The sequence below is a fragment of the Ureibacillus xyleni genome, assembly GCF_900217795.1.
GTDB lineage: Bacteria > Bacillota > Bacilli > Bacillales_A > Planococcaceae > Ureibacillus > Ureibacillus xyleni.
Genome location: NZ_OBMQ01000006.1, coordinates 115,343 through 173,013 on the forward strand (window position 1 = coordinate 115,343; position 57,671 = coordinate 173,013).

Consider the following 57,671-nt stretch of genomic DNA (forward strand, 5'->3'; position numbering starts at 1 on the left):
GGTATTGAAATACCATTTGATAATGTTAGCTTTGACACAGTTGTCTCTTGGGAGGTTATCGAACATATTCCTAAAAATACTGAGAAAAACATGTTTTTGGAGGTGAATCGAGTACTAAAGGATAATGGTATATTTTACTTATCAACTCCTTTTCGTAGTTTGCCATCAACAGTTTTTGACCCAGCTTGGTGGTTAATTGGACATCGACATTATTCAAAGCAAACCTTAACTAACCTTGCTGAACAGTTTGGTTTTGTTGTAGAAAGTATTGAAGTAAAAGGGGCATGGTGGGAAATTGCATATCTATGGAATTTTTACATTTCAAAGTGGGCTTTTAGAAGGACACCTTTTTATGACGATTATCTTAATCGTAAGAGAAATCAGGAATATAGTAAAGAAAAGGGCAATTTCACGATCTTTATTAAAATGCGAAAGAGTTCTTCTATATAAAAGCTTCCTAAATAAAGTGAGGAAATAACTAGTGAAAGAGTTAAAAGGGCATTTAAGTTTCTTTAAAAACCAACATTCTATTTATATGATTATAGATATCTTTTTAAATGGGATTATTTTTTTATTGTCTTTTTATATGAGTTGGATGTTCTCACAAGGAGAGTTTGGGAAACTAAATGCTCTTTTGTCTTTTCTAGCACTAACATATGTTTTAGGGCTGTCCTTTCAAATGTATGTTACAAAGGTTGTACAAACTAATGAAAGTAATTTTGTAGATATTTTAGAGTCGGCTAAAAAATTGGTATTTCTCCTACTAGTCCCTTTTCTATTAGTCACACCGATATTGTCATATTTTTTAAAAGCCACCCCGATATCAGTCGGGATTATTGGACTCATTACTGCTACATCTATTTTTTTATGTATGGAAAGAGGAATAATTCAGGGCCAAGAGCGTTTTATTCATTTATCTATCAGTTTATGTATTGATATTGGTATAAAATCTATTGTAATAGTCCCATTATTATTAGTTACAACTTCAATACCATTAGTATTATTAGCAACATTACTTGGGCATTTAGGAGCTTATATATTTTGTAGAATTATAAATAGACATCATTATAATAGAGAAAAAATTTTTCAAACTAAATTTATTGTTATATATCGTTCAATCTGGTCGATTTTTACTGCACAATTTTTCTTTTACTTTTTCACATCAATAGATATGGTCATAGTAAATCATTATTTGACTGAAAAAGCCGGAATTTATGCAATTACTATAAAATTAGGACAGTTATACTTGACTTTTGGATTGGCTCTCTTGTTTTTATGGTTTCCTAAAATGGTACGTGAGAAAGGTGACCGAATAAAATTAAAAAAATCAGTAATTAAATGCCTAACATTAGTTCTATTCGGTGGTTGTCTGCTGTCTATTTTATATCATATATGGGTATCAAAATGGATTGTCTTTTTCTTCCCAACAGATTATATAGAGATTCAAAAATACATAGGATTTTCAGGTCTTATATATACGTTTTTATTAGTCTCGATTATTCTTACACATTTTTTTATAGCTTATGACAGTAAACGATATATAAAAGTCTTTGCTTTTGTGGCTGTCTTTTATTTAACACTTACATCATGTTTTCACGACAAACTAATACACGTTATGGTCGTTCAATTACTCACTTACTTATTAATGGCAATGCTATTACTATATAACTTTTTCAATTTAAGCGAAAAAGAGGGGAATCTACAATGACAGTAAAAAAACGTTTTCTATTTTTATCGTGGCGTGACATCCATCACCCGAATAAGGGAGGGGCTGAGTTATTTACTCATGAGATGCTTAAGAGGGCTGCTCAAGCAGGTCACGAAATTGTCCATTTTTCCCCAATTTTTGATGGTGCACAGGAAGAAGAAGAGCTTGATGGCGTACTGTATAAGCGAAGAGGTTCACTGATATCGGTAATTTATCATGCAAGAGATTACTATAAAACTAACTCCTTTGATTATGTTGTTGATCAGTGTAATACTCATCGATTCTTTACAAAATTCTGGGTACCAAAAGAAAAAAGAATCTTTTTTATCCATCAATTAACGAGGGAAATTTGGTTCTATAATTTCAAGTTTCCTGTTAATATTATTGGCTTTTTACTAGAACCTTTGCTATTAAAACTTAACAAAAAAGACTTAACCTTAACAGTATCAAACTCAACAAAAGATAACCTTCTTGAACTTGGCTTTTCAAAAGAGAAAGTAAAAGTTTTACCAGAAGGCCTTGATTTTAATCCTTGGCCAACAGATGCCTTTTATGAAAAGGAAGATACCCCAACTTTCGTTTATGTTGGAAGAATGGTTCCTTATAAAGGAATTGATGATGCTTTAAAAGCGTTTATTGAAGTCAAAAGAAATTTACCGGATGCGAAACTGTGGATTATTGGGAAGCCAGATGTCAATTATGTACAAGATGTATTGAGTAAAATTTCCAATCAAGCTAGCTTAACAATTGGTAGTGCTAATGAAGATAATGATGTTACGTTATTTGGGTTTGTCAGTGAAGAGGAAAAACTCAAGTATATGAGCCGTGCCCATGCGTTATTGTTTCCATCTTTGCGCGAGGGATGGGGGTTAACGATTTCAGAAGCTGCTGTAGTGGGGACACCAAGTATTGTTTACGACACTTATGGAGTGAAGGATGCCGTTAATAATGGTAAAGCGGGTTATTTAGTTCCGAAAAAGGATATAAAAGCACTGGCAAAAGTAATGCTTTCTGTCATACAAGATCAACAGCAATATGAAATGAAAAGACAGCAAGCCTATGAGTTCTCGCAAAAGTTACATTGGGATCATACAGGCTATGAGTTTAATAGTTTTATCAAAGAATTGACTTGAAATGAGGTGACAATATGCAAGAAAAGGTATGCATCGCTCTGTCCACATACAATAATCAAACAATCATTGATAAATGCCTAGAAAGTTGTCTAGAACAAGATTATCCGAACCTTGAAGTCGTGGTAGCCGATGATGGATCCACTGATGAAACTTTAGCAATTCTAAATAAGATGGCATCCAAATATAAAAATTTACATATTATTAGCCTCCCACATCAAGAGCGCGGAATAGCAAGAAAAGAAGCCATTAATGTAGCAAGCCAAATCAATGCAAATTATTTATATTTTATTGATTCCGATATGATTTTATTAGAAGGATTGATTTATTCGTGTGTTCAATATTTACACGAAAATTCCAATGTAGGTGCGTTAGTGATCCCGGAAATTCCAAGAACGTCTTTTACTAATTTCTATTCAAAAGTAAAAGTTTTTGAGAGAGAAACAATTAATTTTGAAAATGAAATGGTTAGTGCAAATTCAATAGAGGCTGCTAGGTTTTGGAGAATGACAGCCTATCAGGAGTCGGAAGGATTAAACGAAAAACAAATTGCCTTTGAAGAAATACAGCCTACGATTCGGTATTTAGAAAAGGGTGGCACTATTAGAAGGGCTATTTTTAGCGGAGTTTACCATGATGAAGGCTATGTTACTTTTAAAAATATTATAGCTAAAAAGGCATATTATTTTAATCAAATGCCAAAAACCTTTCAAACGGAAGAACAAGGATTTAAAAAAGCTCTTACTCGTTGGTATTTTTTTAGGGCAAGTCTATATTCGTTTGGAAATATAAAACGTTATATCAAACATCCTCTTCTTACATGTGGAATGTTCTTTATGTATGTAGCACTTACAGTAGTTGCGCTTCAATCAATTTTGAAATCTAAAAAGAAACAGCTTTCTGTTCATAAGGGGGAAACATAATGAAGATTATCCTACTATGTGGAGGATCCGGTAAACGGCTATGGCCCTTATCAAATGGTGTACGATCTAAGCAATTTCTTAAAGTATTAAAGGACAAGCGTGGGGAAAGTGAGTCCATGATACAAAGGATATGGAAGCAACTGCAAGAAGTTGGATTAGCTAAAGACACCTTAATCGTTTCCTCTGAACACTATTTAGAACAAATTTACCATCAATTGGATTACGACATTGAAGTTTTAGTAGAACCTGAGAAAAGAGATACTTTCCCCGCTATCGTCCTTGGTACTACTTATTTTGTAGAGAATAAGAAAATTGCTAAAGATGAGCTTATTTGTGTGATTCCAGTAGATCCTTATGTTGAAATAGAGTTCTTTAAACAATTAATCGAAATGGCTTCAATCTATAAAAACATAGAGCCAAATGTATTTTTAATGGGGATAAAACCGACCTTTCCTTCACAGCAGTATGGATATATTATTCCTGAAGAATATAGTGCAGCTGTTAAAAAAGTTAAAACATTCCGTGAAAAACCGACTATAGAATTAGCTAAAACGTATATTTCGCAAGGCGGTTTATGGAATAGTGGTACATTTATGTTTCAAGCTAAGTACATTCTTGATTTTTTAGAAAAGCAACAATTACCCAGCAGTTATTCAGCAATTATGCGTAAATACAATTTGTTACAAAATAGTAGTTTTGATTATGTTGTTTTAGAGAATGAGAATAACATTTATTGTATGGAGTTTGATGGTACATGGGAGGATTTGGGTACTTGGGGTGTACTATGTGAGCATTTTGATTCCAATGTCTACGGTAATGCAAGCACCTCTCTTAGCTGTGAAAATACACATGTCTTTAATGAATTAGACATACCCATTCATGTAATTGGCCTGAAGAGTAGCATCGTAGTAGCAAGCCCAGATGGTATATTAATTAGTGATAAGAAGCAGAGCGAGCAAGTGAAAATTATTGCTCACCATAATGGTAGGCCCATGGTAGAAGAGAGAAGATGGGGCTGGTATAAAGTGCTAGATTATACAAAGATAAATTCAGAACAAGAGGTACTTACAAAGAGAATATGCATATATAGTGGAAGAAATTTAAGTTACCAATATCACCACCATCGATCAGAAGTCTGGACAATTTTAAAGGGCAAAGGGCTATTTGCACATAACGAGAAAATGAGAATCGTTCAGGCAGGGGATGTTTTGAAAATTTCTCCCGGAGATTATCATGCAATTAAGGCATTAGAAGAACTAGAAATCATTGAAGTGCAACAAGGTAGTTTATTAATAGAAGAAGATATCATTCGAATTTTCTCAGATTGGGAGACAATTGAATCGAACTGTCATCATATAAATGAAGCAGCCACCCATCTTACATAAAAATAGACGTGATTTTTAGCATGGTTATTCTCTCTTGGAGTGGATCATGCTTTATTTAGGTTGTACGTAAAGAGAATAGGGCCGGGGAAATGAAATAATAAAGTTAGGCTTTTTAACACTTATGATAAAAGGGCATGGACATTAGTTTTTCATACCCTTTTATATTGCTTATTTTATTAGTCTTCCTTGTAAAACCTTTCGCCAGTTTCGGGATTGAAGTAGACAATTAATTTTTTTCCGGTAGTTGGGTCAATTGATACTTCATTTGTACGAACAAAGTCTTTGGGTACTTGTTTACCATGTTTTTTCTTGAAGCGGCGATCATAAATCAACCAAGATAAAATAATTAATAAAATTAGAATTAAAAATTGAATGCCGTAAAACCCTATAATCCACTTCATTTGTTACGCCTTATCGATTTTAACAGCCGTTCCATAGGCGATAATTTCGCTCATGTTTTGGCCGATTTCACCAGAGTCAAAGCGCATCATCACGATTGCATTTGCGCCCATTGCCGTTGCATTTCTCACCATGCGATCGATTGCTTGTTTTCTTGCATCTTCAAGCATTTCAGTATATTGATTGATTTCCCCACCAACTAGCCCCTTGAAAGAAGCGACGATATCTTTACCAATACCTCTAGCCCTTACAGTTAATCCGAATACTGGGCCTAATACTTCTGTTACTTTGTAATTTGGAACATTCTCAGTTGTAACGATAATCATATAGAACCACTCTCCTTAATGTAGTTAGTACAATGCTATTATATTACTTATTTGGTTGGGTAAACCACATATTTAAATTAAATTCCATACCCCGTGACGCATTACCAATAAAACCACTATTTCAAAAAGTAATATACGAATTACCATATAATTAGGGTGCGTCGACGTTATATACTTATATAACGGACAAATAACTTAATCAAACTACTAATTTTGTTTATAATAAAGAAAAACAGAAAGAATGTTCGCATTACGTGTACATAGACGAATGTTAATAGATTAGGAGAATGTAATATATGTATAGTTTTTCAGATTTATTTTGTGGTGGCGGAGGAATGTCGTTAGGGCTTATTGAAGCGGGTCTGGAGCATAAATTAGCTGTAGACTTTTGGGAAGTTGCTAGACTAAATTACACTTCCTATCATAGGTTAGCTGATGGCGAGTTTCTACAAATGAATCTATTTGAAGAGGAACAACGAAATGAGTTAATTGAAATTATTAGAGAAAACTCCATTGACGTTTTAGTTGGAGGACCACCTTGCCAAGGCTTTAGTACATTAGGAAAACGAAGCGAAAAGGACGACCGAAATAAATTAGTTGATGCTTATTTAGATATCGCAATACAAGTATCTCCAAAAATGATCATCATGGAAAACGTACCTGCTATTCAGAGTATGCGCCATGAGAGTGGAGTACGTTACCCACAGTACGCGAAAAATTTCTTGCGCGAAAATGGTTATTATGCTGAAACGATTTTTATCGAAGGGAAACAAGTTGGACTAGCCCAAACGAGAAAGCGTTTATTCCTTTTAGCTATTCGCCAAGACGAGGTAAAACAAATGGATGATTTTTTATCTATTATAAATGCGAAAGTAACAAATCATACTATGCATAATGTACAAAAGACGCTACGTGATGTTATTTATGATTTACCCCGATTCGAAAGTGGTGAAGGGGAAGACGAAATCGTTATCGACGGTCAAACAATCTATAACCACAACGTATTCGACTATCGCGAAGATAATCTAGAACGAATTCGACAAGTACCTACAGCTGGCGGGTTACAAGACATCCCAGATGAGTATTTATCAAACCATCTCATCAAAATGAAAAACGGTGGCTACGGCAGTGGTGGCTTTGTGAAAAATCTTTATGGTCGACTTGAATGGGACAAGCCATCAGGAACCATTGTTGCAGGGATTAAAAAAATAACATGTGGACGTTTCTTCCATCCAGAATGTAACCGTTTATTAACTGTTCGAGAAGCAGCAAGACTTCAATCATTCCCAGACGATTACAAATTCCTAGGCAGCTTTATTGACCAATATACAATTGTAGGAAATGCCGTACCACCTAAGTTTTCTGAACTAATTGCCAATGTTCTTACAGAAATATATGAGGAATATAAACATTAATTTTCAACAAGGGGCGAAAAAATGTATATTAAGCACATTGTTTGGAGACGAGTGATTTTTGGACAAGTTAGAAGATTAACACTAGGAATGAATGTTCCAGAATCAAGTAAAAAGTTTAAAAAATTAAGGGCAGACCATGCACTTGAATGGGGAAATAATAACGAAAACCCAGGTGTGTGGTCAGATTTTGTTGGATTAGAAAAAATACCAGTTACCCCTAAGTATTTTAGTGTGCCATTAGATAATTCTAAAAATAATCTAAAGTTATGGCAAGGAGCTAATGACCCTCGAGGTAATAAAGTAAAGATCTCTCAAAGATTATGGACGGAACCTGGAGATATTATCGATATTTGGTATTTAGGAACAATGAAGTTACTTAATGAATTACTGGAAGGTTTTAATGAGACAGAGGGCGCTTCAGAACATTCTCAAAAGCTACATCAATATGTATCCCAACGTTTAAGAGCGCTTCGTGAATATAAAGGGAACTTATATGAATGGGCAAAAGATACGCAAGATCAGTTTCATGAGTTAATTTTAAATCCAGACTTTTTATTTGATGATTACTTTATTAAGACGAGAAAAGCTTTTATTGAGCATAATTACTTTTTGGTCATCTGCTATGAGGATGAAAATGGTCAAAAGTTCAACCATGCGTTAATGGCGAATATTAAAGACAGCAATCTTCATCCCGTATTAAGTAGTAGAATAAAAGGAAGTTGTGGAGCGTCTGAGATTAATCAATTTGTTGGATAGAGGGTATTAGATATGAGTATTACAGCAAATGAAGTAGTTGATAAGCTAAAACGATATAAAAACATTATTTTATATGGGCCACCTGGAACGGGGAAAACCCATCTATTAAATGAGGTATTAGAATTATTAGATACGTCGGGTAATTACGATTATTTCAATACGAGTGCACCAATTGCAATTTCCAACACCCAGCATAAAGAATTTTCTTATGAATGGTGTACATTCCATCCGAACTACGCTTATGAAAATTTTGTAGTTGGACTCGATCCGGTCATTAAAGACGGAAAACTAGGATACAAGCATCATATTGGCCCATTTACGGAACTAGTTAAAAGAAATGCAGAAGGGCAAGAAGTATTGCTCGTAATTGACGAAATTAACCGTGCAAATACAGAAGATGTTTTTGGGAATACAATTGCTTTATTAGACCTCAATGATCGTGAAACCAATTCTGTAAGTTTAAATGACGCATTAACAATCGATGGTGTTGTACTGAACGAGCTAAAAGTCAACAATCATTTTTATGTAATTGGAACAATGAATTCTTTAGATAAATCTGTTAGCCCATTAGATATTAGTATAAAAAGACGATTTATTACGGTAGAAGTTGAGCCAAATGTGGACGTTCTAAAAAGTTATTTAGAAGGAAATCCAAACATTGGGAAAGGCTTAACGGATTTTGTTGTTCAACTCTTTTCGTATTTGAACTATCAGCTAAACGAATATGTCGGCAAAGAATATGAAATGGGTCAAGGATATTTCTGGGGATTGATGGAGTCAGAAAATGAGGGAGAAGCCACCGACATTTTAGCGGATATTTTAAAATATAAAGTTCTTCCGCATTTAAAAGATGTTTTTCCCAATGAATATTATATTGAACTTTTTACTATGGAGAATTTAGATAAGCTATTTCACCAAACTGATTTTGGCTATGAAATGTTGGATTTCTCCACGTTTTCTTCCGACGACATTATTAATTTAATGGCTTCTGCTTGTGGTAGCAGTTATAGAATCCATTCCGAAAATGCCCAAGAGGTTGAATGTACTACTTTTGAGGAATATCAGGAAAGCATTATAGCTGACCTTTATAAAAAGTTAAAACGCCATAAAAACGTTATTTTAACTGGTAGCAGTGGGACAGGTAAAAGCAGTTTGGTAAAAATTGTTATGAAGCAATTTGAAGAGACAAAAACGATGCACTGGCATTCCTCTACTGCTTATGAGGATGTATTAGAGGGGATTTCAGCAAAAGTAGATTCTTCCGGGAATGTAGATTACGTATATAAATCTGGAAAATTGTTAGAATTAGCACATTTAGTAACGAACGAAGATACATTAATGGTTATTGAAGGCCTAGATCGTAGTAATGCAGCTGAAAATTTTGGCGAGCTAATCACCTTACTTGAACCTGATAAAAGAGAAAAAGTATCAATTAAAATGCATGATAGTGACCTAGTGCTACCAAAAAATATGCATCTAATCTGTACAATGAACCCTTTAAGTCTTGCGAAAAATAAATTAGACAGTGCCTTAAAAAGAAGATTTGTCATTATTGATTTATATCCGGATTACGAACTACTAAGATTATGGTTTAGTATTGAGAAGAAAACAATCGATGTGGAAACCTTAAATGACATTCAATCAAGAGAAGACTTACTTTCTTTAGCAATTGGTCTCTTAAAAGGTATCAACGAAAGAATCACCAATACATTAGGGCTTGATTACCAACTTGGCCATTCTGTTTTTTGGAATTTGAAAGATGAGAGAGATTTGTCTATAAATACAATCTTTCAAGTTTTCGATGCAATGATTTTACCAACTCTTCAAGACTATATAAATGACGAGGAAGTTGCTCAAAGAATTTTAGGTGAAAGTTCACCATTAATTAAGACGAAAAATTATGGCTTTGAAATCTCCAGCTTTGCAAAATTAAGTCCTACCGAAAGAATCGAAACTTTAAAGGGGTTTTATGTGAATGATTAATTTTGACTTTGTTGAAAATCAGGAACATCCTCTAGAAGATGAGATTCTTAAATATAGTCGAGAAATCTTTGCGATAGGTAAAACAATAAAAAAGGAACTTGGGCTTCGGGTCAACCCGTTTAGCATTACAGAAGAATCCTTTAGAATTGATAGCATAGCAGGGAGTATTTCATTCGAAAATATCCATATTAACATTTGGCCTAAAAATTTCGGTGTGAATGGTGTAGATAGAAAAAATAATAGTGATTTAAAACGGCTTTATCGGAGAGTATTGGAAACCTCTGAACGTAATCGAAATAAAACACTATACATTAGCAAATATAAATCATCAAATGACATGGACAGCGAATTTATTCATGCGATTGCGGAACAGTATATTGAAGAATTAAATAAAGCTTTAAAGCATGTTAAAATCACCACTTATGAAACGGTTGTAGAAAAAAGGAGAAATATTCGTGGTCAAATATTAGTTCAAAAAGAACTGCAAAATCCTATTTTGGAGCCGAACATTTGGTGTAAATATAAAAAACTTAAAGAAGATAACGATAGCAATCGGTTATTGTTATGGGGATGCAACTACCTATTAACGCATGTTAACGATGGGAAGATCAAAAGCGACCTTAGAAAATTGATGCAACAATTTCATGACGTAAATGTTGATTTATTAGATGCTAATTTTGTTCAAAGACTAACTGTCCCAAGGCAATTTAGGGTGTATACAAACTGCTTGAAAATTGCTAGGAGATTGTTTTTAAATAATTATAATCGTAGTGAAATTCACAGTAATGGTGGGAAAATACTAGGATTTATTATTAATATGGAAAAAGCCTTTGAAAATATTGTTTGTTATTATGTAGAGGCAGCAGCAAGATCACTCGGTATCCATCATAGAGCGCAATCAGAACACCAATTAGCAACCTCCTCAACAGGTGGGAGTTATTTTGTTCGTCCAGATGATTTCGTTTCTACGGATAAAGGAACAGTCATTATCGATGCAAAATATAAACTACAACTTGAATCAAATTATTTTAAATCAAAACCAACGAGAGAAGATTTTTACCAGGTACTGGCGACTTGTATTGCCTATAAAACCCATGAAGCGATTTTAATCTATCCAGAAATCGTTCAGGCAAACAGGTCAGAACATTCTTGGCAAGTAGAAAATCCCATTAACGGGGTAAAGGTGAAAATCTCATCAAGGCAAATCGACATACTCGCGCGGAAAGAAATTTTGGAAAAACGGTTAATTGAAATATTGCAGGAAACAAGTTGCGTTTAGTGAAGGTGGGAATATGTCAAATATACAATTTTTATTAAGTGAAGCAGAGTTAGAGAAGGCATTATTTTTGCCAATCGATGAAATAAATAAGCACATAATCGATGAAACAATGACAGAACATTGGATTAATGGGCAAAGGTTTTTTGATTCAAGAGAAATCAACGAAAAAATTAAAAAGAGCAAAAAGAATTATGATTTTGTAAAAGTGAATGTGAATAATCCTCCAAATGAGCAACAACGAACAATTCAGCAAAACAATTTCAACGTCATCGATTTATTTTGCGGAGCAGGGGGAAGTAGTACAGGGTTTAAACTTGCGGGCTTTAACTTAATCGGTGCACTGGATTTTAACGAAAAAGCAGCGGCCACACATAAGCTTAACTTTCCACAATGTCATACAGTTGTGAATGATATAACGCAACTTTCTCCAAGTGAGTTTAATGATATCATCGGAAATCAAACAGTGGATGTTTTAATTGGTAGTCCTCCATGTCAAACGTTTTCCTCATTAAGTCAGGGGAAAATCAAATCCCTTGGAAAAGACATTAAAAAAGATATCCGGAATTATTACTATAAAAATTACTTAGACTATTTATCATTTTTCAAACCGAAAATGTTTTTAATGGAAAATGTCCCAGGGTTTCAAACGAAATTTGAGGGAATGATCTTCAATGATTTTTTAGATTATTTAAGTGAGCATCTACCGGAATATACAATAACGTATAAAGTGTTAGACGCAGTGAACTATGGTGTGCCACAAAATCGCAAAAGACTTTTTGTTTGTGGATATTTAGATGGATATCACTTCGAATTTCCTGAGAGTAATACGGAGCTGCTTGAAGAGAAAGAGGATTTTGTATCAGTAGAGAATGCCTTATTAGATTTACCAGACATTACGGATGATTGGCGACTTGATCACTTACCATATTCAAAATACGAAAACCTAACGAAATACCAACGATTTATTCGAGGAAATAGCACATGGGTAAGAAATAACATTTGTAGAGTATCGAACAACGAAGCAAAACAAATGTTTAATTATCTGAAGCCGGGACAAAAGTATATGGAACTAGATGACACGACTAAAGAAAAAATATCACTATTTGATACGTTTAGTTCATCCGTTATCCAAACCCGCTGCAGACGGTTGCCATTAGCGGAAGCTTCATGGACCGTAATTGCCCATATTGGAATGGATGGTTACGAATATATCCATCCAACAGAGTGTAGAACCCTTTCGGTAAGGGAAGCAGCAAGACTACAATCTTTCCCGGACGATTTTGTTTTTGTCGGGAACATGAGGGAACAATACGTCCAAATCGGAAATGCGGTCCCCCCATTACTCAGTTACGCTTTAGCTAAGGAAATCGAAAACGCCCTAACAAATCCAACGCCCAAACCTCTACATAAACGCGAAATTCAAGAGAAGTTAGATTTGGTTTTCTAACTAAGGGAATAACTAGGCTTGGCTCCTTATATAAAGGGCCGAGCCTTTTCTAATATTAATGTGACATGATGAAATTGGATGGGTTAAATAAAAGCGATAAGTTCAAAAACATTATTTAAGTGCAATAAAGTGCTCGATTTCGAATTGACTCTAAATATTAATGTTTAAAATTTCTTGATGATGACAATTATCCATATAAAATGCATCTAATTATTGTTCTTTAAAGGAGTTTGAGTATATTGGATTTGGAGGAAATGATTTTAGAGTTTAAAAAAATTAGATTGCAAAAAGGTCTCCATAAACTATTAAACAAAGTAATAAAGATAGAAGAGATTACTGAAGATTATGTAGGCTTTGAACATGGCTTAGCTCAAGAGGAAATACCAAATTATGTATTAGGAGTATTAGCTGATCCTATTATGGAGAGTTCTGTTGTATATAAAGATGATAATGGTGATTACTATGAACTTTGTCATTTATATTATTGTGGACCAGAACCTTATGAAATCTGGATGAAAAATGGGGATGTTATTAAAAATCCAATAAATGTTTTATAGTGAAAAAGTGTAGATTAAGTTATTAACTAGTCCACACTTTTTTTGTAGTTAATTTAAATACTAATTATGTATAAATCTCCATAAAATACAAACTGATAAAGGTTATAATGAACTTTAGGAGAACTGTTTAATAAATATGGAAGTTTGAATTTTTTTCTGAGGTGAAAATAATGGCATACACAAATCAAGCAGCTTCAGTGAATAGAGATATCCTTATCTCCAAATTAAAGTTAGAAGAAAAGTCTAAAAACTCAATTATATTCGAAAATAATAAATACTTTGTGATATCCCCAACAATGCAAAACAACAATGACCGATTTGACATAATTTTAAATAACATTGAAATTGCAAGAGAATCTAAAAAGAAGAAACTAATAATTGTTAGATACAAGTCTATCTTATTGCTTGGAAATTTAGTTGAATTTTTGGATAAAATGACTCCTGAAGAACAATTATATCCCCATAAAAAAACGTACAAGTGGCAATATACCATAAAAAGGGATGACCAAGGATATTTTATTCGATTACAAGGGCTACCTGATAGCAAGTTTTTGCTAAAGGAAGTAAACGAAGCTGAACTATTATCTTACTTTAATGAAATAAAGGATAAGGAGAATGTTAACGATAGTAAGGGTGAATCAGATACATACTTAGATTTAAATTCACTGGATTTAATTAAACACATCGCTAACTATATACAATCTAGGGGTTTCTCTTATTCATTACAACAGATCCAAAACCTGTACTTATCACTGCGTTCTAAACCCTTTGTAATCATATCAGGTATTTCTGGTACTGGAAAAACAAAGATTGTACAGTTGTTTGCAGAAAGTATTGGGGCTACAGAAGAGAATAATCAGTTTAAGTTAATTCCAGTTCGGCCTGATTGGAGCGATAGTTCAGAGTTATTAGGATATACAGATATTAAAGGTGATTTTGTTAAAGGACCTTTAACAAAAATAGTAGAGCAAGCTCATGAAATGCCTAATATACCGTATTTTATCTTACTAGATGAAATGAATCTGGCTAGAGTTGAGTATTATTTTAGTGATGTACTTAGTGTGATGGAAAGTCGAAATAAAGAAGTAGACCGTATTACTTCCTCTCAACTAATTGATATGGTAGATAAATCACTAACATTGCCAAATAACTTGTATATTATCGGAACGGTGAATATGGATGAAACAACTTATCCTTTCAGTAAAAAGGTATTAGACCGTGCAAATACAATTGAATTTAATGATATTGATTTAATGAATTTTGCATCAATGTCTTTAAACGATATTGTTGAGCCAATACATGTTTCTAATGATTCTATAAAAGCATCTTACATTCATTTAATAGATATTTTTCATGAACATGAACCACTTATTAGAAAAGTATCTGAAAAGCTTGTGAAAATTAATAAAATTTTAGAACCTATAAATGCTCAAGTTGGATACCGTGTACGCGACGAAATAGGTTTCTATTTGGCTCATAACTCAGAATCAGGCATGTTGTTTTCAGAAGAAGAAGCAATGGACTTCTGTATAATGCAAAAAATTTTACCTCGTGTTGGTGGAACAGAAAATGTTGTCCGTCAAATACTAAATGACTTACTAAATGAACTAGAGAGATATCCTAGAAGCCAAAACAAAGTGAAGGAAATGCTCAGGAGGTTAGATAGAGATGGATTCACTTCATTCTGGGTTTCTTAAAGGGGTCCAGCTTCTAACAATTGAAACAGATGAGCTTATATTGGCTATTTCTGGGAATATAGATTTCCAAAGATATCATAATGATAGTTCTAAATCATTTATTAAAGATGAAAAAATGCACTTTACTTGTACTAATAACGCAAAGGTGAAGATATTTGATATTAAGACTAATCAACTTATAGAAAGTAATGGGCGATCTTTTTTACCACTCTTTTTTGAAAATGGAATGTATGAATTACAAGTTCAACCAGTAGGGGATAGGGAGATTCACTTTTGGCATGAATATGAAGGTTTCCGAAATTCGATTCATAAATTCTTAAACACCAATTCACTAACAGGTGTACTACATTTTCAAAATGAGGTTGGCTATAGTAACTTTGAAATCCGTGATGAAAATAATGAAACTCTTTTGTCCGTAGTAATTGAGATATATCCAACAAAGTTAAACTACAAAGATGATTACAAAGCATTATTAAAAGAAGTGAATGAAGAAATTTATAATTTGGCATATGCATTTATCAAACGCACTTATTTATTAGGTACAGATGAAGTTTATAACGAGCCTACTGGGGCAGAGTTTTACCGTCTACTCCAAAAACATTTTAATGAATATATAAAAGTAGTTAATTTTGTCGAACAAAAACCACATCTAGAATTACGAACAGTTTATGAAGAAGTTAGAGGAGATAGACTTAGAAAACAAGATAGCAAAGGGCGTGCATATTTAAGAAAAAATGCAAGTTTATTTATTGAAGTTGAAAATGGGATACCAATTAATGATATCCAAATGCTACCTAAAAAAGGGCTGTTAATCAAAAAAGAACATATAACAGACACACATGAAAATCGATATGTGAAAATGACATTACAGCGTTTATATGCCAGAATAGAAGCTCTTTATGATGTAATTAAAAATGCAAAAATGAGGTTTAACGGGGAAGCAGATCAAGAGGTACTATTTATTCTAGATGATATGAAATCCAGGTTATCAAAGAAACTAAATAAACCTTTTTGGAGAAACATTGGGTTATTAGATCGTTCGATTATTAGTATGGTATTGCAAATGGCTCCTGGTTACAGAGATGTCTATCAAATTTATGCTACCCTTTCTAAAGGTATTGTGTTAAGTGGCGAACTATATAAAATGTCTATAAAAGATATTGCAACATTATATGAATACTGGACCTTCTTACGTTTAGGGAAAATTTTACGTGAGGAATGTGAGCAATTATCACAAGATGTAATAAAAGTAGATAGTAATGGGTTAGTAGTTAACTTGAACAAAGATAGTGGTGCTAGACTAGTTTTTAGAAATAAAAAAACAGGTGAGATTATTCACCTTCAATACCAATACTCAACAAAAGGAAATATCACTGTAAATCAAAAACCAGACACTATGTTGAGTATTAAAAAACTGGGAAAAAACTATGAATATCAATATATCTTTGATGCTAAATACCGAATCAATTTTGGAGTGGAAAATAAAAACGGACCTGGACCAATGGAAGATGATATTAATACAATGCATCGTTATCGAGATGCAATTGTTGCTGAAAGTAATGGTATTTATGAACGTACTGCATTTGGAGCGTATGTATTATTTCCTTGGAATGAAATAGACCGTTATCAGGAACATGACCTATATAAAAGCATTGAAAAGGTGAATATTGGTGGACTTCCGTTTTTGCCGAAAGCAACAGATTTAGTGGAGACAATCATCAATAATCTATTAAATAAGAGTGCAGAAGAATTACAAAGAGATGGGATATTGCCAATAGGAACAAAAGAGTTTTTATATGAGTTGCAACAGGAGTTTGTCATGATTATTCCAATTGATAAACTAGATGAAATAATTACTGCGAGGGCAATAAGTGTCCGTGAAGACCAACTACCAATTAGTTGGAATAACGCCAATAAAATTGCATTATGTACGTCCGAAAATATACTTGAAGAAGGACTCATTAAGGCAATTGAACGCAAAAATAATTATTTTGTCTTTCATGTGGAAGCTTGGGTTACGAGGTTAGATGGTATCAAAGTGGATTCTTATATTTTAAGTGAACCATTATTAGTGGAAGAATATTTATATGGTGATGCAAAATCTATACAAGAGCTTTTCTTAACCTCAAATGAGCAAAGGCAGTTTTGGTTAGCATTAAAAGCGATTGCTAATGTGGTTGAGATTAGATTGAATAGGGAAAACGTAACTCAGAATACATCTATCCATTCTTTTGTTATTCCTGAACATGAATTTATTTGGACTACGGGACAGTTAATTCATATACACGGAGATCGGAAAGAAGCAATAGATATAACCCTACTAAAAGAAAACCCCTATAAAGTAGTACATGAGCTAGTTTCTAAATAGTTACTAGCTTTTTCACAATTTTACACGTGCTAGAGAATACAAGTGTTATGTATAAATTTTAAAGCTCACACACTTAATTTATTACAGCTTAGCTTCATCTTAGCTTATTTAATACCTTCACCCGGTACTTTTTGAATAGGAAAAACGTTATAAAGTAAATGAGGATTGAGGATATGATAATGTTTACGAATGCACCTGATAGAAATAATAATCCACTCGAATGAGATTTGAAGAACCCTGCAAGCGTATGATCGATGGCTGTTTTGTATTCGACTTCATCTAGAGTATCCACCTTAGATTTTCTATCCAATAGAAAGCCCCCAACCATGTAATTTAATATGAAAAGAAGTGGCCAAATGGGAGTGCCTATCACACCGCCTACAAAAGCTGAAATGGTATTTGCTCTAGCTAGTTTAGCCAAACCAATAGAAAGCACAGGACCTAATCCAAACAGCGGAATCCAACTTGGAATAAAACCCATCGTCAAACCAAGAGCTACCTGGTGTGGACTAGATTTTAGCCGAAATATTCGTATGAGGTAATATTTAATTTTACGTGTAATTTTCATTAATTTGTTCCCTTCAAAATTTAACATGAAGAATCCAATGCAAGAATGGATACTTTCGGTATAAAAATAAACTACAACTTAATGATAAGTTGTAGCGTAGGAGAATGGAATGGTTATTTTTTGTTTTTTACAAACTGATAAAGTACATAGATAATATATGTAGGTGCTGCAATATATATTAAGTATGGAAATGTACCATATGTTTTTTTATATAAAATAAATAATAAACATCCTAAAAAAATCGTAACAATTGTACCGTACTTAGGTAATGGAACATCTTTTAAACTTGGAATTCTAAGCTTACTCACCATTAAGAAGCAAAGCGCAGTAAAAATTACCGTTGTTATGATATTGGGAATATGGTAATTAAATAAGGACAGTAAAGCTAAAATACCACCAGCTGCCGTAATTGGTACACCAATAAAGTAATGTTGAGATGATTTATTACTGCTAATATTGAATCTGGCTAATCGAAAGGCTCCGAACAAAGGAAACAATCCTGCAATTGCTAAACCAGTTAACCCTAATTGGTAAAAATAGGTGTAATACATTAGAAATGATGGGGCTATTCCAAAAGTAACAATGTCAGCTAAAGAATCTAACTCTTTTCCTAAAGTGCTATCGGCATTTAAAATTCTAGCTAATCTACCGTCCATACTGTCTAACATCATGCCGATTATGATTAAAATTGCTGCGTTTTTGTAATGACCATTTGCAGCAAAACCTATTGAAAGAAAGCCGCAGTATAAATTGCCTAATGTTAACATATTGGGGATACCTTTTTTAATGCGCAAACTCCATCACCTACTATTTAAAAATATTAATATATCGGAAATTGTTAAACTTTATCATCTGGTTGAATCGAGAAGATCCATCCACTAGTTACTTTACTGCTTTTTTGATATCTTTTCCACCGCCGGAACATCTGCAGGGGCGAAATTTAAATATCTAATCTCATCTCGAGATATCCATCTTACTTCGGCGTGCTCAGTTGCAATAGGTTCTCTTGCAATTAGTTTTGCTTTAAAAGTTTCCAATCTTACCATCACATCCTCATATTCATATGTTGTGTCTTCTACTTTTTCGCGAACCTCAATCTCACAATTGAACTCTTCTTTAATTTCCCGAACTAATGCTTCTTCGGGAGTTTCGCCAGTTTCAATTTTGCCACCAGGGAACTCCCAAAAACCTGCTAATGACATATCCGGTCCTCTTAAAGCGCAAAAAATTTCTTTCTGTTCGTTTTCTATGATTGCTCCCACAACATGGAATTGCTTTTTCATGTATTTCACCTATCCCATCTTTGATAAACCGTTTACTATTTTGTGTTATAAAGTGTAAATTATTCAATAACGATATCAAAAGTAGGTGGCTATTATGGACGATCATTATATTCCATATCAAAAGAACGAAATGGAACAATTGCGACGGGAAAAAGCAGCTTATGGAAGAAAGATGGTAAGGGTTCGTAATCAGGATACTCCTGAATTAACAGGTGAACGCTATTTACAAAAGAAGGAAAGGGAGCTTCGCCGGAGATTTGTTCGAATTCTTAATGCAGACAAAAATAATGCAGAGGTTCGCTATCGGTACGGAATTTTTTTAATGGATCGCAAGAAATATTCTCGAGCAATACAAAAGTTTGAAGAAGCTATCAAAATTAATGATAAACGTAATAGAACTTATCCTCTAGAAAAAGCACAACTTTTGAAGGCCCATATGTTGATTGGCTATTGTGCTGGACAATTGTTAAAAGGAAGTCTTGAGAAAGCAGAGGAGTTAAATATCGAAGAAGCTTCATTCGATTACAGCCTAAAAGTAGAAGGTCGCGAAATTCAAGAAGTGATGTTAATGCTAGAAAATGCAACTGAACATTATACGGCTTATATAAATGGGAAGAAACAAATTCTTTCTTTAGAAGATTATTTACATTATAAAGCAGGGCTTCATGGTGACATGATACTTATTAGTTTTGTAGAAAAGGATGTTTTTATCAAAGTAGGGCAGCATGAGAAACGCAATGTACCAAATGATTTATCAGCATTACTCCGTTTCCAACTAGAAACTATCCTAGAAAAAGGGATGGTTACGTATGATGACATAAGGTTTGAATATGAATCCGATAGATCTTGGGCAACCCATCGGAAATATGTTTCACGCATCAATGAACTTGCAGAAGTAGAAGATGCAGGGGAAAAGATTTTTAAAGTGTCAGAAGGGACCTTTCAAAATCGTTATCCGCAAAGCTTTGAATTAGCGACATCAAATTACATCGTAGTCTTTCGTCAAAGCCAATTTTATGAAGATATTTTTGATTATTAACTAGCTCCACCTGAGACAATCGCTGTCTCACCCTTTTCTTATACTTACATTACAAGTTCCAAACAGGGACAAAAAAGCATGAGGAGAGGGTACTATGTTAGCAGTTAAAGAATTAATGACACGCTATGGATTTCTTTTGGAGGATAGTGATTTAGGAATACGCATTACCGACACGAATGAGCAAAATATGATGCATTTTCATCAGGTAATGGAGAAGGTTGATGGCATTCAAGAAATGGAAGAAACAGCTTTCATTCAATTGCTCGAGGCACTTTATGAATCTACAGGTGAAATGCTGTTTCAGTATAATCAACTTCCTTTACACACGGTTGATATTTATGTTCGTGGTCTAGTAATGCAATTAAACCGATTAGGATGTGCTACTACTGGAAGCTGTGATGGTCATGATAAAAGTAGAGCCCATATCTACTTTACGAATGCAGGGACGGCAAAAAGAGCAGCAATTTTATTAAAGTATGTAGGGGTACGATTCGATTTAATTCAATCCCATGTGAACTTCATTGAAAGTCGGTATGAGCTTCCGAAGTTTGCTAGTAAATTAGCGAACCTAACTGTGGAAGAGGCCGAAAAAATATTTCATAATCACAATCCGTTAATGAACAAAGAAGATTATTTTACCTTACTCGAAAAACTGCTATCAATTTCTGGGGTAAGTGGTGAAGAAGAAGATATCCGAACATTTGTAGTGGAGCAATTAACACCATATGTGGATGATTTAGAAATTGATCATTACGGGAATATCTTAGCACAAGTGAAGAAAGGAAATGGTCCAACCGTTTTATTAAATGCTCATTTAGATACAGTGGATGGTTTTGTGCATAATCGTATTATTTTAAAGAACAATCATATTTGGACATCAAGTGAAGGGATTCTTGGTGCCGATGATCGTGCGGGTGTTTGTGTATTACTAGCTATGGCGCGTTCGATTCACCATATGAATTTCCGAGGTACGATAAAGTTTGCTTTCACAGTAGAGGAAGAAATCGGTTTAGTAGGAGCAAGAAAAGTAGCGAAGTCTTTCTTATGGGATGTCGATATGGCCTTTGTTGTTGATAGAAGGGGAACAAGTGATATTGTTACGTCTTGTGGTGGTTATATCCCATTTTGTATAGATGAATTTGCTCGTGGTGTTGAACGTATTGGGAGACGTGTGCACCGTAATCGTTGGGCAGCAGTTGCTGGGGGAAGTAGCGACACAAGAGTATGGGCAGAACAAGGCATTAACAGTGTAAATCTATCTGCAGGTTATCACGATGAACATACTAGTAGTGAAACACTCGACATTGAGGCAAACTACGGAACTTATGAATATGTTATTCAGTTGGTAGAAGAAAGCAGGAATTTAGTAAGGTCCAAGATAGAACGCAAACCTTCAAGATTACGAAAAAATGATTAAAGTAAGAAGCAGTTGTGTTTTATCGCAACTGCTTTATTAAGTTCCACTCATTCCCATATTGGTTATCTTCAGTAATCAGCCTATAATAAATAGTATTATAGATTAAAGGAGTTGGTGTCATGGCAATCATCGTACCAACATTAGAAGAAATAGATAAACTAAAACAAAAACCAACAAGTGGTGAAAGTACATTATTAACATTTTTGTCGAACTTAAATGATGAATATACGGTTTATTTTCAACCATTTCTAAATGGGAGCTTACCGGATTTTATTATCTTACATCGCACAAAAGGAATTTTAATTATTGAAGTAAAAGATTGGAATCTTAATTTATATAAAATTTCAAATAATCATTGGTATGTGCAAACCTCAAATAAACCTGCGAAAGTAAAGTCGCCGATAAAACAAGTGCAAGATTATAAAGAGCATATCTTTTCTTTTATACAAGGATTTGTTGAAGATAGTATTCATCAGTCTTCAAAATTTGGTTATGTCCAAACTGCTGTTTATTTTCATAATATGCCCGAAAGTGAAGCGCTCAATTTTTGTAGAGAGTGCAGGGAGTATAATAGATGGGTAACAATTCTAGGAAGCGATTCTTTAAATTTTGATCGTTTTAGAAATATGCACTTTTTCAGATCAAACTTATCACAAGATTTCACAAATCGATATTATCATGAGTTTCAACTACTATTTGCACCGTCAATTCACCTACTCGAACTAGGGAAAGAGATAACCTATAGTAAGGAGCAACAAAAGTTAATTAAGAGTAAAAAGGGTGAAGTGAAAATTAAAGGTGTCGCAGGTTCTGGAAAAACATTTGTGTTGGCGAAACGAGCGGTCAATGCGCAAAAGCGAACAAAAAGTAGGGTGCTGATACTAACCTATAATATTACGTTACGAAATTTTATTCGGGATAAATTAAATCAAGTGCGCGATGAATTCCCATGGAGTATGTTTCATATTGATAATTATCATAATTTCATTAATACGATGGCCAATGAATATGAAGTGGAAATAACAAACTATGAAGATCTCAATTTGTTTGATAATGTAGAAATTCAAAAATACAATGCAATCTTCATTGATGAGATTCAGGACTATAACTATAACTGGCAGATGATGATTAAGAAGTATTTTTTAGTAAAGAACGGCGAACTGGTTGTATTTGGCGATGAAAAGCAGAATATTTATGGTACTACGCTAGATCAATGGGATATAAATACAATCATTGAGGATGAGGAATGGAAAACATTAAATGAATCCTATCGTTTATCAACAGTCATTTCCGAACTAGCCTTAAGTTATTTTGAGAAGTATTTGAAAAGGCGATACAAAAAACTGGAGTTTAGTACGCAGCAGGAGTTAAGTTTAGAAACAGGATATATCGGGGACGTTCATGCTAATTTTATTGATTTAGAGCCTTTTTGTGATTTTATCTATCAATATATTCATGAACAGAAAATTACTTATAATGATGTCGTAATTTTAGGAAGGCACATTAAGACGTTACGAGAAATCGAATATATTTTTCGAACAAAATATCATCTCCAATTAACGAAAACATTTGAAACGAAAGAGACCTTTGAGTTGTTAAATCGTAAATTCCATAAACAACCTTGGATACTAAATGATAAACTTCAACAAGTAAGAAAAAATGAAAAGATTGCATTTCAAATGAATCGGGGGACGATGAAAATATCCACAATCCATAGCTTTAAAGGTTGGGAAGCAGAAAATGTTTTCTTATTACTTGAAAATCCCTTTGGCCAGGATGAAGATGCGGTAGATGAAGAATTAATTTATACGGGCATTACCCGTTCTAAAAGTAAGTTACTATTTTTAAATTTGGAAATTACAAAATACCAATCTTTCCTTCATCAAAATAGAGAAATTGTAAATGAAATTATCAAATAAGATTCATACGTTACGTAATAAATATGGTTAAATAAAATTTACAAGAAGAGTCTTTACATTATTATAATCAGTTTTTAGCCGTGCACCTTAGTAAATCTATGGAAGAAGTGAGGAGAACCATATGCCAATAGCTATCATCATTTTAGTATTAGCCATTATATCGGCTGTCTTTTTAAGTCGTAGGGCTACTAAAAAACGGAAATTTCTCATTTGGGGGATTACAACCATTCTTTTCATTGCACCACTAATATCTTGGGTTTCAGGTATCTTATTCGGTATTAGTGTAGGGGATGGATTTGCCGGAATGACAATCATGGTATATGGCTTTGTTTTTTTAGAAGTAATAGGGTTCATTATTTTATATTTCGGTATATTTAAACGTGAAAAATTTAAAGACTTAATGTAAGTGCGTCTACAATTTGGTAGATGCGCTTTTTTTATGCATGCTTCCTTTCTATAAGAAACATACTATTCAATAATAAATGGAATCAGGTGAAACTATGCTGCGTAAATTTTTCATAGTAATTGGAGCAGTGTTGATTGTTTTAGTATGTTTTGTAATGGCTCTATCGATATCAAAGCCTAAAGATATTTCTGACATAAAAATTACCCAACAAGAAAAAAGGATTGTTCTTATTACGATTGATTCTTTAATGAGTGAGCCTCTTCAAAAGGCAATGGCTGAAGGGAAGGCCCCGGCATTTTCGTTTTTAGTTGAAAATGGACAGCTATATACGGATATGGTTAGTTCATATCCTACAATGTCTGTTACTCTTGATAGTTCTTTACTAACGGGTGTTTTTGCGGACGAACATAAAATTCCAGGTCTAATATGGTTTAACCAAGATGCAAACCGAATTGTTAGTTATGGTAGCGGCCCTGGCGAAATTTGGAATGATGGTGTACGAAATGTTGTTCAAGATAGTGTAATTCGATTGAATAATAAACATCTCAGTTCAAGTGTTACAACCATTCACGAGGAACTGGCAAATCGCAATATTCAATCGGCGTCAATTAATGGTCTCATTTATCGTGGGAAAGTGGAGCAAAACCTTAATGTGCCATTTCTTATATCGACAATGAAGATTTTGCCGAAAAATATTGAGGTAAAAGGACCAACAATTCTGTCTCTTGGTGCTTTATCGCAGTTGAGTCCAAATAATAATTTGCAAAAATTCGCTTGGGACAAAATGGGGGTAAGTAATGAATTTTCCGTTCGGGAGTTTAAATATTTATTGGAGCAAAATCAATTGCCATCTTTTACTCTTGCCTACTTACCGGATGCAGATGCACGCATACACTCTAAAGGATCAGATGATTTACAAGCAATTGAAAAGGCTGATGAATCCTTACAAGACCTATTAAATTCTTTTTCATCATGGGAAGAGGCAATAAAGAGTGTTACTTGGATTGTGCTTGGGGATAGTGGTCAATCTGCTGTAAAAAAAGATAAATCATTAATTGATCTAAATAAAGTTCTAAGCAAATATTCATTTTGGGAACGCAACAATCAAGACGGCCAAATTGCTTTTGCGGTGAATGAACGGATGGCCTATATTTACTTGAAAGACGATAAACTCAATATTCAAGAAGTTGTAGAGATTTTAAAAAAGGATGACCGAATCGCATTTATTTCGTGGAGCGAGAATGAGCAGAACTATGTGACAGCACCAAATAATGAAGAGTTAGTTTTTTCGAAACAAGGCAATTTGAAAGATGAATACAATCAAACTTGGGACATAGAAGGGGACGAATCTATTTTAGATTTAACAGTCCAAAATGGGGAAATTCAATTTAACAATTATCCTGATGCACTTGCCAGATTAAATGGAGCTCTCCATTCACATAAAGGACGTTATATTATTGTGGATGCTGTGCCTAATTATGAGTTTATAGAAAAACATAGTTACGATCATGCAGGTGGGGGAGCTCACGGATCGTTGCATAAAGTCGATTCACTCGTACCACTCATTATTACAGGAACAGATTCAAAACCAAGTTCCCTCCGATTAGTTGATATTAAAGATTGGGTTCTTCAAATGCTCGAGTAAATTAAATCGCGGCCTACAAATTGTAAGCCGCGAAAATCCTTTAATTAATTCTCTTCTTGTCTTTACTCATAATAATTAAATCGTAAGGGTCGTTTCGAATATCCTTTGTTCTTTCATCGCTTTGAATAAATTGCGTGATTTCATTTTCAATCTTCTCAACAAGTTCTTCAACATCTGGGTCTGTGGATTTTATGGATGTTTTCAATTTTAGCATTAAAGGATAAGGGTGGAAGGAATACGAATAACCGGTAACATTAAAGTCTTCATTTTCCATTAACGCACCACCTATATAGTGAACAATACCATTTTTCTCCCATCGTAACTCCTGTTCACGAGCCTTCATATCAATTCGTGTAATTCGCATTTTGAAATCATCACCATACTTTGAAGAGGCTGATTTTAATAGCTCTTTTAATTTTTCCATTCGTTCTTTGGATTCCGTATTCGGGACTGCAACATATATAAAATTCTCTACATTATTTACACGAGCTTCAATTGGGAAAGCTGGTTCATAATGATTTTCATTTAGGAGTGCCATAATTTCATCGTGTAAAGCTTCACTGTCCTTGATCATCTTTTTAGTCTCAGGATCATCTTCTGGCCAAGGAATTTCCTCCCCTGCTTTTACATCGATTGAAAAATTACCAAGATTTTTTTCCTGAAGAGCTGTATCGACATTTGTAACTACTTTCTCTTTCATTGCTTGAATTTCTTCGTCTGTTCCAAGAAGTGTAATGTTAATTTGTTGCTTTGATATTTCAAGATTTAGTAGTTTCTTTTCTTGTTTATTGATAACGTCAATTACCGTATCATATAAATCAACCGTACGTTCCTGTTGATTGATAAATTCCGCAATATAAGGGATGTTGCTAACGACTTTAGCCATAGCTGGTGAAACGTATGTTGAAGCAATAAGTATCCCCACTAACCCAATAGTAGATACTGCTGTAAGAGTCATTCTTTTAACGAATAAAATGTTGCGGCCCTTTTTGCCTATTTTATGAAATTCTCCAACTTTCTTTGACACATGTTCCTTATGCTTCTGTTCAAACTTTAAATCTCTTTGTTCTGGATAGTTCCATTTATCTTTCATCGATGATTTCCTCCTCTAACGTCATTTTTAAGGCTGCTCTAGCACGGTGTAATCTAGTTTTTACAGTGTTACTTTTAATACTTAAAAGTTCGGCAATCTCATCAATGGTGAAACCTTCATAGTAATAAAGGATGATGGATTCTCTTAGCTTTGTTGGAAGTGCTAATACTTTATGAAACAACTCTTCATTTTCTTCGTTTGCTAATATTTTTGACTCCGAAGAATGGATGCTACCTTTAAAAAATGATTGAACTTTATCTCGATAATAAACGTTTCTATATGACCAGCTTTTTAAATAGTCTTTGCATTTATTAACAGTAATTCGATAAATCCAAGTTTTATAAGTGGATTTTTGTTCAAAATTATAAAGGTGTTTGTAACAGCTAATAAATACTTCCTGCGAAATATCTTCCGCAATTTGTTTTTCCTTTACATAAGTATAGGCAAGTCTAATCACCATATCGCCATACTCTTCCATCAACCATTCTAGTTGTTCTTCTTTTGAAGTATGGTTCACTTCCGAAATGGTGGGGGATTGCAAATGAATCAGTTTTACATGCATTTTTAATTCCTCTTTTTTTATGTTTTTATACGTTAGACGGAGGTAAATAGCATACCGTTCCGTAAAAATGTTAAAATAGTGGTAATTTGAAACTATACCCAACTTAGAACCGTCATCAATTATAAATCTATTACGTTAAAATGTGGTGATACTTATATGAAAAAATTACTTTTAAGTAGTGTGTTCGTTGCTTTTTTATTTGGGTGCCAAGATCCTATTTCACTTCCGGAAGATTTAAAATCAAACATAGGCAAAGAAGAGTTTGTCGAACCTGAGACATCAGAGTACTCTACATATTTAAAACCGATTCGGGAATACATGTATCACAGAACCCAAGCAGTATTAAAAAATGATATCAATTTGCTGTGGGAACAGTACCCTGATTTAAAGAATAATTCTGATCGAAAAACAGGAGTTAATATTGAAAAGTACGAGATTGAATCATTAAACGACAGCTTTAATTTATTGGATGCAAACTTTAGTATTGAAAGTTATGAACGAATCAAAGTAAAAAAAATCACTGAGAATGAAGTAATAGTACTTGTCCACGGTAGCATTTCATATTTAAGAAAGGATCTCGATGAATCAGGTGGAGAATATTTAATAGAGGTCTATTTACAAAAGCGGGATAATCAATGGACAGTTATAAAAACCGATGAATACCTCGAACATGAGTATAAAGAATGGTTAGAAGAAAAGGAGAAATAAACTTCTAGTATTTTCTAACGTTTACAAAAGGTAAGCTTTCTACTATACTTCTCTTTAGAACAAAAATGAATACGAGACAAATAGGTTTCTTAAATGTTCAAAATATGAGCATGTAAGACTAAGAGGGAAGTTGGTGCAAGTCCAACGCGGTCCCGCCACTGTAAGCGAGTAGGAAGGTTACGAATGATCCACTGTGTTTTTTAAACATGGGAAGGAGTAACCGACTGTTGATACGTAAGCCAGGAGACCTGCCTATTTTGTATTTTAAACTTCCTCGAGGAAAGGAATGTTTAAAGCGCAGGTAATCGATAATATTTCACTTTTGATTGCAAGTTTATACATAACTGCCTTTAACAAACGCTTTCCGAGGGGGGATAGCGTTTTTTTATTGTTCTAAAGAAGAAGGAGGATATTGAAATGAAAGAGATTTTCAAAAAGTGGGGGCTTATTACAGCGATTCTACTGTTAAGTATTGGAATCATTACAGGTTGTGGTGCTGAGGAATCAAGCGCACCAGAGGACACTACTTCAAGTACAACTGAGGAAAAAGAAAATACAACAAAAGACGTATTCCCTGTGACCATTACGGACGATGCGAACAGGGAAATAACGATTGAAAAAGCACCTGAATCAATTGTTTCAATTCAAACAAGTAATACAGAAATCGCCTTTGCATTAGGACTTGGGGATAAAGTTATTGGTGTATCGGATTATTGTAATTATCCTGCTGAAACAGCCAACATTCAAAAAGTTGGAGGACAAGACATTAATGCAGAACTTGTTTTAAGTTTAATGCCAGATATGGCGCTTGTGACAGACTATCACTACAACACACATCCAAAAGTATTACAACAGTTTGAAGATGCTGGTATCGAAGTCGTTGTTGTTGGAAGTGCAAGCTCATTTGAAGACGTGTACAAAAACATCGAAATGCTTGGCAATGCTACAGGAACTAGTGAAAAAGCAGAAGAAATCATTGTTGATATGAAAGAACGTCACCAAGCAATTAAAGATAAAGCATTAGCTTCAATAAAAGAGAAAAAACGTGTTTGGGTAGAAGTTTCACCTGCTCCGGACATTTTTACAACAGGAAAAAATACATTTATGCACGAAATGCTTGAGTCTATCCAAGCTACGAATGTTGCTGAAGATCAAGAGGGCTGGGTGAAATTAAATGAAGAGGAAATAGTGAAATTAAATCCAGATGTTGTCATTACTACTTATGGATATTATATTGATAATCCAAGTGAACAAGTGCTTGCGCGCGAAGGTTGGGCGGAAGTGCCTGCTGTAAAAAACGGAGAGGTATTTGACGTTGATAACGATACGGTTACAAGACCTGGTCCTCGTTTAATTGAAGGAGTCGAGACACTTGCAGAACTTATCTATCCGGAGACTTTTAAACAATAAAATCGTTTGGTTATATATTTTTAGCGGAGGGCTCTTACTTTGTACGGGCCTTCTTGGTTTATTTTTAAGTAGTGTGACAGTACCAGTACCTACAATCTTACATATTGTTTTAGAAAAAATAGTGGGCATGGGTTGGCTCCAAGAAGTTCCGAAAAACGAAGAAATGATTATTTGGAATATCCGCTTGCCTCGTGTTGTTCTTGCCTTTTGTGTAGGGGCATCTTTAGCGTTAGCAGGGGCAGCATTCCAGGGACTATTACGCAATCCATTAGCAGACCCTTATACAATTGGAGTTTCATCCGGAGCCTCACTTGGAGCGGTTCTTGTGTTGTTCTTCCAAGTGTCCATTATTGGATTAGGTAGTTTTACACTTCCGGTCGTCGCAATTATAAGTGGATTAATTACATTAATTGTTGTCTTTGGGTTAGTACAATTAAGTAGTAGAAGTTTGGCTATTGAAACAATTATTTTAGCAGGGATTATTGTTAGTTCCTTTATTGGTGCCCTAGTTTCTCTCATCATCTCATTAGGTGATAAAGATGTGATGACACAAATTATCTATTGGTTATATGGAAGCGTTGGAATGAGAGGCTGGGAATACGTTCAACTCATAATTCCGTTTATGGTCATTGGAACCATTATTTTGTTTTACCATTACCGCGAATTAAATGCGTTAGCCCTTGGTGAAGATGCAGCTGATCATATCGGTGTAAATGTGAAAAAAGGAAAGGCCTTTATTTTAGTAGGCGCATCCCTGTTGACAGGAGCAGCCGTAGCTGTTTCTGGGTCAATTGGCTTTGTTGGTCTTGTGGTTCCTCATCTCGTTCGCCTTGTTATTGGCCCAAATCATCGTCATGTGTTGCCTTTATCACTTTTAACTGGTGGAACTTTTCTTATCTTAGCGGATCTATTGAGTCGAACAATTATTGCTCCAAAGGAACTTCCAATTGGTGTGGTTACCGCCTTAATTGGTGCACCTGTTTTTGCATTTTTATTAATTCGAGAAAGAATGGGGGGAAGAGGATGATAAAAATTGAAAACTTGGTTGGTGGATATACTAATTCCCCTATACTGACAGATGTTAATTTAGAAATTCATAGGGGTGAGTTTTTTGCTCTTCTTGGTCCAAATGGTAGTGGAAAAACAACACTTTTTAAGATGATTACAGGGCAGCTGCCAATTCAAAGTGGCAATATTTTATTATCTGGTAAGGAAATATCATCCTATTCGAAACTTGAAAAAGCAAAAAAAGTAGCAGTTCTTACACAAGAAATTCAAGTGTCTTTTGATTATACGGTAGAAGAAATTATTAGTCTTGGTCGTTATCCTCACCAAAAGGGAATGCTAAAAAGTCTTTCAAAAGAGGACCATTATATTATCGAGGAAGTTATGGACATTACGAAAATTAGTAACTTCCGAAAAACGCAATTTAGGAAACTTAGTGGCGGAGAAAAGCAAAGAGTTTTATTAGCGAAAGCTTTAGCCCAAGAACCAGAGTTATTACTTTTAGACGAGCCGACCAATCACTTAGATATAAAACATACTTTTCAACTATTAGACCTACTAAAAGAGCGACAACTATCAAAGGGGCTAACAATTTTTTCGATATTGCATGATCTGAATGTAGCCTCTCTTTATGCAGATAGATTTGCGTTATTGCATAATGGAACATTCATAGAAGTGGGCGATGTGGAGTTATTACGGAAAGAAGAACAATTACAAAAGGTGTACCAAGTGAAGGTGAATGCTCAATCTCATCCCACTGTACCGAAGCCTCAACTCTTGATGACACCAAATTACACGAAAATTAAAGATAAAATAAATTTCACAGATTCATATGAAATGACACAATACGAGAACCTAACCCATATACAATTTGCTGAACCGTTAAGGACAATTTCAAATGGAGCATTTGGTGATGGAATCCAATGGTTAAAGCATTTCTGTATTGCTAGTGATGAAAATTTGCTAAAGAAGTACGGAATACCATATGAACAGGTTGGTTGCATGGCTTCAACGGATAATATAATGGTTACGCAAAATTCACATATGATGGCCGTAGTAGGAGAGGAAAAAGGTTCATTTAATATATTGCTATTTATAGATGGTCATTTCTCAGACGGTGAACTTGTTAATGGTTTTATGGCGTTAACTGAAGGTAAGATGCAAGCATTAAAAAATTTAAGTATGAATTCAACAGATACCCAGCTCCTTGCCGCAACACAACAAGGAAGGAAAGTTTCTGCTGGAGAAATAAGAGAATTTGTCTTTAACGTAACAACTGAAGCAATAAGTAGATATTTGCAGATGATTTAAGAAATGGGGTGGAATAATTGACGCAACGAAGAATTGTCATAGCAGGTACTGGAAGTGGGGTAGGAAAGACAACACTAACAATCGGATTGATGGCTGCATTAAAAAAACATGGACTTGTTGTACAGGGATTTAAATGTGGTCCAGATTATATTGATCCTTCCTATCATACTGCTGTAACAGGTCGAGTATCTCGTAATTTAGATAGTTGGATGTTTAACGAATCACGCCTTTTGGATATTTTTACTCATGGCAGTAAGGGTGCTGATATTTCAGTTATTGAAGGTGTTATGGGCTTTTATGATGGGAAAAATCCTGAAACGAACGAAGGCAGTACTGCTGAAATTAGTATGATAACGAAAAGCCCAGTTTTACTTGTAGTCAATTGTGCAAGTATGGCGAGAAGTGCAGCCGCAATTGTGAAGGGGTTTCAAAGCTTTGCTGAAGGTCCAAACATTGTTGGTGTTATTGCCAATAAAGTAGGAAGTGAAGGGCACTACCATCTTGTGAAAAAGGCAATTGAACAAGAATGCAAAATTCCGGTTATTGGCTATTTAAAACGAGAGCTAGATATTGAAATTCCAGAAAGACATCTTGGGTTAATTCCATCGATGGAAAGAGGAGAACTTGATGGGTTCTTTGAGCAATTGGCTACCCTTGTTTCAGAAACGGTGGACATTAATCATTTGTTAGAAATCTCTGTGGCTAAAACCTTGAGTCAAGGAAGTACCACTCTTTTTAAAGAGCAAAAAGAGCCCATTGTAAAAATTGCAGTGGCAAAAGATACAGCCTTTAATTTTTACTATCCTGAGAATCTCGAAATTATGGAATCTAAGGGTATGGAAATTGTTTATTTTTCTCCTTTAGCAGACGAAGAAGTACCACAAGGTGTAAATGGTTTGTATATTGGCGGGGGGTTTCCGGAAGAGTTTGCAGACAAGCTCGCTCTTAATGAACGTACAAGAAGTTCAGTGAAACAAGCTATTGAAAGTGGCATGCCAACTCTTGCAGAATGTGGAGGATTCATGTATTTAACAGAATCTATCGAAACAACAGACAACAACAAGTACGAAATGGTTGGTGTTATTCCAGGAACAGTGCAAATGCAAACTAGACTAGCAGCATTAGGGTATAGAGAAATCACTGGTCAAAATTCAAATTTCCTACTAGGTGATCTGCAGGCAAAAGGGCACGAGTTTCATTACTCAACTTACCAATCATCAGGGGCAACGCCATATGCCTATGAAACAACGGGTATGCGGGGAGTAAAAAGAGAGGGTTATTTAACTCACAATCTTGTAGCCGGGTATACTCATTTTCATTTTGCTTCTTGCCCAGAGATGGTAGACAACTGGATTACTAAATGTTTAGAGCATAAGGGAGGCAAAAGCTTATGAAAAAGGGACTAACACTTGTTTATACTGGCGATGGAAAAGGAAAAACAACCTCTGCATTAGGTTTAGCATTACGGTCAACAGGTAGAGGCTTAAAAGTAAAAATCTATCAATTTATTAAATCACCAGACCGCACTTATGGTGAAAAAATTGCGCTACAAAAGCTCGGGGTCGAAATGGTTCAACTTGGCATTGGATTTACTTGGACAAAAACACCTGAGGAACATCGCGAAGCATTAAAAAAGGCTTGGCCAATTGCTCGTGATGCAGTAATGAGTGGGGAGTATGATGTTGTTATTTTAGATGAATTAAATAATGCATTAGCTATCGATAAATTTCCCGTTGAAGATTGTATTCCCCTTAACGAAGTAGTTGAGTTAATAAAAAATAAACCAACGCACGTCCACTTAGTTATTACAGGAAGAGATGCATTGCAAGAAATAAAAGATATTGCAGATCTCGTATCTGTCATAGAACCTGAAAAACACTATTACGAAGAAGGTATTCCGGCAGTGAAAGGAATTGAATTTTAATGACGGAAAAAGCGATTCCTTTAATGATTCAAGGGACCCATTCTGATGCTGGCAAAAGTGCTCTTGTTACTGCATTGTGCCGGATATTTAAGCAAGATGGGTATAAAACTGCTCCTTTCAAATCTCAAAACATGGCTTTGAATTCCTATATAACGGTGGATGGGAAAGAAATTGGTCGTGCCCAAGGTGTGCAAGCTGAGTCGGCTGGAATCATCGCGACAACTGACATGAATCCAATATTAATCAAGCCAACAGGAATGTACCAATCACAAATCGTCGTTCATGGAAAACCATTTCGAAACATGCAGGCAGGGGAATATCGGCAAGATTTCTATGAGGAAGGGTATCAGTTAATATCTCAAACTTACAACAGATTAGCCGAAAATTACGAACGGATCATTATTGAAGGTGCTGGAAGTCCTGCTGAAATAAATTTAAATGACCGAGAACTTGTGAATATGCGTGTTGCTCAAATTGCCAATGCCCCCGTTATTTTAGTGGGAGACATTGAAAAGGGCGGCGTTTTTGCGAGTTTAGTAGGTACATTACAGTTGCTAGAGCCTGAAGATCGCAAACGAGTAATCGGTGTAATTATCAATAAATTTAGAGGAGATGTGTCGCTCCTACAGCATGGGTTGGATTGGTTTGAAGAATATACAGGTGTGCCCGTTTTAGGTGTCGTCCCTTACATTAATAACTTAATGATCGAAGCAGAAGATTCAGTCGTATTAAATAAATATTCTTCTGCACAAAACACAACGAAAGAGATCGACATTGCAGTAATGCGTATTCCATTTATTTCAAATTTCACTGATATTGATCCGCTTTTTGAAGAAGCAGATTGCCATGTTCGTTTTGTGAGAACTGTAGAAGAACTAGGAGAGCCTGATTTAGTGATTTTGCCGGGTAGTAAAAATACTATTGAAGATATGTTGTTTTTACATAATACGGGTCTCGCCAATAGAATTTTAGATTTAGTGTATAAGAAAGATAAGATGATTTTTGGCATTTGCGGTGGGTATCAAATGTTGGGCAATCTCATTACAGATCCATTTGAAGTAGAATCATCCCTTAAAGAAATTCATGGTCTCGGTTTAGTTCCAATGACAACAACAATGACTCTTAATAAAACGACCGTCCTATCTAAAGGAATTGCTCATTTTGGGAATGAAAAAATTCCTGTTGAAGGTTATGAAATTCACATGGGTGAAACTAACTTAGAAGAAGATTGGCATCATTTTATTCATTTAAACGATAAAAGTGAAGGAATTATTACTTTAGATAAAAAAATTATCGGTACATATTTCCACGGCATCTTCCATAACGATCTTTTCCGTGAAGTTGTGCTGAATGAGTTAAGAGTAAGTAAAGGATTAAAACCAATTCACAATCGAGCATCCTTTGCGCGGAAAAAAGAGGAAGGTTTCGATTTATTAGCCAAAGTTGTCCGAGACAATATTCAGTTAGACCGGATTTATAAATTGATGGAGGGGTACTATGCGAATCATATCCATTTGTCCAAGTAACACAGAGTTAGTTGGATACTTAGGTTTATCGTCAAGTCTAGTTGGTGTGGATAACTATTCTGATTGGCCTGAATCAGTGAAATCATTGCCAAGATTAGGTCCCGATTTAGAGATTGATATGGAGAAGGTAGAACAATTACAGCCTGACTTAGTATTAGCATCTCTTACTGTACCGGGGATGGAACGCAATATTGAGGAGTTAAAACAACGGAAAATTCCACATGTAATCGTACCGAGTCCAAAGACATTAACAGAAGTCGGTGAGAGCCTTCTATTTGTCGGGGGAGCGACGAATTCTTCTGAAAGGGCTAAGGAATTAGTTGAAAAGTATAATGCTTTTCTTGAAAAATATCGTGCTCTTTCTAAGCAGATTTCTGAGCCTACAAAACTTTACTGGGAATGGTGGGCAAAACCGATTTTTACGCCAGGCGCTCTAAACTGGTTAACGGAAATTAGTGCGCTTGCAGGTGGGCAAAATGTGTTCGATGATGTGCCTGTAGCAAGTGTGAAAACCGATTGGGAAGACGTGAAAAATCGCAATCCTGAAGTAATCTGTGTTGTATGGGTAGGGGTGCAAAAAGAAAAAGTGAATCCTAAAGTTATTCTAAAGCGCGGCGGAACTGAACAGATGGAGCTGCACATTTTAGATGAGCCACTATTTTGCAGACCATCTCCTAAGTTGTTAATCGGCTTGGGGAAAATAGCTAGTATTCTTCACCCAACTATTTATCCACAATTTGATGAAAACAAAGATCCGATATTGTAATTTCATGTAATAAGATATAACATGGAGTAAAATTAACTAAAGGTGTGTTTTTATGTCCCTTGAAATTACGTTTAGAGATGCAACACTTGAAGATTTACCAACGATTGTAGCCATTTATAATACGACGATTGCTAGCCGAATGGTAACAGCAGATACAGAACCAGTTACAGTGGAAGATCGGCTGAAATGGTTTCATGAGCATTCACCTGCTAAGCGCCCATTATGGGTTGTAGAAACAGAAGGGAAAATTTGCGGATGGGTGAGCCTTCAATCCTTTTATGGAAGACCTGCTTACAATGCTACGGTAGAAATTAGTATTTATCTTGATGAAAACTTTAGAGGGCATGGTCTGGGTAAAACTGTTTTGGCGAAAGTCATCGAGGAAGCTCCAAAATTTGAGGTAGACACTTTACTTGGCTTTATCTTTGCTCACAATGAACCGAGCCTCCGTTTGTTTAAAAACTTTGGATTCGAAAAATGGGCACACCTCCCAGAAGTTGCAACATTAGATGGGGTAAAACGAGATTTAGTGATATTAGGTAAAAAGTTGATGTAGCGTTTCTACTTAAGGTAGAGGCGTTTTTTCATTCTAACTAAGAGTTTACCTGGAAAATTAAGGGGGTGTCGGATTTCCCGAAGAAAGTGTCCGATTTCCCAAAGAAAGTGTCGGATTTCCCGAAGAAAGTGTCGGATTTCCCGAAGAAAGTGTCCGATTTCCCAAAGACTTCTTGTAATCCGAAACCTTCTTAGCACCCATCCGTATATGTACTAATAATATTTCGGGAGGGAATCAAATGGATAAAAAAGGCTGTATGAAGTGTGGTAGCAGAAATGCAGCTACCAAAGAAGTGGCGATGACAGGAACAGGCTTATCGAAAATGTTTGATATCCAACATAATCAATTTATCGTTGTTTACTGTAAAAGCTGTGGTTATTCCGAGTTTTACAACAAACAATCTTCAACAGGATCAAATATATTAGATTTATTTTTCGGATAAAGTAATGGCTTTGCTTCAGATATGGAGCAGAGCCATTTTTACGCAATTCACTTTAACAAAGTAAAGTAAATCCTGTAAAATATTCTTATATTGAAAGAATGTGAGGGGAATTCATGATTGGCACAATTACGAACACCATTGCCATAATAATCGGAAGTGCTTTGGGAAGTATTTTAAAGAAAGGAATTAAAGAAGAATACCAATCTGCTTTATTTACTGCCATGGGTTTCGCTGCAGTAGCCCTTGGAATAAATGCAGTTGTACAAAATATGCCAAATAGTATTTATCCGGTCTTGTTTATTGTCAGCTTAGCAGTGGGTGGTTTGGTTGGTACAGTGATTGATGTTGATGCAAAGTTTAACAATCTCGTTAACCGTTTTTCTAAGTCAAATTTAAGTAAAGGGTTATCAACAGCAATTTTACTTTTCTGCATTGGGACATTATCAATTTTAGGCCCAGTTGAAAGTGCATTAAATAATAACCATACATATTTATTTACAAATGCTACATTGGATTTGGTCACATCTATGGCACTAGCGGCAACATACGGATTTGGAATTGCTTTTGCAGCGGTTGTGTTATTTATATGGCAAACATCTATTTATTTGAGTGCCCAATACATTGAACCATTTTTAACAAACGCTTTAATGACAGAGGTTTCAATTGTTGGGGGTATTTTAATTTTAAGTTCAGGGTTATCCATTTTGGGTATAAAAGATAGTAAATCACTTAATATGTTACCTGCACTATTTGTCCCTGTACTTTGGTTCGTTGGACTAGCGTTGTTTACGTAGAAGGATTATAGTGAAATTTGTGGAATTTATTAATAATCATCTTTCTAAAAAGGGGCTTTACGATGCAAACATTCGACGCACTTGTAGTAAATAAACAGGAAGATCAGTTTTCTGTAGAGGTACAAAAGTTAACAATGGAAGATTTACCAGAAGGAGAAGTCCTGATTCAAGTTCAATATTCTGGTGTGAATTATAAAGATAGTCTCGCTACGATTCCAAATGGGAACATTGTAAAAAACTACCCATTTGTTCCGGGAATTGATTTAGCGGGGGTAGTAGTTTCTTCAGAGGACCCGCGTTTTAAAGAGGGAGATGAAGTGATTGCAACTAGCTATGAAATTGGAGTTTCCCATTTCGGTGGCTATAGCCAATTTGCTCGAATTCCAGCTAAATGGGTAGTTCCATTACCAGATGGGCTTTCGTTAAGAGATGCAATGATCTATGGAACGGCTGGTTTCACGGCAGCTCTTTCTGTTCAACGTTTAGAGGAAAATGGTGTTTCACCTGACAAAGGAAAAGTCCTAGTAACAGGGGCGACTGGAGGAGTAGGGAGTGTAGCAGTTGCAATTCTCTCTCATCTTGGTTATGAAGTGGAAGCTAGTACAGGAAAGCAATCAGAAGAAGACTATTTAAAAGAATTAGGAGCATCTTCAATCGTTTCTCGTGATGAGGTTTACGATGGAAAAGTAAGAGCACTAGGTAAACAAAAATGGGCAGCTGCTATTGATCCTGTTGGCGGAGAGCCACTAGCCGCGTTATTAAGCCAAATTCACTACGGTGGATCTGTTGCGGTAAGTGGACTAACAGCTGGAACGAATGTGCCGACAACCGTGTTCCCATTTATTTTACGAGGAGTTAATTTGCTCGGAATTGATTCGGTGTATTGTGAAATGGAAAGACGTGTGAAAGTTTGGGAGCGTATTGCCGACATTAGCAAATCGATTAATCTTAATCAATTTGTGCAACAAGAAGTAACGCTACAACAGCTCCCAGAAGTTTTACCAACACTCTTAAAAGCACAAGCAAGAGGACGAATATTGGTGAAATTATAATGGGTAAAGGGCAAAGTGAATATCACTTTGTCTTTTTTCTTTTTATTGGGGATGGATAGAAAACTGAGTAATATCGTAAGTTGATGAGAGTCCCCCATAGCCATGATGAAGGACAATACTCTTGAATTTAACCCCCTTAAAATCTCTCAGCCAAAATTATGCAACACTTAACATGATTGATAAGTATAGGCAAACTACTAGTAGAACGCCCATCAATAAAGACAATACAACTGGTGCTTTCCTTACAAATGATAAGATTGTCATAACCAAAAATAACACTGCCAAAAGAATAAACATAACGCTTGAAAAATTTAACGCGACAAAATACAAAGGTGTGTTCTCTTGAATAGGCACCCTTGAAAATATAGTAAACAGTTTTGATACGTTATCGCCGGAAATCACCGTCTCTTTTGGTGGTGAATGTTGACCAAGCACAGCGGTAGCAGAAAAAATGAATAATAGAATTAAACTTTCTACTTTTGCCCAAGGGCGTGGATCGAAATTGTTATTTTTCTTTATTTCTCGTTTAATAAAAAGCCCATTCAAAAGAGCATAAAAAAGTACAGGAATTATTAAAAGATGTTTTATTAATAGAGCTTGTCCATATGGAATCATCCAAGAAGATACATAATCATCCACGACAAAGCTCATTAACAAAAGCCCGCTAATCCCAGTACTTACAAAACAAAGAATGGCCAAGGGAGTAAACCATTTTAAGAAATTTAACCAATTTGAAGCATCATTAGAAAACCAACTAATAACGATTAAGATCCCAACCCAAATCGAAACTGCTGTTAAATGCGTTGTATCACTGAGAAACCCCCAAGTAGAATCGATAGAACTAGCGTGACTCGACCAACCAATTCCAATAATTGAAAGGAAGGTAAGTACAATGCCAAAAAAACTATATAAAGCATCGTTACGATAATCGAGCAAAAGAACAAAAAAGAATAAAATGATAGATAAAATAAAAATGAATACCCATGACTTTCCCAACTCGAAAGTAAGTAATACACTTTGGAAGGATTCAACTACTCCGTTCAAAGGGAATAAGTACAGGATGATTTGCATAACTGGAATAAACGAAAAAACTGGGATTCCTACAATAACAATTAACAGCAAATTTTTCGGAATCGTAACATCGGGTCGATAGTTTTTAGGTATAAGCGAAAGTAGAAAGCTACCGAAAGTGATTGAAAGGCATAGATACAATAATACTTGGCTAATAATTAGCATTTTTATCTTTTTCTTTTCATCAAGAACAAGAAACTACCAATAATAATAACAATGAGGGCGGTTGCGATTAGAAAAATACTATTATTGGATCTTTCTTGCTCAGGTTCTTCATTCGTTGTATCAATCACAGTGGTTGCTTCATTTTCTTCTACAGGTGTCTCCATTTCAGGTGCTGTCACATTAACTGAAAATGAAACCTCTCCATCAATCAAATGCCCATCTGCACCGATAATGTTCCAGTTAATTATGTAATCATCATTTTGCAAGGGAGTAGGAAGATCTCCAATTAGTTGATGATCGACAACTTTAATGTTATCCACCTCAATTGTTTCGCCAGTTGTATTTTGGAGTGTAAAAGAACTGCCATGTTCAATTTTTGTTTCAAATGTTAGCTGTATTTGTTTTAAATCTTCTTCAACAACTTCTCCTTGTTGAGGGGAGGAGCTTTCTAACCCAGTGTGTGCCAATACATTCCCGATAAATGTGAGGAAAAAGATAAAACTAAATAAAAATACTTTTTTCATCAATCGTAATCTCCTAGAAATTTTATAATATTAAGCTCTACATAATATGGAAAAACTATTCATAAAGCAGAGTCAATTATATAAGTTAAATGTGAAGTTTGAATGAAAAAAAGCCCTACAAAATGTAGGGCACTGAAAAAGTCGATTTTAATAAATTTTTATAATAAAAATACGCTCAGATCTTTTAGGAAGTGGGATTCACGAAGACTCCTACGGGAACAGCTTGAGCTGAAGACCCCGCAGGAGCTTGCGACGAGGAGGCTGAAGCCAAGCCCGTGGAAAGCGAAGTGAATCCCACCTTCTATTTAGAAGCAAATAATTACTATAAATTTTTATCGGTATTTAGTTTTTCAGTGGCTTCACAAAATGCAGGACTTCTAAATTACTCTTCTTCTTCAAAGTAAATCTTATAGTATTTTCGGTTCGTAGATTCATCGAAGCCAACTTCAATTAAATTGTCCACTTGTTCAATATCCCGGACATTCACTTGTATTTCGATATGAGAATCCAGTTTAATCTTTCTTTTATATTGTTTTTCAGCTTTCTCGATGGCACTGTCTGAGATGATCGTTTCGTAAGGTTTTACGGTATTAATGATCACATCTTTTTGAACAGGGTCCGCTTTAATGAAAACAGTGTCGATATAATCATTCACTTGAAACTCTTCTTCATTTCTAAAATAATCAAGCGTTTTGTTTAACAATCCTAGTTTTTCAGTATTTGTAAAGCTTTCTTCTTTTAATATATATTTCTTACACTCTGTTAAGGCTAAATTTGTTTTATGATAATGTTCATCTGCTACTTTTACTTTTAAAAAACGTTCTTGCCAATAAACAACATCTTCTTTTCTCTTCGTTTTGATGAATACGGCAGGTGGCTCATCTGCACCCATATCTACAATGACCGCCATATTATTGACCTTTTTCACATTGATTCCGTCAATGCCATTCACGACCATTTTATTTTGGTCATTTTTCACATCTAAGAAGATTTCTTTTTCATCAATTTTGACGATTGAAATCGCTTTTTTACTTTCGTTATTCCATAGACAATGGTCAAAAAGTCCAATGAACAATTCTCCGCTTTTTATATTTGGATGTTGAGAGGCGCAATGCAAATGCTTAGCAATATTTTTTGATTGATCTAGAAAACTAGTTTCAGTATCAAAAATCGATTTTACATATGTATAAACTTCATTTAAACCAATATCTGTTTCGTGGAAAAATTCGTATTGCTGGTCCCAATCGATTTTGTTAAATGCTAATTGGGTAAAGGCTGCCTCAAGCAATACTTCTGGATGAGAGAATTCTTCTTCTCCTAAGATGAGTGCATCGCTTACATGATGAACCACATATTTTAATAATTTACTTTCGTTAACTTCTAGCATGAATCTTCACCTTTCATTAGTACTAGATAACTAACCTTATCATATATGAGACAATCTTTTCATGTATTTTCATATAGTAATAATTGTGCCTAAGTGAAAGGATTTCCTACCAAAATGCTTGTAAAATATTTGTAGAGTGGTATGATAATGACAATAAAATAAACGCAACACTAGGGGCGCCATTCGGCTGAGAAGTACCCTTTGAACCTGATTTAGTTCGTACTAACGTAGGGAAGTGTCCAATGATTCGCAAATTAATCATTTTGTTCATTTTCCCTATTTACATGTTTTATGTAAATAGGGTTTTTTATTGGGAACTGAGGTACGCGCGCAACTAGTGTAAGTAAAAAATGAAAGAGGGTTTTAGGATGAATAAAACAAAGAAACTTACTTACACCGCAATTATTGCAGCAATTACAACAGCGTCAAGTACATTGATCTACATTCCATTGGGATTTGCAAAGGCTTTCCCGATTCAGCATTTGGCTAATGTCATTTCTGCTGTCATGTTAGGTCCAGCATATGCAGTGTTACAAGCATTTTTAACGTCAACAATGCGAAATCTGTTAGGAACCGGTAGTTTGTTTGCTTATCCGGGAAGTATCATAGGGGCGTTACTAGCTAGTATTTTATATTCAAAAACAAAAAATTTAGAGCTAACGGCAATGGGAGAAGTCATTGGAACTGGTCTTTTAGGAGCTATGGCAACTTATCCAATAGGTATATTATTTTTAGGTCAGGAAGCAACTTTGTTTGGGTTAATTCCAGCATTCACAGCTAGCTCATTTGTAGGCGCATTACTTGCCTATGTTGTGTTAAAGGTATTAGTCCGTAATAAAGCTATTAATCAAGTATTAAATTAAAAAAATTTATAGCAACCGTAATGAAATAAATATCGTTATAGAAGCAATTAGTCTATAATTTTAGTGCGATATTTAAAATTTGGGGATTATGAGAAGAGGTTGCCGAATGTCCGTTAGTTTTTCACAAATTATCATACTTCTTATTTTTGTGGGTGGCCCTTTATTTTATCCGCTTTTTACAAAGAAATGGGCTTGGAGTCTTACAGTAATTCTAGGTTACTTGCTCTATGGATTATGGGGATGGATACTTCACTCTACGTCAGATATAACGGAGTATGGAACAGGTTATGGTATGTTAATTGTCCCTTATTTAATCATCATCACAATTATAGGGGCATTTTTACAGAGAAAAAGCAGTAAGAAATAAAATGGTAGCGAGTAGCATTAAACTACTCGCTTATTTTACATTTCTAATTAAGCAGGGCTAGAGAGGCAATTTATAGAAGGATTTATACTTTAAATAACGAAATAAATACATATACCACAATTATAATCTTTCCGTACTAGGAGTGTAATAATGCTAACGAATGAACTAACAAAACTATTAAACATTAAATATCCAATTATACAAGCTCCAATGGCTGGCGGAACCACTACGTCAAAGTTAGTCGCGGAGGTTTCAAATGCTGGCGGTTTAGGAATGATTGGTGCAGGTTATATGACACCTTTCCAAATGCGTGAACAAATTCAAGAAATAAAAAAGTTAACAGCAAATGCATTTGGGATAAATTTATTTGTTCCGAACGAATTTACTGTTATTGAGGATGAAATACAATCAACAAACCAAATAATGAATCAAATTCGTGATGAATTAGATTTACCTAGAAAAGACAAAATGGAAGTTCCACACTTTCATATGGTCTACCAAACGTTTATGGAACAGATTAAAGTGATAATTGAAGAACGAGTTCCGATATGTTCTTTTACATTTGGTATTCCTGCTGATGATGTAGTTGCAGAATTAAAGAAACATAATATTATCTTAATGGGAACAGCAACTACTGCTAGAGAAGCAATCGCAAACGAAAAAGCAGGTATGGATATCGTGGTGGTTCAAGGCAGTGAAGCAGGGGGGCACCGTGGTAACTTTATTGATGAAAATCAGGAAAGTTTAATTGGTTTAATGTCACTTATCCCACAAGCTGTAGACAGTGTATCTATTCCAGTTATTGCTGCTGGTGGAATTATGGATGGAAGAGGATTAATGGCTTCGATTTGTTTAGGAGCAAAAGGCGTACAAATGGGGACAGCTTTCTTAACTTGTATAGAAAGCGGGGCACATCAAGTCCATAAAGAAGCCATTCTTAACGTTGACGGGGATCTTACTGTATTAACGCGTTCATTTTCTGGTAAATGGGCAAGGGGGATAATCAATAAATTTATTCAAGAAATGCGGGAATTCGAGGAGAACGTACCAAGTTTTCCTGTTCAAAATGCTCTCACTCAAGATATTCGAAAAAAATCTGGGGAACAAAACAATCCAGAGTTTATGTCACTTTGGGCTGGTCAAAGTGCAGCATTGGCGAAAGAACAAACCGTTGAAACATTAATTCAAAATATAATTGCAGAAGCTAATAGTTTAAAATTTAACTAAGCAATCCAAAAATAAAAAGTCGACTCCTACTGTAGGAATTCGACTTTTTTGTTTAATAGTATGGTGAAATTAATAAGTAAACTAATACGCCAGTTAAACTAACATACAACCAAAGTGGCATAGTCCAACGTGCAATTTTTTTGTGCTTTTCGACGTTCATATTTAACCCTCGACCAAGTGTAATTAGCGCAAGTGGCACAATTACCGCAGCTAAGAAAATGTGTGTAATAAGGATAAAGTAATAAATGTACTTCAGCATACCTTCTCCGCCATAGCTAGTAGACTCAGCAAGAGAGTGATACGTTAAATACGAAACGCAGAAAATAAATGTTGATACAAATGCTGCAATGATGAAATTGCGGTGAAGTTTAATGTTTTTCTTTTTAATCATAAACAAAGCAATTAACAAAAAGACAAAGGTAAAGCTATTCAAGATAGCATTTAACAGCGGAAATACCGTTAATTCAATGCCGCCGATTGTGTTATCTGGACTCTTTGGTATAAAATACGTTGCAAAAATAACTCCTACAATCACAATGGATAATATCCAAATTAGCGGATTATAATTGCGTTGTTTAGTATTGTTGATGTTACTACTCATACGTTTTCCACTCCTAATTAAGATGCCTTTCAATTAGCATAAAAAAATTATCTTCAAAGAGCAATATAAAAGGGTTCGATTTCCTTTGAAAATGGAAAATGTCATCCTTTCGACAAACTTTGCATTCACTAAAACAGGGGCATCATGAACTGTTCATGATGCCCCTAAAATTTTGTTCTACCTCTAGATTTTAAACGTACTTACTAATGATTGTAAGTTTTCAGATAGGGCAGATAACGATTGTGCACTTGCGGAAATTTGCTCCATAGTGGCAACTTGTTCTTCTATTGCTGCGCTAGATTCATTCGAATTATCCGCAGCCTGTTTAGCAACTACCTGTAACTCCTCAATTGATTGTAAGATTCCTTGAGCAACTGAGTTGATTTGTTCTGTTGCAGATGCCACAATTTGTACTTTCCCACTGACATTTGTTGTAGCCTCTTTAATTTGATTAAATGCATTGCGTGTCTCGTTTGAAGACTCTAAGTTTAATTGTACAATTTCATTACCTTTTTCAATCGCAGTAATTGCTTCAGCCGTACCATTCTGAATGCTATGAATCATCGTATTAATTTGACCTGCAGAAATTTTTGATTGCTCGGCAAGATGACGTACTTCATCAGCCACAACGGCAAATCCTTTTCCTGCTTCTCCTGCTCTTGCAGCTTCGATTGTAGCATTGAGGGCAAGGAGATTTGTCTGATCGGCAATACCGTTAATGATTGTTGTAATATTACTAATTTCATTGGATTGTTGACTTAATGATTTAATTATTTCAGAAAGTTGAGCAATAGACAGGTTAAGTTCATTCATCTGCTTAGTAGATGTATCAACAGTTACTGAACCTTCTTGTACAAAAATAGAAGCGTTTTGGGTTGCTTCTAACATTTCTTTACTACTACTTGATATTTCCTTAACCCCGTTAGACATATCCGAAATTGAAGCTGTTACATTATTAATTACAGCTAGTTGCGTTTCACTACCAGTTGCACTATCTTGAGCTATTTCAGCCATCATTTGTGCAGCTGCAGAACTTTCTTGTGAACTTGCGGATAACTCTTGAGATTGGCTAGCAACATCAAGTGCTGAGTTATTTACCTTTGTAACTAAATTTCGTAAGTCATCCACCATTTCATTTAGATATTGAACCATTGAACCAATTTCATCGCGATTTTTGATTGTTATTTTTTCAATAGTCAAATCACCAGAGGAAACATCTTTTAAAGACTTGCTAACTAAATCAATTGGCTGAGAAACAGAACGAGCTATAACGAACGCAATGATTCCACCTAGAAGAATAGAAACGATAATTAGTACGAGGATTGTAAGATTCATAGCTTTAGTTGTAGCTTCTAATTCTTCTCTTGATTTGTCCATTAGTTCGTATTGAATTGTACTTATTTCATTCGCTAAATCATTTATTGTTACTGAATATGATTTAGCGTCTACAGCTATTTCTAATGCCTTTTCGTGATTGCCATTTCTCTCTGCTTCTATACTTTGGTATGCAATTTGGTCGTAGGATAAAACTGCTTCTTCTAACTGGTTTAGAAGTTTAATAACTTTTGGAATAATGATTATCTTCTTTAGCTCATCTAAATAGCCATGAACATTTTGTTGGGCTTTATCAAAGTCTTCTATACTTTCTTCCGTACCATAAACAAAGTACCCTCGAATACCTAAAGACTGTTCAAGATGACTAGTTGTTAATTCTTTTAACAGTGTTACTTTATGTATCCGATCATCAATGAGAAATGTATATTCCTCGTTCATATTTTTTATAATGCTTTTTGATAAAATGCCGATAATAAGTAACAAAACTAAAATACTACTAAAACCTAATAACAGCTTCTTTCTAATTGTAAAACGCATAAAACGTTATATCCCCCTTGTATGATGTTACTTAATATTATCTATAGTATTTTGCTATTTTAATATATAAATTGACTAATTGAAACAAAAAATTACTGTAGTTCAAATTTTTATTTAGTAATCAACTATTTTGTAATATTATGGGGTCATTTGGTATACTTGTAATTAATTGTATAAATTAGTTTTAAAGATATTTCGAAATAATATTATTGCTGTAAAAAGAGGTGACAGGATGAAAATTGTTATTGCAGGGGGTTCTGGCTTTATTGGGGGGAAGTTAGTAGATTTACTTGTCAAGAACGGTCATGAAGTAATTATTTTAACTAGGAGTAAAAAGACACCTAGTAAAAATGTTTCTTATATACTTTGGCTTCAAGAAGGTGCTGTACCTGAAAATGAGCTTCATAAAGTAGATGCCTTCATTAATTTAGCCGGTGTATCTATTAACGATGGAAGGTGGACGCCTAAACATCAGCAACAGATTTATAACAGTCGAATGACAGCTACAGATGAGTTAGTACGAATAATTAGCGCCATGGAAGTAAAACCTTCTGTGCTTATTAATGCGAGTGCTATTGGAATTTATCCTGCATCTTACAACACAGTTTTTACAGAAAAATCTGCTGAAATTGCTTCAGACTTTTTAGCTCAAACAGTAAAAGATTGGGAGTTAAAAGCGAATCATGTAACGCAATTTGGAGTACGTACGGTCTTTACGAGATTTGGTGTTGTTCTTGGTCGTGAGGGTGGTGCACTACCTCTTATGGCATTACCTTATAAGTTGTTTGTAGGTGGTAAAGTAGGGGGAGGGAAGCAGTGGGTCTCATGGGTTCATGTTGAAGATGTGGTGAGGGCAATTTACTTTGCACTTCAAAATGATCAGCTTCAAGGTCCAGTGAATGTGACAGCACCAACTCCTGTTACAATGGAAGAGTTCGGAAAGATGATTGGTTCCGTATTAAAACGTCCACACTGGTTACCAGTACCATCTTTTGCAATGAAATTGGCACTAGGCAGGAAAAGTAAACTTGTATTAGAGGGGCAACATGTTTTGCCTAAGGTTTTAATGGCAAATGAATTCATTTTTAATTTTCCCGAATTAAAATTAGCATTGGAAGACTTATTATAAGGCGGGTGATGTCGATGTGATAGTGTGAAAAAATTTTTACATTTTTATACTTATGGTTTTTCAAATAAGATAGATACTTTTATAATAATATTTGTAGCAAAAAATTTTTGTATACATATATTCTAGGTTGAAACGAGGAAGCTTAATGGGAAGCACAAAACAAAAACCCAATGTAGTTAAGATTATATCAAAGACTATATTGATTATTCTTGGAGGATTTATCGCAGCGTATGGTTTAGAGGCGGTACTCATTCCAAATAACGTATCGGATGGAGGAGTAACAGGTTTAAGTATCGTTGGCTCACAGCTTTTTGGTTTACCATTAGGAATCCTAATTGCAATTCTTAACATTCCATTTATATGGTTAGGTTATAAGCAAATCGGAAAAAGCTTTGCCATTTATTCGGTTTTAGGAATTGCTTCATTAGCGGTAGGAACATCATTAATGCATCATATCCCAACGATTATTCATGGTGACACATTATTAGTAACCGTTGTTGGGGGGATTATCATCGGTTTCGGAATGGGTCTAGCACTACGTAATGGTGGGGCACTAGACGGAATCGACATGTTAGCCGTACTACTTTCGAAAAAATTACCTTTTGGGACAAGTGATTTAATTTTATTTTTAAATTTATTTGTTTTCATCGTCGTATCTACAGTATTTGGTCTTCAAGGCGCTATTTTATCAGGGATTGCTTACTTTATTGCGTCAAAAGTCATTCATATTGTAGAAGAAGGTTTAAGTGGTTCTAAAACCTTTAAAATTATTACGTCCCAACCGGAAGAAATGGTCGAAACCATTCGAGATCGTTTAGGAAGAAGTGCGACATATAATATTGTTCGTGGTGCATATTCAAATGAAGAGTTCAGAGAAATAACATGTGTTATTAACCGTTTGGAAGAAAGTAAAATGAAGGAAATTATTCATGAGCTTGACCCAGGTGCTTTTGTTACTGTTTATGACGTAGCAGAGGTTAAAGGTGGTAACTTCAAAAAGAAAGATATTCATTAACTGAGACAAAAACTAGTGATCACTCCTCACTAGTTTTTTCTTATAACTATGGAAAAATGGTGATTATATGTTTTTAAAAAGAGTTGAATTGCAACGAGAACAAATTCCAAATTATAATGAGTTTCCTTTTTCGATTCCGTCAATCAGAAATTTAGAGCGAATCGAGCTAGAAAACAATATTACTTTTTTCGTTGGTGAGAATGGGTCTGGAAAATCAACATTATTAGAAGCAATTGCAGAAATGTGCGGCTTTAATACAGCGGGTGGGGGAAGAAATAATACATACCAAGTCCACCGAGCAGAATCAGCACTTGGTCAATATATTCGCCTTTCTTGGTGGCCAAAAGTTACAAATGGATTTTTTCTTCGTGCAGAGTCCTTTTATAATTTTGCAACTCATATTGACGAAATGTGGGAGGAAGATAAAGTCAATGCATACAAAGCTTATGGAGGAAACTCATTACATGAACAATCTCATGGTGAATCCTTTTTTTCACTTTTCTTAAACCGATTTAAAGGTGGGGCAATTTACTTGTTGGACGAACCCGAAGCAGCATTATCTCCCCAAAAGCAATTGTCATTTTTAAAAATCATGCACGACCTTGCATCTAAAGGAAACTGCCAATTTATTATTGCCACCCATTCACCAATTCTATTAGGTTATCCAAATGCAACAATACTTAGCTTTGATGATGGCGTAATAAAAGAAATAGACTATGAAAAAACAGATCATTACCAAATTACACGCTATTTTTTAGAAAACCGGGAAAAATTCTTGCGAGATTTATTGGAGGATGAGGAGGAGTAACAAGTGACAAACCGTTGTGCGTGGGTAACAAAAGAGCAAGCTTATATCGATTATCACGACAAGGAATGGGGAGTTCCTGTATATGACGATCGACATCTTTTCGAAATGCTATGTCTAGAAGGGGCTCAAGCTGGTCTTAGCTGGTGGACAATTTTGCAAAAAAGAGAAAATTACCGGAAAGCATTTGATAATTTTGATGCGCAAAAAATTGTTTGTTATACAGATGAAAAACTTGAAGCATTAAGAGAAAATCCAGGAATTGTTCGTAACCGTTTAAAAATTCAAAGTGTCGTGACCAATGCGAAAGCTTTTTTAAAAATCCAAAAGGAATACGGTACATTTTCTAACTACATATGGGGGTTTGTTGACCATGCACCAATCACGAACCATTGGGCAACAATAGAGGAAGTACCAACTACTACTGAAATCAGTGACATAATGAGTAAACGATTGAAAAAAGATGGCTTTAAGTTTGTTGGTAGTACGATTTGTTATTCTTATATGCAGGCTGTAGGAATGGTAAATGACCACACATTAGATTGCTTTTGCCATCCAACAAATAAGAGTGATTAATAAATGTTTGAAATCTTCCTTATAATTATATAACTGCATGACATAAGGAAGGGGAAAAACTTGAAGCGATTCCCGATTTTATTATTGTTAGTTTTATTCTTTATTACGGGGTGTTCTGCGGATGAAAAAGGCCAGGTTAAATTCAAGCAGGAGAAAGTTAAAATAGAATTAACACAGCAATATAAAAATGATTACTTCATAGGGTATGCAATTAATGTGACAAACAATTCCTCTGTTACGATTTCACATCTTAATATGTATGTTAATCTTCCAATACGGACAAAAGATGGGACAAAGGAAAATAGCTTTGTATTAGTCGGGGTGCCAAACAAGGAAGACACAAAATTAAAAAACGGGGAAAAGTTAGAGTTTACTTTTGAAGGTTTTTTAGAGGTATTAAATCAAGAAAAATTAGATTTGAAAAACCCAGTAGTTAAGTTAACAGGATCTGTTGAAGAAGAGCAATTTGAAATTACTAAAAAGTTAAAGACGAAAAAGAAATAGTCTCCACTAATCAGGCATTCAGAGTTTACACTTTGAATGTCTTTTCCTTTTTACATAGGATTGTCAATCACATACTATGTTTCTTTAGTGAATACAAGTTTTGTACAAAAAAATGCAGATAAGACATAAAAATATACTAAATTATTCCTATAAACGATATAGGTCTAAAGGGGAAAGGTGAATATTCTTTGTTTGTTCACAACTATATACCTATTATGTACTAATATTTTGGTAAAATGAAATATATTAGAGAAGTTGACACGAGAATGGACTGTGCTAAGTCTTTATTTCGCTAAGGAGTTAACAATCATGGAAAATATGAAACTAATGATTGATGAATCAAACATTGAAGAAATTAAAGATCAGTTAAAAAACTGTTAGATATAGAATATGCATTAGATAAGTCATCCATTATCGCCATTACTGACCCAAAAGGCACAATTAATTATGTAAATGATTTATTTTGTGAATTATCCCAATATAGCCGAGATGAATTAATAGGTCAGAACCATCGAATTTTAAACTCTGGCTACCATTCTAAACAATTTTTTAAGGATATGTGGAAATGTATTGGGGGAGGGAAAATTTGGAGTGGTGAAATAAAAAACAAAAGAAAAGATGGAAACCTTTATTGGGTCCACGCTACGATTGTGCCATTCCTAAATGAAAAAGGTAAACCATATCAATATATATCGATACGAACGGATATAACAAAAGAAAAGGAATTAGAAGAACAAGTGATTCGCAGCAATGAAAAATACCGCCTCATTGCAGAAAATACAGTCAACTTGATTACGCTAATTGGTGAAAATGGAGCAATTGAATATGCTTCTCCTTCTTTTCAAAATGTTTTACATTACGATATAAACGAATTGGAGCATGGGAACTTATTTGACCTCATTCATCACGATGATTTGCCTTTTTTACAAAAAGATTTAGAGTTCTTTTTAGAAAGAGGACAACAAGCCATAGATTGTGAATTTCGTTTACGTACAGTGAAAGGGAATTATATTTTTGTAGAAGCAGTTATTAGTAAAACAAAGCATACAGATGGTTCCTTTAAAGAATTTATTTTAGTTGTGATGAAGGATATTACGGGAAGAAAAGAAGTAGAAAAAAAGATTTTCCATTTAGCTTATCATGATGTTCTAACGGATTTCCCAAATCGACGCGCATTTATGAGTCAACTTCGCAATGAAATTATCGAACGGAATAAATCTAAATATAAAATGTCTATTTTATTTATAGATTTAGATAATTTTAAATCTGTTAACGATCAATTAGGCCATGATGTAGGGGATGTCGTACTAAAGAAAGCAGCTGAAAATATCCAAAAGGCAATTCGTCCAATTGATGTGGCAGGTCGTATGGGTGGCGATGAATTTATCGTCATGTTAAAAAAGGTGAAAGACGTAAAAGAAACCGAAGCAATTGTAAAACGAATATTAAGCAACTTCAACCAAGCAATAAACGTTGAAGGTCAAGATTATTTTGTCACGTGCAGTATTGGCGTTGCAAATTATCCGGAACACGGCGATTCACCTGAAGAACTAATTAAAAATGCAGACAATGCACTTTCCCATGTGAAAAGCGGTACGAAAAATGATTATTTAGTTTTCAATAAAACGATTGAAAGCCAATCAATTGAGCGCCGGCTTCTTGAGAGTGCGATGAGAACAGCCATTAAAGAAAACCAATTTTATTTAGAGTATCAGCCTAAATTAAATATTGATACAAATCAAATTATCGGGATGGAAGCGCTCGTTCGATGGCATCACCCAGACTTAGGAACAATTTCACCAGGAAAATTTATCCCGCTTGCTGAAGAAACAGGATTAATTGTTCCTTTAGGAGAATGGATTTTAATTGAAAGCTGTAAACAAACAAAAAAATGGCACGATATGGGCTATTCCGATCTAACTGTTTCAGTGAATGTATCAGTGCGTCAGTTAGAAGATCCATTCTTTATCGATAAAGTAAAAAATACGTTAATGAAAACAAAGCTCAATCCGAAATGGTTAGAATTTGAAGTAACAGAAAGTATCCTTGCAGATGTAAATAATATTGTTGGAATTTTGAGAGAAATTCGACAATTAGGTATTCAAATTTCATTAGATGACTTCGGAACAGGGTACAGCTCCCTAAGTTATATTAAAAACTTACCGATTGATATTTTGAAAGTAGATCAATCGTTTGTGAAGGATATCCATCAAAATGAAGAAAGTAGTGCAATAGTACAAGCAATCTTAAAAATTGCAGATTCCATTGGGCTACAAGTAATTGCAGAAGGCATAGAATTACAAGAACATGTAATGAAGCTCTCCAATGACGGTTGTAGATTCGGACAAGGCTATTATTTCAGCCGCCCATTAAAGGTAGAAGCCTTTGAGCAGTTTATGGAAAGTTTGCTTGTAACAATATAGTACTTCTATTTAAAAGGACGTTTAAGGGAGTCAGACTTAATCGTTCTTTTTTTGTTTTTTTAAGGGAATTGAATGTTGTTGATTGATGGTGACATTGGGTGGTGGAAGATGTGTTTTCTAACGCTAATGAACGACAAAATAAAGTAGCAACACTTCCTTCATGATTAGCATAGTGATGACACATAAAACAAACGCTAAGTTTAATCTAAGGAATTTGTTCCATCCTAAGTTTAAAACAAATTGAGGATGTTAAACTATTGGTGTTTGGAGGAATTGAGATGAGAAGTGCAAGCCCGTATATATTTGTTGATAATTGCATAGAAGTAATTGAATTTTATCGGAATCTCTTTAGTGGTGAAATTCGAAATATTCAACTGGATGATGATGGAAAATGCGTATATGCTGAGTTATTTCTTGGCGGAGGTAGTATACATTTTTCCGATACGTTTGGACAAACTCAAAAAGGTGATAATGTTCGGATTTCATTGGAATGTGAAAGTGAAGAAGAAATTAGAAGGGTTTATCAATCACTTATTGTTGACGGAAAAATTACCTTTGAGCTGCAACTAACTTCCTGGGGTGCTTTACATGCGAATGTTGTTGATCAATTTGGGGTAGGCTGGCTTTTAAACTTTCAACAATCGTGACATATTTATTACGATTTAGCAGTACAACTGTTTTTTCTAACGCAAAAGAAGTATTATAAACATGTAAGTAAAATACTTCTTTTGTGGAGGCAAGCATAATGGAAATTAGTGAAAAAGCAGAACGTCTACAATTAATGTTGAGTGAAGCATTGCAACCAATGCTTGATAAAATTAATTCTTTAGAGCAAGAAGTAAAAACTTTAAGAGAGTCGCAAGAAGAGTTAAAAAAATTAATTTCTGAAAAAGTATAATTACAAAAGTTTTGTACAAATTATAGTTAGACTGATAAGCACATATCTCACAACCCTCTTTCAAAAACCGATTTCCTTTAAGCCAAGGATATCGGTTTTTTATCATTTTATGGTAATCTAGAAGAGAAAGAGGGGTTCATATTGTGCGTTTTAAATCAATTGGTTTGGTGGCGCTCATTAGTTTAATCGGCGCACATTGTTTTAATGTTAGTGGTATGCCAGTTCCTTGGATGTTGGGGCCATTATTTGCTGTCCTAATTAGTCAGTTCTTTATAAAATATAAATTGTATTGGCCAGTGAAATTACGAAACTTTGGTTTATTAATAGTTGGAATCTCCATTGGACAGGCTTTTCAATTGGAGTTATTAGCTGGAATGGGATGGCTTATTACATTCATGCTTCTTTTAAATATCGGGCTAGTAATTATTAGTATCTTTATGGCACTAGGTGTGCAAAAAATAGGGAACTTATCTTTAAAGACAGCATTAACTTGTACCGTACCAGGGGGATTAGCGCAAATTACAGTTTTTGCTGAGGAGGAAGAGGATATTGACTTAGCAGTTGTCGTTTTCTTCCATGTAGTCCGGGTGATTAGCATTGTGTTCCTTGTGCCTTTTTCTCTTTCTGGACACATTATCCAAGCTAGTAGTGGAGAAAGCTTCGAATTAGTTGCAATCATGCCAATAGCTTTCCTAATATTTGCTTCATTCGGCTCTGTAATAGTAGGAAAAAAATTGAAAATACCAGTACCTTTCTTTTTATCACCAGTGTTATTCATTGTCGTTCTTAACTTCTGTTCAATCCACACACCAGAAATTCCCAGCATCCTTCTTCATACTGCACAATTATTTATGGGAGCCTATATTGGTCTTCAACTAAAGCCGGAAATGTTGAAGTTAGGGAAAAAGGTTTTGATTCTTGGAATCGGTAGTGCATTGTTTTTATTAATTGTTACTTTTGCGCAAGCATTACTATTAAAATCCTTTTTAAATTATTCATTGGCGACAAGCTTCTTAAGTACTGCAGCGGGGGGATTAGATCAGATGAGTTTACTAGCCACAATCGTCGGAGCAGATGTGTCTGTTGTGACCGTGTTTCAAATGTTTAGATTGCTTTTTGTTTTCTTAGTTGTATTACCTTTATTAAAGGCAGCTTGTTCTGTAATAGATAGAAAGAGAAAAATTGTTAAAACTTAATATAAATGTAATAGTAATCGCCATAGAGTGTATAGTCAAACTACCATTTTTATAGTTAAAATGAGAGGTAAGAAGATTTATCTTCTAAACCTATACTAATGGGAGTTGACAGCATGACAAAAATTAAAAGAGGATTATCTATTTTTCTTGCAACGGCCCTTTCATTTTCTTCATTATCAATCGCATCTGCGAATGAACCCGTTGAAACAATTGATGAGACTCCAACTATTTATGAAGGGGATAATGATACCGAAATCGTTGAGAATGAACAGACAATACCTCCTCAAGAAGACGAAAATAATGATGAAGATTCGACTATCGAAACTCCAGAACCAATTGAAATTGAACCACTACCGGAAGAAGAACCCGCAATCCCACCTTATGAAAGTGGAAATGGGAAAATCATTAAAACGACACCTTATTATTACGTTTCATCAGGCACCTTTAAACAGGTTGGAACGTTAGAAGAAGGAGTTATTCTAACACCAACAAAAGCGACTTTAAATTATCTAGTCGTTAAAGTAGGAAGCGATTATTTTTATATTCCAAGAGATGCCTTTACATCAACCAATGAAAAGCCAAATTTAGAAGTACATATAAAGGGAAGCTTTCCAAGAACAATTGTTGCAGAAACAAACGCATCACTTACAGATAAGGGTGGGAATATCGTTGGAACAATTGCTAAGGGTGAGAAAGTAAAATTACATATGGTAACAGGTGGCCGTGGGGTAATCGAATTACTTGGGAAACGTGTGTATGTTGATTTAAGCAACTTCCAGCATACAGATCAAGTAATGCCGAAAAAGAATATTAGTTATAAAGAAATGGAATATTATTTAAAAGTATTTTCATATATGTATCCGGAATTTACAGAGCTTGTTAAAATTGGCGCATCAGTACAAGGAAAAACGATGTATGCGTTAAAAGTCGGCAATGGTAAAAAGGAAATTTTAATGGATGCTTCAATGCATGCAAGGGAACATATGACAACGAATGTGTTGCTCGAAATGATTGATCAATATACATATCATTATGTTAAAGGAACAAAATTCAATAATTATCAAGTTAAAACATTGCTAAACCAAGTAAGTATATGGTTTGTCCCAATGATGAATCCAGATGGTGTTACACTGGTGCAATCAAAGGAAAATGCAAGTGCCGCTACTAAAAAGTTGAATAATGGTAGTACAAATTATAATCGCTGGAAAGCAAATATTCGAGGGGTTGACTTAAATCGTAATTTTGATGGGGGATGGGCGACGAAAGCTTCATCTAAAGCCGCTTCTTATAAAAATTATAAAGGGAACAAGCCATTCTCGGAGCCGGAATCACAAGCGTTAAGAAGTTTTGTGGCAAAACATCAATTTAAGTCTTACATTTCTTACCATAGTTCGGGTTCAGTTCTCTATTATTATCATCATCAAAAGGGGTCGCAATTAACACGTGACCTATCTGTTGCAAAAATGATTAGCAAAGTAACAGGCTATCGAGTATTACCACCAACTGGAGAAACAGGTTCAGGGGCTTCAACAGATTGGTTTATTATGAACTATAAGATGCCGGGAATTACGGTAGAAATTGCACCAGCTGTAGGAGAAACAATCGTATCATTAAAATATTGGGATAGTGTATGGAAAAAGAACCAAACAATAGGCTTACTCGCAGCAACAGAAGCAAATAAAAGATAAAGAAAAAGGTGTCTCTTTAATTTGAGACACCTTTTTATTGGGGTTTTTTATCAAAAATCTGGATAAAATGCGCTTTATAAAAAATTAGTAAATAGCCTTCTAGAATTAAAAGAATAATTGCTAAGAAAAGTAGACTTGGATCTAAAAATAAATGTAATAATAAAATATTTACCACTAGCGGTAAAAGAACTGCGATTGCTAAAGGAACATATCGATTAACTAACAATAACATTCCACAGATGACTTCGAGGGACTTTTCAGCGACTAATAAATAATCAAAAGTAAAAAGCGCCATTGCCTCTGGACTCGTAGGAAATAAAGATTCAAATCCAAAAAATACGATGAAACCATTTAATCCGGCACCCAAAAAAATAACGCCTAATAAAATTCGAGATAGGTGCATTATTTTTTTGTTCATTCCATCACACCCCTTCCTTGATTGTATTCAAAGTTATTTCAATGTAGTCCTATATGTACTATACTAATATTGAAAATTCTATTGTAGAAAGTATCGATAATAGCCATTTTTTTTTCAAAATTAATATGTCATGTAGATTGTTG

Annotated in this window: 57 protein-coding genes and 2 riboswitches (1 of these 59 cut by a window edge); of the genes, 44 read left to right on the forward strand and 13 right to left on the reverse strand. The window is 34.7% G+C overall.

The window, feature by feature from the left end; genetic code table 11:
* The 5 genes in view from CRO00_RS10490 to CRO00_RS10510 are tightly spaced (at most 31 nt apart) and all read left to right on the forward strand, a layout consistent with a single transcriptional unit that may run on beyond the window.
* Positions 1-450: the 3' portion of a class I SAM-dependent methyltransferase gene (locus tag CRO00_RS10490; RefSeq protein ID WP_161946660.1), read on the forward strand. Its footprint begins 252 nt before the window's first position; 450 of the gene's 702 nt are visible here — the last part of the coding sequence; its start codon lies off the left edge, out of view; it ends in the stop codon at positions 448-450.
* 31 nt (positions 451-481) lie between these two features.
* Entirely contained in the window at positions 482-1,708 is a 1,227-nt protein-coding gene (locus tag CRO00_RS10495; protein ID WP_097073624.1) for an MATE family efflux transporter, read from the forward strand.
* A complete protein-coding gene (locus CRO00_RS10500) occupies positions 1,705-2,841 on the forward strand; it encodes a glycosyltransferase family 4 protein (protein WP_097073625.1) in 1,137 nt (378 codons plus the stop codon). The genes CRO00_RS10495 and CRO00_RS10500 overlap by 4 nt, the downstream gene beginning before the upstream one ends.
* Positions 2,842-2,855: 14 nt before the next feature.
* The gene (locus tag CRO00_RS10505) at positions 2,856-3,761 is read left to right on the forward strand and encodes a glycosyltransferase family 2 protein (RefSeq protein WP_097073626.1); all 906 of its coding nucleotides are present in this window, start codon (positions 2,856-2,858) and stop codon (positions 3,759-3,761) included.
* Positions 3,761-5,146, forward strand: a complete 1,386-nt coding sequence (locus CRO00_RS10510) for a sugar phosphate nucleotidyltransferase (protein ID WP_097073627.1) — start codon at positions 3,761-3,763, stop codon at positions 5,144-5,146. Before CRO00_RS10505 ends, CRO00_RS10510 begins: the two co-directional genes overlap by 1 nt.
* Before the next feature lie 176 nt (positions 5,147-5,322).
* Here CRO00_RS10510 and CRO00_RS10515 read toward each other — a convergent pair whose 3' ends face one another.
* Both CRO00_RS10515 and CRO00_RS10520 read right to left on the reverse strand, forming a co-directional pair.
* A complete protein-coding gene (locus CRO00_RS10515) occupies positions 5,323-5,547 on the reverse strand; it encodes a hypothetical protein (RefSeq protein WP_097073628.1) in 225 nt (74 codons plus the stop codon).
* Positions 5,548-5,550: 3 nt separating this feature from the next.
* Positions 5,551-5,871 (reverse strand): YbjQ family protein, encoded by a 321-nt coding sequence (locus tag CRO00_RS10520; protein WP_097073629.1) that lies wholly within the window; start codon positions 5,869-5,871, stop codon positions 5,551-5,553.
* Between the two features lie 296 nt (positions 5,872-6,167).
* On the opposite strand from CRO00_RS10520, the gene CRO00_RS10525 reads away from it, so the two are divergent.
* From CRO00_RS10525 to CRO00_RS10560, 8 genes are all read left to right on the forward strand, one after another.
* A complete protein-coding gene (locus tag CRO00_RS10525) occupies positions 6,168-7,286 on the forward strand; it encodes a DNA cytosine methyltransferase (protein ID WP_097073630.1) in 1,119 nt (372 codons plus the stop codon).
* Positions 7,287-7,307: 21 nt separating this feature from the next.
* Positions 7,308-8,042, forward strand: coding sequence for a hypothetical protein (locus CRO00_RS10530; RefSeq protein ID WP_097073631.1), 735 nt, complete (start codon positions 7,308-7,310; stop codon positions 8,040-8,042).
* A 12-nt stretch (positions 8,043-8,054) separates the two neighbouring features.
* Entirely contained in the window at positions 8,055-10,025 is a 1,971-nt protein-coding gene (locus CRO00_RS10535) for an AAA family ATPase (RefSeq protein ID WP_097073632.1), read from the forward strand.
* Positions 10,018-11,304 carry a 5-methylcytosine restriction system specificity protein McrC gene (locus CRO00_RS10540; RefSeq protein ID WP_097073633.1) on the forward strand — a complete coding sequence of 429 codons (1,287 nt, stop codon included), beginning with the start codon at positions 10,018-10,020 and terminating at the stop codon, positions 11,302-11,304. Before CRO00_RS10535 ends, CRO00_RS10540 begins: the two co-directional genes overlap by 8 nt.
* Before the next feature lie 13 nt (positions 11,305-11,317).
* Positions 11,318-12,751 carry a DNA cytosine methyltransferase gene (locus tag CRO00_RS10545; protein WP_097073634.1) on the forward strand — a complete coding sequence of 478 codons (1,434 nt, stop codon included), beginning with the start codon at positions 11,318-11,320 and terminating at the stop codon, positions 12,749-12,751.
* Between the two features lie 239 nt (positions 12,752-12,990).
* Entirely contained in the window at positions 12,991-13,308 is a 318-nt protein-coding gene (locus CRO00_RS10550; protein WP_097073635.1) for a hypothetical protein, read from the forward strand.
* A gap of 170 nt (positions 13,309-13,478) precedes the next feature.
* The gene (locus CRO00_RS10555) at positions 13,479-15,005 is read left to right on the forward strand and encodes an McrB family protein (protein WP_237658382.1); all 1,527 of its coding nucleotides are present in this window, start codon (positions 13,479-13,481) and stop codon (positions 15,003-15,005) included.
* Positions 14,977-17,373, forward strand: a complete 2,397-nt coding sequence (locus CRO00_RS10560) for a restriction endonuclease-like protein (RefSeq protein WP_097073636.1) — start codon at positions 14,977-14,979, stop codon at positions 17,371-17,373. The genes CRO00_RS10555 and CRO00_RS10560 overlap by 29 nt, the downstream gene beginning before the upstream one ends.
* 94 nt (positions 17,374-17,467) lie before the next feature.
* Here CRO00_RS10560 and CRO00_RS10565 read toward each other — a convergent pair whose 3' ends face one another.
* The 3 genes from CRO00_RS10565 to CRO00_RS10575 all read right to left on the reverse strand — a co-directional run bounded on the left by CRO00_RS10565 (position 17,468) and on the right by CRO00_RS10575 (position 19,224).
* Positions 17,468-17,968 (reverse strand): DUF2062 domain-containing protein, encoded by a 501-nt coding sequence (locus CRO00_RS10565; protein WP_337189413.1) that lies wholly within the window; start codon positions 17,966-17,968, stop codon positions 17,468-17,470.
* 86 nt (positions 17,969-18,054) lie between these two features.
* Positions 18,055-18,735 (reverse strand): CDP-diacylglycerol--serine O-phosphatidyltransferase, encoded by a 681-nt coding sequence (gene pssA / locus CRO00_RS10570; protein ID WP_097073638.1) that lies wholly within the window; start codon positions 18,733-18,735, stop codon positions 18,055-18,057.
* 93 nt (positions 18,736-18,828) lie between these two features.
* Positions 18,829-19,224 (reverse strand): (deoxy)nucleoside triphosphate pyrophosphohydrolase, encoded by a 396-nt coding sequence (locus tag CRO00_RS10575; RefSeq protein WP_097073639.1) that lies wholly within the window; start codon positions 19,222-19,224, stop codon positions 18,829-18,831.
* 94 nt (positions 19,225-19,318) lie between these two features.
* Between CRO00_RS10575 and CRO00_RS10580 the strand changes: the two genes are divergently transcribed.
* The 5 genes from CRO00_RS10580 (at position 19,319) to CRO00_RS10600 (ending at position 25,650) form a co-directional block, all read left to right on the forward strand.
* On the forward strand, positions 19,319-20,263 hold the full coding sequence (locus CRO00_RS10580) for a tetratricopeptide repeat protein (protein ID WP_097073640.1): 945 nt from the start codon (positions 19,319-19,321) through the stop codon (positions 20,261-20,263).
* Between the two features lie 94 nt (positions 20,264-20,357).
* Complete coding sequence (locus tag CRO00_RS10585; RefSeq protein WP_097073641.1) at positions 20,358-21,680, forward strand: M20/M25/M40 family metallo-hydrolase; 1,323 nt, start codon at positions 20,358-20,360, stop codon at positions 21,678-21,680.
* A 119-nt stretch (positions 21,681-21,799) separates the two neighbouring features.
* Positions 21,800-23,599 carry a UvrD-helicase domain-containing protein gene (locus CRO00_RS10590; protein WP_097073642.1) on the forward strand — a complete coding sequence of 600 codons (1,800 nt, stop codon included), beginning with the start codon at positions 21,800-21,802 and terminating at the stop codon, positions 23,597-23,599.
* 121 nt (positions 23,600-23,720) lie between these two features.
* On the forward strand, positions 23,721-24,005 hold the full coding sequence (locus tag CRO00_RS10595) for a hypothetical protein (RefSeq protein ID WP_097073643.1): 285 nt from the start codon (positions 23,721-23,723) through the stop codon (positions 24,003-24,005).
* A gap of 94 nt (positions 24,006-24,099) precedes the next feature.
* Positions 24,100-25,650: an alkaline phosphatase family protein gene (locus CRO00_RS10600; RefSeq protein ID WP_097073644.1), complete on the forward strand. Its 1,551-nt coding sequence runs from the start codon at positions 24,100-24,102 to the stop codon at positions 25,648-25,650.
* 40 nt (positions 25,651-25,690) lie between these two features.
* On the opposite strand, the gene CRO00_RS10605 is transcribed toward CRO00_RS10600, so the two are convergent.
* Together CRO00_RS10605 and CRO00_RS10610 are read right to left on the reverse strand one after the other, a co-directional pair.
* Positions 25,691-26,743 (reverse strand): DUF4030 domain-containing protein, encoded by a 1,053-nt coding sequence (locus CRO00_RS10605; RefSeq protein WP_097073645.1) that lies wholly within the window; start codon positions 26,741-26,743, stop codon positions 25,691-25,693.
* Positions 26,733-27,305: a sigma-70 family RNA polymerase sigma factor gene (locus tag CRO00_RS10610; RefSeq protein WP_097073646.1), complete on the reverse strand. Its 573-nt coding sequence runs from the start codon at positions 27,303-27,305 to the stop codon at positions 26,733-26,735. The genes CRO00_RS10605 and CRO00_RS10610 overlap by 11 nt, the downstream gene beginning before the upstream one ends.
* Before the next feature lie 156 nt (positions 27,306-27,461).
* Between CRO00_RS10610 and CRO00_RS10615 the strand changes: the two genes are divergently transcribed.
* The 12 genes from CRO00_RS10615 (at position 27,462) to CRO00_RS10670 (ending at position 38,799) form a co-directional block, all read left to right on the forward strand.
* Positions 27,462-28,013 carry a hypothetical protein gene (locus tag CRO00_RS10615; protein ID WP_097073647.1) on the forward strand — a complete coding sequence of 184 codons (552 nt, stop codon included), beginning with the start codon at positions 27,462-27,464 and terminating at the stop codon, positions 28,011-28,013.
* 65 nt (positions 28,014-28,078) lie between these two features.
* Positions 28,079-28,283: riboswitch (cobalamin riboswitch) on the forward strand.
* A gap of 147 nt (positions 28,284-28,430) precedes the next feature.
* Positions 28,431-29,423, forward strand: a complete 993-nt coding sequence (locus tag CRO00_RS10620; protein ID WP_097073648.1) for an ABC transporter substrate-binding protein — start codon at positions 28,431-28,433, stop codon at positions 29,421-29,423.
* Positions 29,386-30,450 carry a FecCD family ABC transporter permease gene (locus CRO00_RS10625; RefSeq protein WP_097073649.1) on the forward strand — a complete coding sequence of 355 codons (1,065 nt, stop codon included), beginning with the start codon at positions 29,386-29,388 and terminating at the stop codon, positions 30,448-30,450. The genes CRO00_RS10620 and CRO00_RS10625 overlap by 38 nt, the downstream gene beginning before the upstream one ends.
* Positions 30,447-31,739 (forward strand): ABC transporter ATP-binding protein, encoded by a 1,293-nt coding sequence (locus tag CRO00_RS10630; RefSeq protein WP_097073650.1) that lies wholly within the window; start codon positions 30,447-30,449, stop codon positions 31,737-31,739. The genes CRO00_RS10625 and CRO00_RS10630 overlap by 4 nt, the downstream gene beginning before the upstream one ends.
* A gap of 17 nt (positions 31,740-31,756) precedes the next feature.
* Positions 31,757-33,133 carry a cobyrinic acid a,c-diamide synthase CobB gene (locus CRO00_RS10635; RefSeq protein WP_097073651.1) on the forward strand — a complete coding sequence of 459 codons (1,377 nt, stop codon included), beginning with the start codon at positions 31,757-31,759 and terminating at the stop codon, positions 33,131-33,133.
* Entirely contained in the window at positions 33,130-33,663 is a 534-nt protein-coding gene (locus tag CRO00_RS10640) for a cob(I)yrinic acid a,c-diamide adenosyltransferase (protein ID WP_097073652.1), read from the forward strand. The genes CRO00_RS10635 and CRO00_RS10640 overlap by 4 nt, the downstream gene beginning before the upstream one ends.
* Positions 33,663-35,189 carry a cobyric acid synthase gene (locus CRO00_RS10645; protein WP_237658383.1) on the forward strand — a complete coding sequence of 509 codons (1,527 nt, stop codon included), beginning with the start codon at positions 33,663-33,665 and terminating at the stop codon, positions 35,187-35,189. Before CRO00_RS10640 ends, CRO00_RS10645 begins: the two co-directional genes overlap by 1 nt.
* Positions 35,161-35,955: a cobalamin-binding protein gene (locus tag CRO00_RS10650; RefSeq protein ID WP_097073653.1), complete on the forward strand. Its 795-nt coding sequence runs from the start codon at positions 35,161-35,163 to the stop codon at positions 35,953-35,955. The genes CRO00_RS10645 and CRO00_RS10650 overlap by 29 nt, the downstream gene beginning before the upstream one ends.
* A 52-nt stretch (positions 35,956-36,007) precedes the next feature.
* Entirely contained in the window at positions 36,008-36,511 is a 504-nt protein-coding gene (locus CRO00_RS10655) for a GNAT family N-acetyltransferase (RefSeq protein ID WP_097073654.1), read from the forward strand.
* Between the two features lie 238 nt (positions 36,512-36,749).
* Positions 36,750-36,953, forward strand: a complete 204-nt coding sequence (locus CRO00_RS10660) for a zinc ribbon domain-containing protein (RefSeq protein WP_097073655.1) — start codon at positions 36,750-36,752, stop codon at positions 36,951-36,953.
* A gap of 113 nt (positions 36,954-37,066) precedes the next feature.
* On the forward strand, positions 37,067-37,747 hold the full coding sequence (locus tag CRO00_RS10665) for a DUF554 domain-containing protein (protein ID WP_097073656.1): 681 nt from the start codon (positions 37,067-37,069) through the stop codon (positions 37,745-37,747).
* Positions 37,748-37,809: 62 nt separating this feature from the next.
* Positions 37,810-38,799, forward strand: coding sequence for an NADPH:quinone oxidoreductase family protein (locus CRO00_RS10670; protein WP_097073657.1), 990 nt, complete (start codon positions 37,810-37,812; stop codon positions 38,797-38,799).
* Between the two features lie 156 nt (positions 38,800-38,955).
* Here the strand turns inward: CRO00_RS10670 and CRO00_RS10675 are convergent, their stop codons facing one another.
* The 3 genes from CRO00_RS10675 to CRO00_RS10685 form a co-directional block, all read right to left on the reverse strand.
* A complete protein-coding gene (locus CRO00_RS10675) occupies positions 38,956-40,035 on the reverse strand; it encodes a copper resistance D family protein (RefSeq protein ID WP_097073658.1) in 1,080 nt (359 codons plus the stop codon).
* A 2-nt stretch (positions 40,036-40,037) separates the two neighbouring features.
* On the reverse strand, positions 40,038-40,559 hold the full coding sequence (locus CRO00_RS10680) for a copper resistance CopC family protein (RefSeq protein ID WP_097073659.1): 522 nt from the start codon (positions 40,557-40,559) through the stop codon (positions 40,038-40,040).
* 382 nt (positions 40,560-40,941) lie between these two features.
* Entirely contained in the window at positions 40,942-41,946 is a 1,005-nt protein-coding gene (locus CRO00_RS10685) for a nucleoid-associated protein (RefSeq protein WP_097073660.1), read from the reverse strand.
* Positions 41,947-42,108: 162 nt separating this feature from the next.
* Positions 42,109-42,197, forward strand: a riboswitch (TPP riboswitch).
* A 117-nt stretch (positions 42,198-42,314) separates the two neighbouring features.
* Between CRO00_RS10685 and thiW the strand changes: the two genes are divergently transcribed.
* From thiW to CRO00_RS10700, 3 genes are all read left to right on the forward strand, one after another.
* Positions 42,315-42,809, forward strand: a complete 495-nt coding sequence (gene thiW, locus CRO00_RS10690) for an energy coupling factor transporter S component ThiW (protein WP_097073661.1) — start codon at positions 42,315-42,317, stop codon at positions 42,807-42,809.
* 106 nt (positions 42,810-42,915) lie between these two features.
* The gene (locus CRO00_RS10695) at positions 42,916-43,176 is read left to right on the forward strand and encodes a hypothetical protein (RefSeq protein WP_097073662.1); all 261 of its coding nucleotides are present in this window, start codon (positions 42,916-42,918) and stop codon (positions 43,174-43,176) included.
* Between the two features lie 150 nt (positions 43,177-43,326).
* Positions 43,327-44,403, forward strand: coding sequence for an NAD(P)H-dependent flavin oxidoreductase (locus CRO00_RS10700; RefSeq protein ID WP_097073663.1), 1,077 nt, complete (start codon positions 43,327-43,329; stop codon positions 44,401-44,403).
* A gap of 52 nt (positions 44,404-44,455) precedes the next feature.
* Here the strand turns inward: CRO00_RS10700 and CRO00_RS10705 are convergent, their stop codons facing one another.
* Positions 44,456-45,004, reverse strand: a complete 549-nt coding sequence (locus CRO00_RS10705; RefSeq protein ID WP_097073664.1) for a DUF420 domain-containing protein — start codon at positions 45,002-45,004, stop codon at positions 44,456-44,458.
* A gap of 183 nt (positions 45,005-45,187) precedes the next feature.
* Entirely contained in the window at positions 45,188-46,876 is a 1,689-nt protein-coding gene (locus tag CRO00_RS10710; protein ID WP_097073665.1) for a methyl-accepting chemotaxis protein, read from the reverse strand.
* 232 nt (positions 46,877-47,108) lie between these two features.
* Here CRO00_RS10710 and CRO00_RS10715 point away from each other — a divergent pair, with 232 nt between their 5' ends.
* From CRO00_RS10715 to CRO00_RS10755, 11 genes are all read left to right on the forward strand, one after another.
* Entirely contained in the window at positions 47,109-48,005 is an 897-nt protein-coding gene (locus tag CRO00_RS10715) for a TIGR01777 family oxidoreductase (RefSeq protein WP_097073666.1), read from the forward strand.
* A 145-nt stretch (positions 48,006-48,150) separates the two neighbouring features.
* On the forward strand, positions 48,151-49,020 hold the full coding sequence (locus CRO00_RS10720; RefSeq protein WP_097073667.1) for a YitT family protein: 870 nt from the start codon (positions 48,151-48,153) through the stop codon (positions 49,018-49,020).
* 67 nt (positions 49,021-49,087) lie between these two features.
* On the forward strand, positions 49,088-49,828 hold the full coding sequence (locus CRO00_RS10725; protein WP_097073668.1) for an AAA family ATPase: 741 nt from the start codon (positions 49,088-49,090) through the stop codon (positions 49,826-49,828).
* 3 nt (positions 49,829-49,831) lie between these two features.
* A complete protein-coding gene (locus CRO00_RS10730; protein WP_097073669.1) occupies positions 49,832-50,401 on the forward strand; it encodes a DNA-3-methyladenine glycosylase I in 570 nt (189 codons plus the stop codon).
* A 60-nt stretch (positions 50,402-50,461) separates the two neighbouring features.
* Positions 50,462-50,905, forward strand: a complete 444-nt coding sequence (locus CRO00_RS10735) for a hypothetical protein (protein ID WP_097073670.1) — start codon at positions 50,462-50,464, stop codon at positions 50,903-50,905.
* Between the two features lie 255 nt (positions 50,906-51,160).
* Complete coding sequence (locus tag CRO00_RS20545; RefSeq protein ID WP_272914314.1) at positions 51,161-51,286, forward strand: hypothetical protein; 126 nt, start codon at positions 51,161-51,163, stop codon at positions 51,284-51,286.
* Positions 51,287-51,318: 32 nt separating this feature from the next.
* Positions 51,319-53,328: a sensor domain-containing protein gene (locus tag CRO00_RS10740; protein ID WP_419865878.1), complete on the forward strand. Its 2,010-nt coding sequence runs from the start codon at positions 51,319-51,321 to the stop codon at positions 53,326-53,328.
* A 278-nt stretch (positions 53,329-53,606) separates the two neighbouring features.
* The gene (locus CRO00_RS10745; protein WP_097073672.1) at positions 53,607-53,975 is read left to right on the forward strand and encodes a VOC family protein; all 369 of its coding nucleotides are present in this window, start codon (positions 53,607-53,609) and stop codon (positions 53,973-53,975) included.
* A 98-nt stretch (positions 53,976-54,073) separates the two neighbouring features.
* On the forward strand, positions 54,074-54,226 hold the full coding sequence (locus CRO00_RS20140; RefSeq protein ID WP_161946661.1) for a hypothetical protein: 153 nt from the start codon (positions 54,074-54,076) through the stop codon (positions 54,224-54,226).
* A 143-nt stretch (positions 54,227-54,369) separates the two neighbouring features.
* Positions 54,370-55,422: an AbrB family transcriptional regulator gene (locus tag CRO00_RS10750; protein WP_161946662.1), complete on the forward strand. Its 1,053-nt coding sequence runs from the start codon at positions 54,370-54,372 to the stop codon at positions 55,420-55,422.
* A 113-nt stretch (positions 55,423-55,535) separates the two neighbouring features.
* Complete coding sequence (locus tag CRO00_RS10755; RefSeq protein WP_161946663.1) at positions 55,536-57,110, forward strand: M14 family zinc carboxypeptidase; 1,575 nt, start codon at positions 55,536-55,538, stop codon at positions 57,108-57,110.
* A 34-nt stretch (positions 57,111-57,144) separates the two neighbouring features.
* Here the strand turns inward: CRO00_RS10755 and CRO00_RS10760 are convergent, their stop codons facing one another.
* Positions 57,145-57,528 carry a hypothetical protein gene (locus tag CRO00_RS10760; RefSeq protein WP_097073675.1) on the reverse strand — a complete coding sequence of 128 codons (384 nt, stop codon included), beginning with the start codon at positions 57,526-57,528 and terminating at the stop codon, positions 57,145-57,147.
* Positions 57,529-57,671: the final 143 nt, after the last annotated feature.

Bases quoted from the DNA above. Each gene is read 5' to 3' on its own strand.
- CRO00_RS10575 (WP_097073639.1), bottom strand. From the start codon at position 19,224: ATGAAAAAGCAATTCCATGTTGTGGGAGCAATCATAGAAAACGAACAG.
- CRO00_RS10560 (WP_097073636.1), top strand. From the start codon at position 14,977: ATGGATTCACTTCATTCTGGGTTTCTTAAAGGGGTCCAGCTTCTAACA.
- CRO00_RS10545 (WP_097073634.1), top strand. From the start codon at position 11,318: ATGTCAAATATACAATTTTTATTAAGTGAAGCAGAGTTAGAGAAGGCA.
- CRO00_RS10540 (WP_097073633.1), top strand. From the start codon at position 10,018: ATGATTAATTTTGACTTTGTTGAAAATCAGGAACATCCTCTAGAAGAT.
- CRO00_RS10615 (WP_097073647.1), top strand. From the start codon at position 27,462: ATGAAAAAATTACTTTTAAGTAGTGTGTTCGTTGCTTTTTTATTTGGG.
- CRO00_RS10595 (WP_097073643.1), top strand. From the start codon at position 23,721: ATGCCAATAGCTATCATCATTTTAGTATTAGCCATTATATCGGCTGTC.
- CRO00_RS10565 (WP_337189413.1), bottom strand. From the start codon at position 17,968: ATGTTAAATTTTGAAGGGAACAAATTAATGAAAATTACACGTAAAATT.
- CRO00_RS10585 (WP_097073641.1), top strand. From the start codon at position 20,358: ATGTTAGCAGTTAAAGAATTAATGACACGCTATGGATTTCTTTTGGAG.
- CRO00_RS10680 (WP_097073659.1), bottom strand. From the start codon at position 40,559: ATGAAAAAAGTATTTTTATTTAGTTTTATCTTTTTCCTCACATTTATC.
- CRO00_RS10745 (WP_097073672.1), top strand. From the start codon at position 53,607: ATGAGAAGTGCAAGCCCGTATATATTTGTTGATAATTGCATAGAAGTA.
- CRO00_RS10600 (WP_097073644.1), top strand. From the start codon at position 24,100: ATGCTGCGTAAATTTTTCATAGTAATTGGAGCAGTGTTGATTGTTTTA.
- CRO00_RS10665 (WP_097073656.1), top strand. From the start codon at position 37,067: ATGATTGGCACAATTACGAACACCATTGCCATAATAATCGGAAGTGCT.
- CRO00_RS10655 (WP_097073654.1), top strand. From the start codon at position 36,008: ATGTCCCTTGAAATTACGTTTAGAGATGCAACACTTGAAGATTTACCA.
- CRO00_RS10630 (WP_097073650.1), top strand. From the start codon at position 30,447: ATGATAAAAATTGAAAACTTGGTTGGTGGATATACTAATTCCCCTATA.
- CRO00_RS10510 (WP_097073627.1), top strand. From the start codon at position 3,761: ATGAAGATTATCCTACTATGTGGAGGATCCGGTAAACGGCTATGGCCC.
- CRO00_RS10650 (WP_097073653.1), top strand. From the start codon at position 35,161: ATGCGAATCATATCCATTTGTCCAAGTAACACAGAGTTAGTTGGATAC.
- CRO00_RS10590 (WP_097073642.1), top strand. From the start codon at position 21,800: ATGGCAATCATCGTACCAACATTAGAAGAAATAGATAAACTAAAACAA.
- CRO00_RS10710 (WP_097073665.1), bottom strand. From the start codon at position 46,876: ATGCGTTTTACAATTAGAAAGAAGCTGTTATTAGGTTTTAGTAGTATT.
- thiW (WP_097073661.1), top strand. From the start codon at position 42,315: ATGAATAAAACAAAGAAACTTACTTACACCGCAATTATTGCAGCAATT.
- CRO00_RS20140 (WP_161946661.1), top strand. From the start codon at position 54,074: ATGGAAATTAGTGAAAAAGCAGAACGTCTACAATTAATGTTGAGTGAA.
- CRO00_RS10755 (WP_161946663.1), top strand. From the start codon at position 55,536: ATGACAAAAATTAAAAGAGGATTATCTATTTTTCTTGCAACGGCCCTT.
- CRO00_RS10605 (WP_097073645.1), bottom strand. From the start codon at position 26,743: ATGAAAGATAAATGGAACTATCCAGAACAAAGAGATTTAAAGTTTGAA.
- CRO00_RS10610 (WP_097073646.1), bottom strand. From the start codon at position 27,305: ATGCATGTAAAACTGATTCATTTGCAATCCCCCACCATTTCGGAAGTG.
- CRO00_RS10720 (WP_097073667.1), top strand. From the start codon at position 48,151: ATGGGAAGCACAAAACAAAAACCCAATGTAGTTAAGATTATATCAAAG.
- CRO00_RS10670 (WP_097073657.1), top strand. From the start codon at position 37,810: ATGCAAACATTCGACGCACTTGTAGTAAATAAACAGGAAGATCAGTTT.
- CRO00_RS10525 (WP_097073630.1), top strand. From the start codon at position 6,168: ATGTATAGTTTTTCAGATTTATTTTGTGGTGGCGGAGGAATGTCGTTA.
- CRO00_RS10500 (WP_097073625.1), top strand. From the start codon at position 1,705: ATGACAGTAAAAAAACGTTTTCTATTTTTATCGTGGCGTGACATCCAT.
- CRO00_RS10700 (WP_097073663.1), top strand. From the start codon at position 43,327: ATGCTAACGAATGAACTAACAAAACTATTAAACATTAAATATCCAATT.
- CRO00_RS10725 (WP_097073668.1), top strand. From the start codon at position 49,088: ATGTTTTTAAAAAGAGTTGAATTGCAACGAGAACAAATTCCAAATTAT.
- CRO00_RS10660 (WP_097073655.1), top strand. From the start codon at position 36,750: ATGGATAAAAAAGGCTGTATGAAGTGTGGTAGCAGAAATGCAGCTACC.
- CRO00_RS10685 (WP_097073660.1), bottom strand. From the start codon at position 41,946: ATGCTAGAAGTTAACGAAAGTAAATTATTAAAATATGTGGTTCATCAT.
- CRO00_RS10675 (WP_097073658.1), bottom strand. From the start codon at position 40,035: ATGCTAATTATTAGCCAAGTATTATTGTATCTATGCCTTTCAATCACT.
- CRO00_RS10640 (WP_097073652.1), top strand. From the start codon at position 33,130: ATGAAAAAGGGACTAACACTTGTTTATACTGGCGATGGAAAAGGAAAA.
- CRO00_RS10520 (WP_097073629.1), bottom strand. From the start codon at position 5,871: ATGATTATCGTTACAACTGAGAATGTTCCAAATTACAAAGTAACAGAA.
- CRO00_RS10645 (WP_237658383.1), top strand. From the start codon at position 33,663: ATGACGGAAAAAGCGATTCCTTTAATGATTCAAGGGACCCATTCTGAT.
- CRO00_RS10580 (WP_097073640.1), top strand. From the start codon at position 19,319: ATGGACGATCATTATATTCCATATCAAAAGAACGAAATGGAACAATTG.
- CRO00_RS10715 (WP_097073666.1), top strand. From the start codon at position 47,109: ATGAAAATTGTTATTGCAGGGGGTTCTGGCTTTATTGGGGGGAAGTTA.
- CRO00_RS10705 (WP_097073664.1), bottom strand. From the start codon at position 45,004: ATGAGTAGTAACATCAACAATACTAAACAACGCAATTATAATCCGCTA.
- CRO00_RS10505 (WP_097073626.1), top strand. From the start codon at position 2,856: ATGCAAGAAAAGGTATGCATCGCTCTGTCCACATACAATAATCAAACA.
- CRO00_RS10760 (WP_097073675.1), bottom strand. From the start codon at position 57,528: ATGAACAAAAAAATAATGCACCTATCTCGAATTTTATTAGGCGTTATT.
- CRO00_RS10555 (WP_237658382.1), top strand. From the start codon at position 13,479: ATGGCATACACAAATCAAGCAGCTTCAGTGAATAGAGATATCCTTATC.
- CRO00_RS10695 (WP_097073662.1), top strand. From the start codon at position 42,916: ATGTCCGTTAGTTTTTCACAAATTATCATACTTCTTATTTTTGTGGGT.
- CRO00_RS10535 (WP_097073632.1), top strand. From the start codon at position 8,055: ATGAGTATTACAGCAAATGAAGTAGTTGATAAGCTAAAACGATATAAA.
- CRO00_RS10620 (WP_097073648.1), top strand. From the start codon at position 28,431: ATGAAAGAGATTTTCAAAAAGTGGGGGCTTATTACAGCGATTCTACTG.
- CRO00_RS10530 (WP_097073631.1), top strand. From the start codon at position 7,308: ATGTATATTAAGCACATTGTTTGGAGACGAGTGATTTTTGGACAAGTT.
- CRO00_RS10515 (WP_097073628.1), bottom strand. From the start codon at position 5,547: ATGAAGTGGATTATAGGGTTTTACGGCATTCAATTTTTAATTCTAATT.